We start from the raw sequence: 44,691 nt of genomic DNA on the forward strand, positions 1-44,691 counted from the left end.
AAAGTCACGACATAGCCAAACGCATCCGCGGAGCCATTCAAAAAATTGGGCATCGCTATGGCGCCAATGTAAAAGTGATTGAAGTTCCGCCGGGACCGCCGGTTTTATCGACTTTGGTGGCTGAAATTTACGGCCCTGATTACAAACAACAAATTCAAGTGGCGCAGCAAGTCAAAGATATCTTGCACCAAACACCTGATATTGTTGATATTGATTGGATGACCGAAGACGCACAAACCGAATATAAGTTTGAAGTTGACAAAGAAAAAGCCATGCTCAACGGCATTGCGCCCGCACAAGTGGTGGGTAATTTGACTTATTTGCTCAAAGAATATCCGGTGAGCGATTTGCACGATGCGCGCTCAAATGATCCGGTGGGAATTGTGCTTTCATTGCATGATGCCGATAAAACCTCATTGGATGACATCAAGAATCTTAAAATTAAAGGCGCACAAGGACAAATAGTTTCGGTGGGCGATTTGGTTCAGGTAAAAACCGATACACTCGCCAAAACCATATATCGCAAAGACCAAAAACGCGTGGTCTATGTAACGGCTGACATGGCCGGAGCCTTAGAGAGCCCGGTGTATGCCATCTTGGGCATGAACGAAAAACTGCAAAAAATCAAATTGCCCGCCGGATACAAAATCAATGAATTGTATATGGAACAACCCAACGACGAGACTGATTTTACCGTAAAATGGGATGGTGAATGGCAAATTACGCTAGAAGTTTTCCGCGATTTGGGCGCAGCCTTTTTGGTGGTCATCATCATTATTTATATGCTCATTGTGGGCTGGTTCCAGAATTTTAAAACCCCGATGGTCATGATGATGGCAATTCCGCTTTCGCTTGTTGGCATTGTGCTCGGGCACTGGTTGCTGGGCGCGTTCTTTACGGCCACTTCGTTTATTGGCATGATTGCCTTGGCTGGTGTGATGGTGCGCAACTCGGTTTTGCTCATTGACTTTATTGAAATCAGGCTCAACGAAGGCATTCCGCTCAAGCAAGCCATCATTGAGGCCGGAGCGGTGCGTACTACTCCTATTCTACTCACCACCGGTGCCGTGGTTATTGGCGCATCGATTATTTTGTTTGACCCAATTTTTCAAGGATTGGCCATCTCGCTAGTAGCCGGCGCCATTGTATCAACTCTACTTACACTGATAGTTGTACCGCTGATTTATTACATCACCGAAAGAAAAAAATGGGAAAAATCATAAAACCTAAAAATCATGAAACTACTCATCATAACGGCCTCTAAAGGCTTTGACAAAAACATCGTCCGCATGCTCAAAACAGCCGGCGTCAAACATTTCTCGTTTCAGGATGTCAACGGTTATCAAGACAACGCTGACCAAAATTTGAACGACCATTGGTTTGCTACTGAAGCCACCGTGACAGAATCAGTACTGTATTACGCTTTTGTGTCTGAAGAAAACACCAACCAACTGCTGGCCGAAGTTGATCAATTCAACGCCGTGCAAAATGTACAATCGCATATACATGCAGCGGTGGTAGCCATTGAGAAAATGAACAACCTTAACCTTTAAAAACTTGAATTATGATCAATAGAATTATTCGCGCTATAGCCGGAACTTTTATCTTGCTGAGCTTATTGCTCGCTGTTTATGTCAACATCAACTGGTTGTGGTTTACCGGATTTGTAGGTGTTAATTTACTGCAATCGGCCATCACAAAATGGTGTTTGATGGAAGACATTTTAAAAAAACTCGGCGTTCGAGATGAATTGAATTAACTTTACAAAAAATCAGATGAAATCACTTTTGTTTAAAAATTGGCATTTAATGCGCTATTTCAGATTGGCCTTAGCGCTGATGCTGTTTGCACAAGCCTATGAAACCCAGCAATGGTTTTATCTTTTGTTCGGATTATTCTTTTTAATGCAAGCGCTGTTTAATTTAGGATGCGGCGCGTCCGGCTGCGATGTGAACTACAAGAAAAAGAACCACCACTCATAAACAAAAATAACATGGCTCAGAGAAAGATGTATACTTTGACATATTGTTGGTGTACATCTTTCTTTTTTTTGCCATCTTTAAAAAAAGAGACAAAAAAATAAACATTACGCATAAAATTATCGCAAGTGTAACAAAAGTTACATTCTGTCAAAATGTACCCATATACTTTTATCAAAAAAAGAAAGTATTATGGCACATTATCAAATTCTTATTGTTGGGGGAGGAACTGCCGGAATTATGGTGGCTGCCCAATTGACCAAAAAACAAAAAGGTCTCAACATCGCAATTATTGAACCCTCAGAACAACATTATTACCAGCCTGCTTTTACTTTGGTGGGCGCGGGTTCATTTGACTACAACAAAACCATTCGCAAAACTGCGGAGTTTATCCCTAAAGGTGTTACTTGGATCAAAGATTCGGTAGCGAGTTTGCAACCTGAAAACAACCAATTGACCACGGCTAAGAATGAAGTTATCCTATATGATTACCTAGTGATTGCTGCCGGTTTGGTCAACAATCTCGACGGTATTGAAGGTCTTAGAGAAGGTTTAGAAAAAGGGGTAATTTGCAGCAATTATGTCGATCCGCGCAAAACCTGGGAATTACTCGAAAAATTTAAAGGTGGCAATGCGGTCTTTACCCAACCTACAACTCCAATTAAATGCGGTGGTGCTCCGCAAAAAACAGCTTATTTATCGGCACACTACTTTAAGAAAAAAGGCATTTCATCAAAAACCAATGTGATTTTTGCTACGCCGGGTTCGGTTATTTTTGGCGTAAAAATCGTAGCCGATACACTCATGCAAGTCATTGGCCGCTATAACATTCACTTAAAAACATTTTATGCACCGATAAAAATTGATGCCGAAAACAAAATTGTTCATTTCAAACATGTGGGCGCGAAAGAAAATATGTGTGTCATCAATGAGAACAACATTCTCAACGAACAACACGACGGTAACGAAACTATTCAAATTCCGTTTGACTTTTTGCATTTAGCGCCGCCTCAAGAAGCACCTAAATTTTTAAAAGAATCTACCTTGGCCAACAGTGCCGGGTGGATGGATGTACACTTGAACAGTTTGCAAAGCGCTCAATATCAAAACGTTTTTGGTTTAGGCGACATTGCCGGATTGCCCACCGCCAAAACCGGAGCTGCGATTCGCAAACAAGTGCCGGTGGTAGTGGATAATTTATTCAAACTCATCAGAGGTGTTAAGGCCAATAACGAAGATTACACCGGCTATTCGTCATGCCCGCTGGTCACCGGATACGGCGAAATGGTGTTGGCAGAATTCAACTATAAAAATGAGTTTACGCCTGATCCAAAACTCAAACAAATGCTCGTATTTAAAAGCTTTAAACCACATTGGCGACTTTGGATGCTCAAAAAATACATCCTACCTTATTTATACTGGAACAAAATGCTCAAGGGCGAAGAAGTTTAATCTCATAATGTTATAGCTGCCGAGTAGCTAAAAAGTTTCAATCGGCAGCTTGCTTATTTTAATTAACTTTGAAGCTCATTTTTTTTTACTAAAAAAGAAACTATTTAAGATGAAAATAGAACAAATATACACCGGCTGTATTGCGCAAGCGGCCTATTACCTTGAAAGCAATGGCGAAGCTGCTATTTTTGATCCGCTCAGAGAAGTCGGGCCTTATATTGAAAAAGCTTCGGCTGATAACGCTCAAATCAAATACATTTTTGAAACCCATTTTCACGCTGATTTTGTTTCGGGTCATTTAGATTTGGCGCAAAAAACAGGCGCAACTATCGTGTACGGACCGACGGCTCAACCGGGTTTTGAAGCTTTGATTGCCACTGACGGACAAGAATTTAAAGTGGGCCATTATACCATTCGCGCCATCCACACACCGGGTCATACACTCGAGAGCACTTGTTATTTGCTCCTAGATGAGAAGCATAAAATGCACGGCATCATTACCGGCGACACCCTGTTTATTGGCGATGTGGGCCGACCTGATTTGGCGCAAGCCTTGACCGAAGAACTCACCCAAGAAAAATTGGCCAGTTATTTATTTGATTCGCTCAGAAATAAAATCATGCCTTTGCCCGATGATTTGATTGTTTATCCGAGTCACGGTGCCGGAAGCGCCTGCGGCAAAAACATGAGCAAAGAAACCACTGATACATTGGGCAACCAAAAGAAAACCAATTACGCTTTGCGCGCTGATATGACCCGAGCAGAATTTACCCAAGAACTACTAGATGGTTTGGGTTTGCCTCCGGCTTATTTTCCGCAGAACGTAATGCTCAATATTAAGGGCTATGCATCGCTTGATCAAGTGATGAGTCAAGCCAATAAAGCGCTCGATGCCAAAACTTTTGAAGCCATGGCGCAAGACGATGTGGTGATTTTAGATGTTCGTCACGAAAATGACTTTGTTCAAAAACATATTCCGGGTTCTATTTTTATCGGTATTCAAGGCAATTTTGCTCCGTGGGTGGGCGCTTTGATCATGAATGTCAATCAGCCTTTGTTACTGGTGATTCCCGAAGGTCGCGAGCAAGAAACCATTACGCGTTTGGCCCGCGTAGGCTTTGATCATGCCTTGGGCTATCTCAAAGGCGGCATTGAAGCTTGGGAAGCGGCTGGTTTTGAAACCGACTCTATTGAATCAATTAGCCCCGAAGCTTTTGCTGCTCAATATTCAAAAGATTTGATTGTTGTGGATGCGCGTAAACCCGGAGAATATGCAGGCGAACATGTGGCTGATGCTTTGAATATTCCCTTAGACACAGTCAATACACATATGTCAGAAGTTCCGCAAGACAAAACCTTTTATGTGCATTGCCAAGGCGGATATCGCTCGGTGATTATGGCATCGATTTTAAAAGCGCGCGGTTACCACAATATGATTAATGTTGAAAAAGGATTTGTCGGCATTAAAAATACGGCTGTTCCGGTAACCGATTTTGTTTGTCCATCACAAAAAAAATAAACTCAACTATAACAAAAATTTAAGGCCGAAAAATCGGATGCATCGCATTATTTTGAATACTTTTGCGGGCAAATCAAAAAATAATTTCATGAGAAAAATCCTTGTATTAGCCTCTGCTCTAGCTGTTTTGGCTTCTTGTAAAAAAACCGGTGACACTGAGTATATCGTAAGCGGAAACGTCAAAGGAATTGCCGATGGTAAAATGGTAATGTTGCAAACCCAAGATGAAACGGGCATGCTTAAATCAGTAGATACAGTAAAAGTTCAAAAAGAAAAATTTGTTTTTGAGGGCAAAGCCGTTGAACCAGAAATGTATTTGGTTCAGGTAGAAGGCGTGATGGGCAAAATTCCGTTTATTCTTGAAGAAGGCGAAATTGAGATGACCATTGACAAAGACAGTTTGCCACTGAGCAAAATCAAAGGAAGCTATAACAACGACGAACTCAATGCATATAAAGCCAAAGGTTGGGAAGTTCAGAAAAAGATGATCAAGTTTCAGCAAGACAATATGGCAAAGATGGAATTGGCGCAAAAAACCAAAGACATGGCTACCATTGAAGCTTTGCAAAAAGAATACACCAAATTTCAAGAAGATTTCATCAAACAAAACGATGCGTATGTAAGCAGCCATCCGAAAGCGTTTATTTCAGCTTTGATTATTGAAGGCATGTTTAACCAAGGCGCACCGGATATCAAAAAAATCAAAGGCTATTACGACCAACTCGATGAATCAGTAAAAAACACCAAACACGGTAAAAAAATCAAAAAACAATTGGATGAGTTAGGCAAACCAGTGGCTGCCGTCAAAGAACTCAAAGCCGGTGATATGGCTCCTGATTTTTCAGCACCTGATGCGGCCGGAAAAACGGTTTCACTCAAACAAAGTATGGGCAAAATTACCATTGTTGATTTTTGGGCTTCTTGGTGTAATCCGTGCCGTGCTGAGAATCCGAACATGGTAGCCTTATACAAAGAATTCCACGGTAAAGGTTTGAACATCATCAGTGTTTCGTTAGACAGCGATGCAGCCAAATGGAAAGGCGCTATTGCCAAAGACGGACTTACTTGGACACAGGTTTCAAACCTCAAAGAAATGGAAGATCCGATTGCCGATGCTTATGGCGTAAAACTCATTCCAACTACTTTTGTATTGGATGCCAGCGGAAAAATCTTAGCGCGTGATTTGCGTGGAGCTGAGCTTAAAGAAAAAGTAAAATCACTTTTAAAATAAGAAAGTAAAACATTTGATAGAAAATCTCCTTCGGGGGATTTTTTTATTTGACTTAGGCTCAACCATTTAAAAATTAGTTCGTACAATAGCGCAAATTAAGTTTGCAAACACCAAAACAGTTTCTATATTTGCACGCGCTTGAACGCACGGGAAGATACTCAAGCGGCCAACGAGGACGGACTGTAAATCCGTTGGGAAACCTTCGCAGGTTCGAATCCTGCTCTTCCCACCAAAAAAATAATTACCCAAATTCAACAAGCTCGCTTGATTGAATTTGGGTTTTGTTTTTTTGTCCAAGGGTTCACCCTTGGGATCATGAAATAATCCTGCTCTTCCCACAAGTATTTAAAATAAGAAAAACCCACAAGCTCGCTTGATGGGTTTTTTGTTTTTAAATGCTTGAGTAAAGGGTACCTTTACTCAGGATCACGAAGTAATCCTGCCTATCCTATAAAAAAACTCCCTTGATGTTTTTTTTGTTTTTAAATACTCAAGCGAAAGCTATCTTTACTCAGGATCACACAGTAATCCTGCATTATCTCAAAAAAACTCGCTTAATGAGTTTTCTTATTTTAATTACCCAAGCAAAAGCTGCCTTTACCAAAATCCAGCTCTATTTTAACAACAAATAAATCTACAAGTTATCTTGTTTGCTTCTCGGTAAAAAAGTTTTCATAAATATAAATCAACAACGGAAGCAATAAAACAGAGGCTAATACCCCGAATTGATCAAGTGGATTTTTATTTTTCATCTGCTAAATGCTGCAAAAACGCCACAAAGTTGTCTTCGTGTTGCACATTGAGTTTTTTACGTACACGATAACGGGCGCTTTCAATTCCGCGAATGGAAATATTGAGTAAAGGTGAGATTTCTTTATTAGAAAGGTTCATTTTGACAAAAGCACACAACCGAAGTTCGCGTTTTGTAATTGACGGATCTAGTTGCTTGAGTTTTTCGAAAAAATCGTGGTGAATACGTTCAAAATTCACATCAAAAATTTCCATATACTCCTCGCCTATTTTATGTTGGTTGAGTTTCTGGAAAATCTCCGATATTTTACGACGCGCATCATCGCTTTTGAGTAAATCACGTAATTGTTTTAGATCGTTCTGCATTTCGCCAAAAATGTCTTTTTTCTGACTTAGCAGTAAAGTGTAGTTGGCTAATTCTTTACTTTTTCCGAGTACGTCTTCTTCTAAGTGCAATTTATCTTTTTGAATCATTTCGCGGTCGCGACTCAATTTAAGTTTTTCGAGCTCTAATTCAAGTAAGTGGTGATTTTTTTGAATTTCTAATTCAGAACGACGTCTTTCATAAGCGATTTTTTTCTTGACATAATGAACCAAATAATATACAAATAAAATCGAGAGTACCAGGTAAATAAAATAAGCTAAATTAGTTTGATACCATTTAGGCAAGATGGTAAATTCAAATGAAGTTTGTTGGCCTGAAAGCCCAGCTAAATTGCGACTTTTAACCAAAAACTTATAATTTCCGGGACGCAAATGTGTATACTCTTTAAATGAACTGCTTTGCCAAGGTGACCAATTTTCATCGACGTTTTCTAATTTATAGCTATAGTTTACTGCAGTGCTTGAAATCATCTCAGGCGCAGCAAATTCAAATCTTAAAATATCAGTTTGATTCGGAAGCGATATAGCATTTTTTTGCGAATTGGTTTCGATGTAATTTATTTTCTGGTTATGGATATAAGTTACCTGACTGATTTGAGTTGGTACAGATTTTATATTTTGTGTTCCTGCTAAATTGTACAAAAACAAACCATAGTTGGTTCCGAAAATAACTTTATTGTCAGAAAGCGGATATATACATTCCATGCCTCTGTTGAAGCTTCCTTTAAGGTTCAAAAACAAATCTTTATTGAGCTTGTGAATATTGCTTTTAGTCATAAAATATCCGGCTTCATCATCTTGAACAAACCAAGTTTTATTTTGATATTGAAGTAACTTACGGGTATTTTTGTTAGCATCTAAAATCTGGTTGAGATCATCAAACAAAACAAACTTATTACTCTCTTGATTATAAGTATAAATTCCGTTGTTGCTAGTAAAAACAATCTTGTTGTTCCATCTAAAAACATTGATGTTAAAAGCTGATTTAAAACCATTTTGATTCGTGAAGTTTTCAACCGCAATAACTCTTGAATAATCGGCATTTAAATGAATTTTATAAACGCCTTTATATCCGTGACAAACCCAATAGGTATTGGGTGAATCATCAGCTAAAATATCTCGTGTAGATTCGTCAAAACCCATGATCTTTCGTTCAATAACCCAACTAGCTCCTTTTTTGACGACCAAATACAAACCATTGTAATTTGAGGCCAGATAAGAGTTCGGTTTGGTTGTGATTTTTGTCAATTTCCAAAAACCTGAAGCGCCATCAATTTTTTGAGCATTCCCTTGTGTAATTTTGTAAATTCCGGTGTCGTGCGAAACCATAATATCCCCATCACAATCTTTTATGGACCAAGCTTGTCCTTGCAGGGATTCAATCTTATTGAAAACCAAATTGCTGTTGGTTTGATTTTGAGCAAGGTTACTGTAATAAATTCCATTGTTAGTAGCTACATAAAGCTGATTATTCTTGAGTAAAACATCGTAAACAGAGGCTTGATCAAAAATCGAAATAAACGGAGATTTATAATCTAAAAACTCAAGGCCGTTGTTTTCTAAAACCCAGATATTGTTGTTCTTGGTTCTAAAAAGTTTATGAACTGTAGTATTGGTTAAACCTGAAAATTCAGGGCTTTTTCTAATGATTTGCTTGCTTGATGACAGTTTAAGTAATTTTGAACTCAAAGTCCCAACAATATAACCGCCAGCATTATCGCTAATAACTGAAGTAACCTGATCTTTTGGATTGCCTTCAAAAAGAAATAAATCGCGTTTAATAGTTTTATTTTTAATATCGCCGGTAAAAACTGATCCGGATTTGGTGACCAACAAAACAATGCTAGGGTTTGAAGTTGGTAAAATCTCAGCTAATTCTTCATTCCCGTAACTGTCTGATTTAAAAATTAGTTGAAGTTCTTTTTGATTGGCATTGAGTTCATAAATGCCGTGATTAGCGTCTTGAACCAAATATTTTTGACCAATAATAGCCGAAAAAGTAAATGATTTATTGGCAGGAATTTGTATTGCCGTATGGTTGGTAATTAATATCAATTCATTAAATGCTCTAAAAATGATATGATTTTTAAACTGATGTGCTTGCCAAAGATTTTCAAAATTTTCTCCCTCAAGTCGCAGCGATTCTATCAAGGAAGTATACTGATATTGGCCGAATGCATTTTTTTGAACAAGACCTAATTCATTATAGCCGCCGGCATATATTTTTCCTGAACTGGTTTTGACTATACTTCGAATTGATGAATTATTAGGCAAACTAACTTTTTGCCAATGTTCACCGTCAAAAACCATAGCACCATCATTGTTTCCAAAAATAAGTTCGCCATTGTCTTGTTCACAAACGGTCCAAAATTGCGGATCGCCCTTAAAGTCATTCCTGGTGTAGTGAATTACTTTCGGAATATTCGGTTTAATAGCAAATCCATTCTGTGCTGATAGAGTATAGCAAAAAACATTTATCAATGATAAAAAAGCAGAAAAGCAGATATTAATAATTATTTTTTTTATCATTTTAAGTTTCAAACTGTAAAGTAATCATTTTTAAAAACAATTTTTTAGGTATTTCACAATGTACTCACAACAATATTACATTAATATTTTAAAATTTCATAGCAAAAAAGTATTTTTTAAAATATTGCAATTCAGAATCTTATAATAATATGCGTAGAAAAAAAGTATGTAAAGTATAAAATAGCGTAATGCAAGTGTAATAGATTTTGAATGAGTAAACCTTTGAAGATATAATTTAGTGTTGCTGAAAATTCGCAAACGTTTGAAATCAGGTTTACCCATGATTTTGACAAACCCATTAAGAGAAAATAACTCATTCAATAAACATTTAATTCAAACCTTAATTTATGAAAACAAAACTACGCTATCTAATTTTGGCTCTTGCTTTTGGCTGGAGTTATAATACACAAGCTCAGGTAACTATTACCGGAACCGGAACTGGTGGCTGGGTACAACCCGGAAACTTAGCTTTAACATCCACCGATGGAATTGTTTGGACAGCCAGCAACTTTGAAATTGTAGGCGACGGTAACATGAAATTTTCTGAAGGAGGAACATGGGAAACAACTGGTGGTTACTCTTCTTCAACACCAGCACCTGGATTTCCATCAGGAGCCGTAACCATTAATGGGGGGTCAAACATTGTCGGAACTTTAGGTTTCTGGAATGTTACCTACAATATGACTACCAAAGAATATTCGTTTACTCCAGGAATCAACCCAAATCCGGTGATTAAAATTAATGGCGGCGGAATGGCGGCTGATGTGCAAATGCAAACCAACAATGGGTTAGCATATTTTAAAAAGAGTGTTTATTTTCCGGGGGGAGACGCCAGCTTTCAACAAGAAGGAACTGCTAATCAATGGGGCGGTGCTTTTCCTGATGGGCCGGTAGTTAACGGAGGAACAATTCCTGTACCCACCGGTGTTTACAACACCTATTTTGTAATGCCTTCATTAGTAGGGCCGGCAGAATATGTGTTTGAACCTGTTGTTGTGAGCATGATTGGCAATTTTGCCGGTTCTGGCTGGAGCACAGATTTAGATCTTGAAACTACCGACAACATTCACTTTACAAAATCAAGCTGGACAGGCGAAATTTTTCCGGGTTGGGGCGATACAGAGTTGCACTTAAAATTCAGAGACAACCACGATTGGACTATGCAATACGGATGTACTGGTGGTAATGGTGCCAATAATTTAGCTCTTTCCGGAACTTCAGAAAACGGAATCAATGGCGGTGGCGGAGATATTTTTATCCCATTCGGAACATATAACGTTGATTTTAACAGAACCACAGGTCAATGGACCTTTACTGATGCCTTATCAAATGAAACATTTACTTCGGCTTCAACCGTAAGTGTATCGCCAAATCCAACCAGCAGTTCTTGGACTTTCCGTTCAAAAAACACCGGAAACATCACTTCTGTTCAAATTGTTGACGTAACCGGAAAAGTGGTTTTGAGCAGCAATGATTCAACTGAAGAAGTTTCTATTGACGCGTCACAATTGAACAGCGGTGTTTACTTTGCAAAAGTTTCAACTACCGGAGCTACTTCAACCATTAAGCTCATGAAAAACTAATTCTTATGATATAGTATAATTCCCTTACAAATAAAGCTTTTGTAAGGGAATTTTTGCTTATACCAAAAACATATCCAACAAAACAATCTTCTTTAAAATCATCCAATGCTTTCAGAAGCAGACAATTCTGAATCTAAACTAATTCAAAAGTTGATCTTATGAAGCTCAAAAACTATTTGCTTTTCATATTCTTGCTAGCACTTGGTTATGCCCAAGCGCAAACTATTGAAATTCAAGGAACCATAACTGACGCCAAAAGCAAAATGCCTTTATCTGGGGTTAACATCACCTCTAAAAAATCAAAAAAACAGATTTCGTCAGATATTGATGGGCATTATCAATTGAAATTAAATGGTGCTGACCAATTGGTTTTTAGCACTATTGGATATACCCGCAAAGAAATTTCTGTTCAAGCCAGCGGAACTATTAATGTAACTTTAGAAGAAGAAACCAATAAACTAGAAGAAATTGTAGTGAATGTGGGTTACGGAACCCAAAAGAAAAAACATTTAACTAGCGCCATTTCATCAATCAAATCAGATGCTTTTGACGACAGACCTTTGTTTAATGTTGGACAAGCCATACAAGGAAACGCTGCGGGTGTTCAGGTGGTTCAACCATCCGGAAAACCCGGCGGAAGTCTAGACATTAGAATTCGCGGATTGAATTCAATTAAATCAGGAAATAATCCCTTATTTGTAATTGATGGTGTTCAAACCTATGACACCAACGGAATCAATACTGACGATATAGTTGACATGCAAATTCTAAAAGATGCCACCTCAACCGCTATATATGGTGTAAACGGAAGTGCTGGTGTAGTGATTATTACGACCAAAAAAGGAAAAGCAAACAAAAACACCTTTAATTTCAGTTCTTACTTTGGAAGTTCAAAAATGGTCAATCAAATTGATATACTCACCCCAAATCAATATAAAGATCTAATGGGTGAAATCAGTTCAGGGTATGTGAGCTATATCAATCAACCTAAATACGCTGGTATCAATACCAATTGGGTAGATTTGGTTTTTAGAACCGGGCAAGATCAAAACTATGATTTTTCATATTCAGGCGGAACAGATAAAGTCCGAGCCTTTGCTTCATTGGGATATCAAGACATTAAAGGAACCGTAGATCCGGCTTCATTCAACCGAATTTCAGGAAGAATCAACCTCGATATCGATGGTCCGTCATGGCTCAAAGCACATGCAAACATGAATCTAATTAGAACATTATACAAAAACACCAGCGATAACAACAGCGCAAATCAAGGCGGAGTGATTTTGAGCACCTTAACTACACCAAGCTTTTTACCAGTTTATGCTGATGATTTAGTGGGTGGTGCAGTGGCCAACGGACAACTTCCCGGGCAATTTGCTGCCAATCCGGTAGCTTCGCTTGAAAATCCGGTATCTTTTCAAAGTCGCCAAGACGACACAGAATCTTTTCGCTATTTGGGAAACCTAGGCTTAGAGATAAATTTGGCCCGAAATCTTGTTTGGAAACCCAATCTAAGCATTGATTGGAACAGAAGTGTCAATCAGTATTTTGTAGATAGTTACCGATCAAATTACGGACGCGGTGAAGTTGGTAACGACCCTAAAGAACGCGGTATCGGAAAAGAAAAAACAACTTCTCAATACAATTGGAATATTGAAAACACCCTCAATTACAACCTAAAAAAAGAAGATCATGAGCTAAATTTATTGGGTGGTATGAGCATTCAAAAAATCAGATACGACGAGAAAAGAATTGAAGGAACCGGGTTTACTCCTGATCTGAGAAGCCTGGATATTTCACAAATGATGTATATCAATCGTTTGGCGTCTGATACAATTGCCCGAGAGAAAAATTATGTATCCTTTTTTACAAGAGCAACTTATAACTACAAAGGCAAATACATCATAAACGGGGTTATGCGGGCCAGTGGTTCATCACAATTAGCAACCGGTAATAAATGGGGATATTTCCCTGGCGTTTCAGTTGCTTGGATAGCATCAAATGAGTCATTTCTTAAAAATTCAAAAAGAATCACAGAGCTCAAATTGCGCGCTGGTTGGGGGCAAACCGGAAACATATCATCAGTAAACGAATACTCATGGTATGGTTTTTTGAATGACGACCAAGGTTCTCTATCCAATTACAGAAACGATGATTTAACTTGGGAAACCACCACCGACATCAACCTCGGAGCCGATTTGGGTCTATTCAACAATCGCTTAAAACTATCTGCTGATATCTATAAAAGAACTACAGATAATATATACAACGAACTTCATGTTTTTGATGTTTTATATCGCTATAATGGCGGAAAAATTGAAAACAAAGGCCTTGAAGTCGGCTTGAGTACCGTCAACTTTAAAGGTGATTTTAGTTGGTCTACTGGTTTTAATATTTCATTTATCAAAAACCAAGTTTTAGAAATGGGCCGATATGTATCCGTTTATTATGAGGGTTATCAAGGAGTTACACGCATAGAACAAGGACAGCCTCTGGGCAATTTTTATGGCTATGTTGTTAACGGTGTAAATCCTGCAAATGGTATCTTAGAATACAAAGACATCAATAACGACGGGAGAATTACCACCGCAGACAGAACCATCATAGGCAATGCCCTACCCGATTACACCTTCGGTATGACAAATACTTTTTCATACAAAGGATTTACGTTAGATGTACTTTTGACCGGAAGCCAAGGCAATGATATTTTTAACGCTTCACGTATTGATTTAGAGGGAATGATTGACAATAAAAACCAATCAACCGCAGTGCTTGATCGTTGGACAACTCCGGGTCAAATAACCGACATCCCAATAGCAGGCCCTTCAAATTACCAAGGAGTTGCGGCTACCGCCAATTCAACCCGGTGGATTGAAGACGGATCATATGTACGCTTAAAATCAGCCACTTTAGGATATAGTTTTAAAAAATTATATTTAGGATTGAAGTCACTTAAACTATATGTAACCGGGCAAAATTTAGTCACTTGGACCAAATATTCAGGTTTTGACCCTGAAGTTAGTGCCTATGCCGGAAATTCAAATGTATCTCCGGGCATAGATTACGGTACTTATCCGCAAGTGCGTACCTTTATTTTTGGATTAAAAGCAGGGTTTTAACAAACAAAAAAATCATGAAAAAAAGAACTTACTTAAAAAAAGCAGTATGGCTTTTGGTATCGGCCTCAATGTTGATTTCATGTAGTGAATTGATGGACACCGAGCCCATTACCGATGATATTTATAGAGATCCAAATGCTCCTCTTGAAACGGTACAACAAGCTGAAGACGCTATGCGCAGTTGCATCGGTTCTTTTGGCATTGAGTACTGGCAATTTGACTATTTCTTTTATGGAGATGCAGGTGCCGATGTAGCCTATGCAGGTGCCGATGGCGAGCCGTTTTTTCAAATTGAAGAATACAGACCTATTGCAACCAATTATGTGATTGCACGCGATTGGCGTTGGCTTAATGAGTTTGTAAAACGATGTAATTTAGTGATCAATTATGTTAACGATGTACCGGGTTTAACTCCTGAAAAAAAAGACGAAATGATTGGTCAAGCTTCATTGATCAGGGCTTTGAGTCGTTTTCAAGGAGTTCAGACTTGGGGCGACTTCCCATTGGTAAACGATTACATTTATTCAATCAACAACGATAATTTTGAGCAAATTTATCCATCATTGTATCCGGAGAGAAAACCTGTTGAGCAAGTCTATGCGGCCATCATCGCTGACTGTGAAGTCGCTCTTCAAAAAGCGCCCACTTCAACAGCGGCTCCTACCAGCAAATTTCTACCCAGTAAAGGAGCTGCACATGCCTTATTGGCTAAAGTATATGCTACCCAACCCAATCCAGATTGGGCTAAAGTGGTTGAACATTGTGATGCTGTTATAGGCGGAGGTTATTCATTGATGAGCAATTTTGACCATTTATTTGATAATGCGCATGAAGGCAATTCCGAATCCATCTGGGAAATCAACGGCGAAGGTCCGGGTACTACCATAGACGGATGGTGTACTAATGTATTTATCGGCAACAACTGGAAAAAATTCAACACCCCGTCGCATACCATTAATTCGGCATTAGATACCAAACGCAAAGCCTCAAGTATCAAAAAATTACCGACTACTTTTGCCGACCCCTATTGGACTACTTTTACGCAATTCCCGAACCCGTGGAAAATGCGGGCAACCAACGGAACTCAGAACTTTTACCTTTTTCGTTTAGCAGATATTCTTTTGCTCAAAGCCGAAGCATTGGCACATAACGGAGATCTGAACGGATCAATGGCTTTGGTCAATACAATTAGACACCGTGTAAACTTAACCGATGTAGCTGCGGCTACTTCAACAGATGATGCGATTAATAAAATTCTCCGAGAGCGTTTCTTAGAGCTAGCTTTTGAAGGTCAGCGTTGGTTTGATTTAAAACGCGAAGGAAAAGCATTAGAAATCCTTGCGTTGCAAACCTATCCTAAATATAACCCTGACACACAAACCTCAACAGAGGTTCCAATGCCTTATGTAAGCAATTTAGAAGCCAAAGATTTACTAATGCCGATTCCGCAAGAAGCTCTTGACGGCAATCCGAATTTAAAACAAAACCCAGGGTATTAATAGTAATTTAGTTTTTCAAGTTTAGTTAATTAAGTTTTTGCTATGAGCCTCAGTCAAAGATTCACTGAGGCTCATTTAAAAAAATGAACATGAAATTTTCTCAATCCATCCCAATTCTGTGTTTGCTGTTTATAACCACGTTTATTTCAGCACAAAAACTCACTGTTATGACCTACAACATTAGATTAGATGTTGCTTCTGATGGTGAAAATGATTGGTCACACCGCAAAGATTTTTTTTGTGCGCAAATTCAATTTTATGAACCCGATATTTTTGGCATTCAAGAAGCGAAACCCAACCAAGTAATTGACATTAGTAACAGCTTAATATCATATGCGCAAATTGGTCAAGGTCGCGATGGCAACAATCAAGGAGAATCGTCAAATATTTACTTTAAAAAAGAGCGATTTAAGCTATTAGAATCAAATACTTTTTGGCTTTCTGAAACGCCAGATATAGTTTCAAAAGGTTGGGATGCCGCTTTTAACCGAGTTTGCACTTATGGTTTGTTTGAAGACATGCAAAGCAACAAGAAATTCTGGGTTTTTAATACGCATTTAGACCACATGGGCCAAATGGCGCGAACCAACGGCATTGATTTAATTCTAAAAACCATCAACCAAAAAAACACGGCTGAACTTCCGGTGATTTTTATGGGCGACTTCAATTCTGAGCCTACTACTGAACGAATCATTACACTCAGAAAAGCCATGAATGATACCCGATTGGTGAGTCGGCAAAAACCTTTTGGTCCGTCAGGCACCTTTAACAATTTTAAGCATGACCAGGCGGTTACCAATTTGATTGATTATGTTTTTGTTTCAAAAAAACCTACAATTCAAGTCAATAAATATGCAATACTGAGTGATTCTCGCGACTTAAAATATCCGTCAGACCACCTACCTGTATTTGTAGAACTCAAAATGGATTAACATGAAAAAAACACAAATCGCTATGAATATTTCATTATATACTCTACTCACATTGCTTTTAATAAAATGTGCTCCGGGTACCGAAAGTACAGATTCAGCTCACAAACAAGGGCCAACAGTACTTGACAAAACAGATATTTCGGTATGGTATACCAAATCAGATCAATCAATAAAATTAGCCCAACAAAACAGCATTTTAAAATTTGGTACGATTCAAAATAACTTTCAAGATATTGTTGTAGATGAATCACAAACCTATCAAACCATTGACGGTTTTGGTTATACCCTAACCGGTGGAAGTGCCGAAGTAATTGACCAATTAAATCCTGATAAAAAACAGCAACTGCTTCAAGAACTTTTTGGTAATTCTGCTAACTCAATTGGTGTGAGTTATTTACGCATTAGCATAGGGGCATCTGATTTGAATACAGCTCCTTTTACCTATAACGATCTGCCTCAAGGTCAATCAGACATTACACAAAGTCAATTTAGTATTGCACCAGACATGACGCATTTAGTACCACTCTTGCAGCAAATATTAGCCATCAATCCAAATATCAAGATTATGGCTGTGCCTTGGTCAGCACCTTCGTGGATGAAAGCTAGTTACAATACCGTGGGCAGTAGTCTGATGCCAACTTATTACAATTCATACGCACAATATTTTGTCAAGTATATTCAAGCTATGCAAGGGCAAGGAATAACCATTGATGCAGTTTGTCCGCAGAACGAACCGCTTAACCCCAACAACAACCCGAGTATGACTATGTCAGCTGCGCAACAAATCAGTTTTATTAAAAAACTTGGACCTGCATTTGTTGCAGCCGGTATCAGCACCAAAATTGTTGCCTATGACCACAATTGCGATGTTACAGATTACCCCATTTCAGTACTTAACGATGCAACAGCCAATGGTTTTGTTGATGGGTCGGCATTTCATCTGTATGCTGGCGATATTAGCGCTTTGAGCACAGTTCACAATGCATTTCCGAACAAAAACTTATACTTTACCGAGCAATGGACCTCATCGGTAGGAAATTTTGGCGACGATTTAAAATGGCATATCAAAAATGTCATTATTGGCTCAATGCGTCACTGGAGTAAAAATGCCCTTGAATGGAATTTAGCCAACAATGCTTCATTCGGCCCTCATACTTCAGGTGGTTGTAGTCAGTGCCAAGGGGCAATAACGGTTGTAAATGCAACAAGCTTTACACGCAATGTATCTTATTATATCATTGCTCATGCGGCCAAATTTGTTCCGCAAGGATCGGTCAGAATCGCCAGCAATATCAGCGGAAATCTCAATACTGTAGCATTCAAAACTCCCTCTGGAAAGAAAGTTTTGTTGGTTGAGAATGATGGCGCTTCAGTAGAATTATTTAACATCAAACACAACCAAAAACGGGTTGCTACTTCACTACCTCCAGGTACAATTGCCACATATGTTTGGTAAACACTTAACCTCATGAAAAAAAAAATTACGTTGATTTTAGCTATGATCACATTATTGGGATCGGCTCAAAAAAAGAACAACTCAAAACCAGTTGGGCTCATCAAACACAATCAGGTGCAGGTTATTACAACTGCTGAGCAAACTCAGTTGAGATTAACGCCCACAGAAAACAGTTATTTCTCAGAACTTAAACAACCCCTTGAAACCCAAATCTGTGTTTTTGTTGAACCTAAAAAAACCTTTCAAACTTTTCTGGGCATAGGCGGCGCTGTTACCGATGCCAGTGCCGAAGTCTTTGGTCAATTGCCAAAAGACAAGCAGCAAGAACTTTTAGATGCCTACTACAGTCCCGAAAAAGGAATTGGTTATTCGCTTATGCGCACTACAATTCACAGTTCAGATTTTAGTTCCGGGAGTTATACTTACATTCAAGAAGGTGACAAAGAACTCAAAAGTTTTAACATCGCTCATGACAAAATCTATAGAATCCCATTGATTAAAAAAGCCATAGAAACCGCCCGTCATCAACTTAAATTATATGTAAGCCCATGGAGTCCTCCAGCATTTATGAAAGACAATAATAACATGTTGCGCGGAGGAAAATTGCTCCCTGAGTATCAACAATCATGGGCCAACTATTATGTCAAGTTTATAAAAAGTTATGAAAAAGAAGGTATCCCGATTTGGGGATTAACTCTACAGAATGAGCCAATGGCCACCCAAAAATGGGAATCTTGTATTTACACCGCTGATGAAGAACGTGACTTTCTGAAAAATTATTTAGGCCCAACTTTACAAAAAGCGGGGTTGGGTCATAAAAAAATAACCATTTGGGACCACAACCGCGATTTAATTCTTCAAAGAACAGCGGTTATGTTTGATGATCCAAAGGCTTCAGCTTATGTTTGGGGTATTGGCTACCATTGGTATGAAGACTGGAGCGGTGGTGAACAAATGTTTGAGAACATTGCCAAGGTTCACGAAATGTATCCGGATAAAAACTTATTGTTTACAGAAGGTTGTGCCGAAAGCTTTAATCCTGATAATTACCAAAAATGGGCCAACGGTGAGCGTTACGGTAAATCAATAATTAATGATTTTAATAACGGAACTGTAGGTTGGACCGACTGGAATATTTTATTAGATGAAAAAGGAGGCCCAAACCATGTTGGAAACTTTTGTTTCGCGCCAATCCACGCCAACCTTAATACAGGAGCATTAACTTATACACCATCGTATTACTACATCGGACATTTTTCAAAATACATTCTACCGAATGCCAAAAGAGTGAGTTGTAGCTCCAGTCGAAGCCAATTATTAAGCACTTCATTTTTGAATCCGGACGGAAAAATCATTACTGTTGTTATGAACCAAAGCAATAGTGAAGTTTCATACTTTTTGTGCTTAGACCAAAAAGCTGCTTTGGTTAAGATACCGGCCCACGGAATTCAAACTTTAATTTATTAATTAATTGGAATCGTTAAAATAAACCTACTGCCTTTGCCTAATTCTGAGGTTACACTAATAGATCCATTCATCTTTTGAGCTGCCTCTTGCACAATACTGAGTCCTAAACCTGAACCTTTGTTGATATTCGTCACAAAAAACATCTCAAAAATAGCTTCGTGATGCGCAGCGTCAATTCCAATTCCGTTGTCTTCAACCTCAATAACATAACTTTTATTGATTGTATAGGTTTTGACCGAAATAAATTTATACGCTTTGTTATCATCCGAGTATTTGACCGCGTTTGACAGCAAATTATTTAAGACGATTTTAATTCTCAAACCATCTCCAAAAATCTCATCAACTTCAATATCCTTCTTGATTTCAATATGGTTGGTGTCGCGCACATGATGCAATTGTGAGAGAACTTCGTCAATAATTTTACCCAAACTCAAAGGCTCAATAATAAGTCCGCTGCGCTTATTTTTTGAATAATCTATAATGTCGCTGATGAATTGATCTTGTCTATTCAAGCTCACTTGCATCATATTGAGCAATTCTTCAACTTTTTCAGGATCGTCTTCTTGACGAATAATATTGATAATACCTTTTAAAAGAGCAATCGGTGAACGCAAATCATGCGTTGCACTGTGCACAAAATGATCGAGTTCTTTATTGGCAATCATTAAATCATTGTTTACTTGTTCAATTTCAAGATTTGAATCCGTGAGCTTTTTTACAATGATCAAATAATAAATAGATACACTCAAAATAATGGCCAAAATGAAGAAAATATTGGTCCACAACAAATAGCCTTTTAATGCTCTTGAACTTTGGCCCAATTGCTCAGAAAACTCTTGCTGAAAAATAGTGAGTTGAGCGGCCAACACTCCAATCTCGGCCAGGTATTTTTCTTTAATTTCCGGAGTTAATGTGCCTTCGGTAAGTTTGTAATAAACTTCATTTCCAATAGCATTAAGTTTTTTAATAAGCGGATCGGCCTGCTCCCACTGATGAATCGCACTTTTCATATACGATACATCCTTGAATTGTCTATACAGCCAAATAATATCGTCTAAATCATCGTCGTTGTTTCGGCCTTGTATTAACTCCTTTTTGATTTGATCGTCAGGCGCATCACTAACCATGCCCATACGGGCTCTTCCGTCGGCCAAAGGGATCAAAATCTCTTGATGAAACTTTTGCCATTGGTTTTGGTCGCCGGTGTGCATATATGAAATCAAATATCGGGTAGCATCTTTCTGACTTTTAGAATAATGCGACTCTCCATTGACATAAGCCCGAGTTGCATTGAGAATTTTGATGGTGTAAAAATTAACTAGAATCAGCAATAAACCCGAAAAAATGGTTGCTGCGAGTAAAACAAGTATTTGAGGCTGTTTAAATAAACCCTTGGCTCTGAGATTATTCATTTGGATAATGATTGGTACAACAAAAGTCAAAATAAATCAAACAACTGCCAAAGATTCATCGCTATTACACACAAAAAAAGCCTCTAAACACAAAATTTAGAGGCTTTTCTGTAATAAATTCTATTTTATTCAAGTACAAAACTCACCGAAGCATTGACCACAATTTCAATTTCACCGGCAGCCAGCGTTTCTCTCGGAGCCGCTGCTCCGTCAGCCATGGCCATGGCCTTCATTTCATACATGGGGCGCGGCGGATAATACGTCTGTGAATTATCAGAGATGTTGATGGCCTTACCCACTTTTTGATTCAAGACTGATACAAAATCTTCTGCTTTGGTCTTGGCATCTCGAATAGCCAGCTTTCTGGCCTCAGATTGCAACTGACTCATTTTAGATGATCTAAACTCAACATTGTCAATGCGGTTGATGCCAACTTCTGTCAAACCATCCATCAAAGCATCATATTTATTCAAATCTTTTAAAAGAACAGTAATGGTTTGGTTGGCAACATAATAATTTTTCTTTTTGTCGTAATCATAAGTCGGATAAAGTGATACGCGTTGGGTTTGATAATCTTCCTTAGCCAAATTAAATTTTTTCAGGTATTTAATAACCGCATCAATTTTGTTGTCGTTCTCATTTTTGACTTCGATGGCTTTGTTTCCTTTGGTTTCTACCGCAATTGAAATAGAAACCTGATCTGGAGTTACTTTTACTTTTCCTTCGCCCGATACGTTAATCATTGGAACTTGTTTGAATTCTTGCGCCTGAACAAAAGTTGTGCATAAGGCCAATAAAAAGAAGATTTGCTTTTTCATGATTAAGATATTTAAATTTTGTGTGTGCCTTTTACCAAATGTTGTGCCACTAGATTTTTCCGGATCTGGCCATAAAAAATAAAATTACTATCGGAACCAGCAACAAACCTACCATAAACGGCTCTTGGCTAAGCACTTGCGGATACTTAATCAGCGTGATTAAAAAACCGCCTACGGCCCCACCAAAATGTGCTGTATGCCCAATGTTGTCATTCTTGGCTTTCATACCATAAATTGAATACAACAAATAGCCAATCCCAAACAAATAAGCCGGAATCGGAATCGGGATAAAAAACAAATACAAACTCATGCCGGGCTCAAGCAAAATAGCCGAATACAATACACCGGTTACCGCGCCCGAAGCACCCACCGCTCGATAACTGTAGTCATCTTTGTGCATCATCAAAGTGAGCAAACTACCAAAAACAAGGCTGCCAAAATAGATGGTTAAAAAAGACAACGAATCCAAATAAGCTGTAACCACCGGAGCAAACATAAACAGCGTAAACATATTAAAAAACAAATGCCCAAGATCTGCATGCAAAAAGGCTGAACTAATCATACGAATATGTTCACCCGAGCGAATACTGCCAATATGAAATTCATATTTTCTAAAAAAAAGCAAGTCATTAAAAGCTTTAAAACTCACCAAAACATTGGCTGCAATCAGCAAAAGAAGCAAAGTGTTCATGTACCATTTTTATTTGCGTAAAAATAGTAAAATGTTTGTGTAGCTTTTGTTAAAATCACGGCAACAAATCAGGTTGATACGCTATATTTGTACAAATTTTTGTTGATGCAACTCATTGCTTACTTACTGGTTTATCCGATTCTTTGGTTGATTTCAATGCTTCCGTTCAGATTGCTCTATACTTTGTCTAATGGAATTTACCTACTTCTATACTACGTCATTGGTTATCGAAAAAAAACGGTGCGCCAAAATTTAGCGTTGGCACTACCGCATTTAAGTGATGCTGAACGCTTGAAAATTGAAAAAAAATCATTTCGCCATTTGTGCGACATGTTTCTTGAGATGATCAAAACCATGAATATTTCGCAAAAAGAAATTGAAAAACGCTTTGTATTTACCAACCTTGAAGAATATAAAAAATTAGAGCAAAAAGGAAAAAGCATCGCCATGATGTGCGCGCATTACGGTAGTTATGAATGGGCTATTTCTATCAATCGCCACATAGCTTTTGAAGGATTCGCGATATACAAACGCATCCGCAACAAACATTTTGACAACTTGGTCAAGAAAATTCGTTCCCGATTCAAAGCGCATTTAATCACCACCAAAGAAACCATTCCAACCATCAAAGAATGTACGCGCAGCGGTAAGCTCGGAATCTTTGGTTTTGCCTCTGACCAAACCCCAAAATTGAGTTCGGCTTTTCACTGGAAAAAATTCATGGGTGTTGAAGTTCCGGTACACACAGGCGCTGAAATGTTGGCCAAACGCCACGATATGAATGTGATATTTTTAAAAGTGCGCAAGATAAGCCGCGGACATTACCAAGCCAGCTTTGAGAATTTCTATGAAAATGTTCAGCAATATCCTGATTACACCATCACGGATGATTTCATGGAAATGGTTGAATCACAAATTCATGAAGCGCCCGAATTTTACTTCTGGATCCACAAGCGCTGGAAACACAAAAAAAGCTAACTATAACTTAAACCATTGGTCAAGCAGTTGTTTTTGAGTTGCATTGGCCTTTTTATGCGTAAACTCATTGGTTTGTGCATTATAAGTATAATCTGCCGACCAGTTTTTGTGATTTTGAGCCAAGGCTTTAATGCACGCACAAACGTATTCAATCTCAGCATTGGTGGTGGTTGGGTGAATAGACAACCTAATCCATCCCGGTTTTTCGATCAAATTGCCCGAGTCAATCAAACAAGTAAGTTTGTGTGAAGTATCTTGATCAACATTGAGCAAATAATGGCCATAAGTTCCGGCACAACTGCAACCGCCACGGGTCTGAATACCAAAACGGTCGTTGAGCAATTTAACGCCCAGATTAAAGTGCAGGTCATCAATATAAAAAGAGATAACACCCAATCGCTCGCGGTGTTGTGCCGCCAGAATCTTTAAATTATCTATGCTGCCGAGTTCATTAAAAACATAATGAACTAATTCATGCTCGCGCTGCAAGATTTTTTCAACGCTCATTTGTTCTTTGAGCTGAATAGCCAAAGCTGTTTTGATGGCTTGTAAAAACCCCGGTGTTCCGCCGTCTTCGCGATCTTCAATATTCTCAACATATTTGTGTTCGCCCCACGGATTGGTCCAAGCAACCGTTCCACCACCCGGATGATCAGGCGCTCCGTTGCGGTATAGCTTTTTGTTGAATACCAAAACACCGCTGGTGCCCGGTCCGCCCAAAAATTTATGCGGCGAAAAGAAAATAGCATCAAGCGCGCAATCCTCATCTACCGGATGCATATCAATGTTTACATAAGGGCCTGAACACGCAAAATCAACAAAACAATAACCATTGTAGCGATGCATGAGTTTGGCTACCTCGTGATAAGGTGTTTTAATGCCCGTAACATTAGAACACGAAGTAATCGAAGCAATTTTAACCGAACGATCTTTGTATTTTGCTACATAGCTTTCAAAAGCATCCAAACACAAAATACCATCGGCCGAAGCCGGAACTACAATCACTTCAGCTATCGTTTCAAGCCAAGACGTTTGGTTAGAATGATGCTCCATATGAGACACAAACACCACCGGGCGATCGGTCAAATCCAAAGTCGTTCTGGCCTTGAGCGATTCAGGAACTTTAAGCCCCAAAATACGCTGAAACTTATTGACTACGCCCGTCATCCCTGAACCATCGGTAATCAAAACGTCATCGGCCGAGGCATGAACGTGTTTTTTGATGATTTCTTTGGCCTGATGATACGCCAAGGTCATCATCGTGCCGGTAATGGTGGTTTCAGTATGCGTGTTGGCTACAAATTGCCCGAAATCATTGGTGAGTTTTTCTTCAATGGGGCGATACAATCTTCCGCTGGCCGTCCAATCAGTATATACAATTTTCTGCTGCCCAAACGGCGATTCAAAAGTTTGATTGATGCCAATAATGTTCTGACGAAAAGGCAAAAAGTACTTTTCAAGTTCCGTAGACAAAACAGCTGAAGTGGTATCGTTCATGACGTAAAATTTGCTGCCAAAGATAAGTGATTTTGTTATTTTGAGGCTATCGAAATCGTTTGAAATTTGCAAACAATCAAAGCATATAAAATAAAAAACCCGGAAAATAATCCGGGCTTCAAATAATTTGATTTGTATGTAAATTAAATGCCAGCAATCGCTTTGATTTCATCAATGATGCGCAAAGCCAAAGCATCGGCTGCCGCTTGGTTGGGCGCTTCGGTATAAATACGAATAATCGGTTCGGTATTCGATTTGCGCAAATGCACCCATTCGGTAGCGAAGTCAATTTTTACTCCGTCAATGGTGGATATGTCTTCATGCTGATATTTCTCAGTCATCGCTTTCAAAATAGCATCCACATCAATCTCTGGGGTGAGCTCAATTTTGTTTTTGCTCATAAAATACTGCGGATAGCTCGCGCGCAATTCAGCCACGGTTTTGTCCATTCCGGCCAAATGTGTCAAGAACAAAGCCACACCTACCAAGCTGTCACGTCCGTAGTGTAATTCCGGATAAATAATACCGCCGTTGCCTTCGCCACCAATGATGGCATTGGTTTTCTTCATGAGTTCAACCACATTCACCTCGCCTACTGCACTGGCTTGATAGCTTCCGCCGCGTTGTTGGGTCACATCGCGCAAAGCTCTTGAAGATGACATATTTGATACGGTATTGCCCGGTGTTTTACTCAGTACATAATCGGCCACCGCCACCAAAGTATATTCTTCACCAAACATTTCACCATCGTTCGAAATAAAAGCCAAACGGTCTACATCCGGATCAACCACGATGCCGAAATCAGCTTTTTCTTGAACCACAAGCGCACAGATATCGCCCAAATGTTCTTTTAAAGGTTCCGGATTGTGCGGAAAATGTCCGTTGGGTTCACAGTATAACTTAACCACCTCAACACCCATTTGCTCTAATAAGTTTGGAATAATAATTCCGCCGGATGAGTTCACACCATCCACCACCACTTTGAATTTTCTGGCAGCCACCGCATCAACATCTACCAATGGTAATTGGAGCACTTCATCAATATGAATATCCATATAACTGTCGTTTGCAGTCACAGTGCCCAACCCATCAACTTCTGAAAAATCAAAAGCTTCGGCCTCAGCAATCGCTAAAATTTCGGCGCCGTCAGCTCCGCTCAGAAACTCGCCTTTTTCGTTGAGTAATTTAAGGGCGTTCCATTGTTTCGGATTGTGTGAAGCAGTAAGAATGATTCCGCCATCAGCTTTTTCAAGCGGCACGGCTACTTCAACCGTTGGCGTGGTTGACAAACCCAAATCAACTACATCAATGCCCAATCCTATTAACGTATTCACCACCAAATTGTGGATCATCGGGCCTGAAATACGCGCATCTCGACCAATTACTACATTGAGTTTTGCTTTATTGTGGTGTTTTTTGAGCCAAGTTCCGTAGGCAGAAGCAAACTTAACCGCATCAACGGGTGTGAGGTTATCACCGACCTTTCCGCCAATGGTTCCGCGGATGCCTGAAATTGATTTTATTAGTGTCATTTTGATTGTTTTGTTAAAATATTGGGTTTTTCTTACGGCAAAAATAACACGCTCAGCCCTTTATAAATGGGCGTTTGTCATTTTTTTTACAAAAAATATTAACTTTTTTAAACCTTTTTTAACATCAATTCGTAGTTTAGCTACAAGTATGATCCCCAAATCTGCTTAAAATGTATTATTAACCTAATCAAAAGATTGACAGGCCAAACATTAAAAGTGCCGAACAAAAGCAACTAAAGTTTCCCAAAGCAATAGTTGTTTCCCAATCCAAACTTAACCTAATCTACTAAATCTATGAAACAATCACTAGACCTATTGCTATGGCATAGACTTGATTGGTATGTTACTGCATCATCCAGACAAACGCAAATTGAAACTGCTGCCAAAGTTTATGCATTTCTTCAGAACTACTTCATTCCGTTTTCACTTCTTTTTTTGATGACCATTGTTACTATAATTGTACACCGACGTATGAATTTAGACAAGACTGATCAACGCAAAATGGAACTCGAAGACAAAACCAATGATTTTTTAACCGACGTTATTTTTCTCAACTACAACCACATTGAGATCTTGGCCAAAATTGACCAATTCAATCTTGAAGTGGTACAGAATTGTCCGAAAATCAGATCTTTTGTTCAGAAAAAAATCCTCAAAATCAAGCAAAGTATCAAAGATATGAACCACGATAGGATCATCTTTATCTACAACACTTTTGGTTTTGACAAAGAAACCGAAAGAATGCTCAAACACGGTGATTGGGCCGACAAGTCAGAAGCTTTTGAACATTACACTATTTTAGATGCCAAACACAAGGTTTTGACCATCAAGCCATATTTGTCAAGCAGCAATGATTTCTTGCGTTCTAATGCTTTGATTGCTTTGATTTCATTGTCAGACCAAAACTTTGACATCTTAAACGATATTGATTTTGAAATCAGCAAAGCCGATGAAATCAAAATCCTCAATGTGATTTACGAAAAAGAAGTACCGCTACCCAGCAATATTGAGCAATGGCTCATGAGCGCAAATGCCTCAACGGTGAGTATTGCCATTAAATTAGCCGTTCGTTATCAGTATGGTTTTAGCGCTGAACAATTAGAACATTTATTGCACCATTCTAATCCGATGATTCGTCGCGAAATCATCAAAGCCATTCGCGATTTGAAAATTGACGAGGTAGGGAATTTACTCATTGAACTGTATAAAGTTGAAACGTTCTTAAAAAACAAATTGACCATTTTAAAAACTTTACGCCCTGACAACAAAGGAATTGTATTGAACTTTTTAAAAAAGAACTTCTTTAAAGAAACCAATACTGATTTGAAGTTTCAGTTGGTGAGCGCCATCCATATGTTTGACAAAAAATTCTTTGATCAAATAGTTTATGAAAACCCACAAGAACAAGCCATCATTAACCAAATGTTATCACACTATGAAATAGCCGCATAATTTATTAACCAATCCTCGTCCAAAACAATCAAAACAAACCAAATTGAACTCTACATCTTATACCATCCTGTTTCTGGAAATTTTTTTCGGATGCTTCTCAATTGGCTATGTAGTTGTATACTGCATTCTCGGTGTGAAGTCATTTAGAGAAATCAAGAAATACTACAACCATGCAGAATTTCTCAACAAAGATATTCTGATTAAATCAAACAACAGCCGAGGTGTATCGGTGGTGGCGCCTGCATATAACGAAGGTATGACCATTGTGTACAACGTCAAATCGCTGCTCTCACAAGAATACCCGAAATTTGAAATCATCATTGTCAACGATGGCAGTACCGATGATACCATGGAACGCCTGATTGCCGAATTTGATTTGGTCAAGATCAATTTCTTTTATCAGCAAAAGGTTCCTTCGGCTGCTATTCGCGGACACTACAAATCAACCAACCCGATTTACAGCAAATTACTTGTTGTTGACAAAGAAAACGCCAAGAGTAAGGCCGATGGGGTCAACGCCGGAATCAACTCGGCCCAATACGACTTATACATTTGCGCTGATGTTGATTGCATCTTGCGCAAAGACACCATTGCCATGCTCGTAAAACCTTTTATTGAAAGCAAAGCACGCGTCATTGCTGCCGGCGGGGCCATCCGCCTTTCAAACTCTTGTGAATTCCGCGAAGGAATGCTCTATAAGTCCCATTTTCCGAAAAACTTCTTTGCCCGTTTTCAAGAACTTGAATACATCCGCGCTTTTCTATACGGTCGTATGGCTTGGAGCCGTATGAACGGTTTACTCCTGGTCTCTGGTGCCTTGGGTATTTTTGACCGCGAAATTGTAATCGAAGTAGGTGGTTACAAAAAAGAATGCTTGGGTGAAGACATGGAACTCGTTACGCGTATGCGCAAATACATGCACGAGAAAAAAGAAGATTTCAGAATTGTTTACTTGCCTGAATCACTATGCTGGACCGAAGGCCCGTCTGACCGAACCATATTTTTAAGACAGCGTGTGCGTTGGGCCCGCGGACTCATTCAAAGCATCAACATGCACCGCGATATGATGCTCAATCCCGCCTATGGAATTACCGGAATGGTGGTGCTTCCCTATTTTTTACTCTTTGAATTTGCCGTACCCATTTTAGAGGTCATCGGTTTGATTGTCTTTATTGTTGACGTTATGTTCTTTGGTGTGAATTATCCGTTTTTAATTACCATCAGCGTGGCGGTTTATTTCTTTTATGCCTTTGTAACGCTCGTTTCGGTTTATATGGATCAGCTCATATACAAACAATACTCAAACGTCAAAGACATGTTTACCCTCATAGCCATGGTGTTTCTTGAGCCAATTTTATATCACCCGATCAATGTTTATGCATCACTCAAAGGCTATTATCAGTTCTTTACCAAAAAAGAAAAGAAATGGGGCGAAATGACGCGTCAAGGGTTCAACAAAACTGAATAACATGAAAAAATATATCCTCATCTTGTTGTTGATTACTACTACAGCAAAAGCACAAAAGCGCGATGTTGACAGTTTGTTGCAATCGTCGTTAAAACAACTACAACTCAAAAAATACGAGCAAGCCAAGGCCGAAGCCAAATTAGGACTCGAATTATCACCCAACTATGTTGATTTTCATCTGGTTTTGGGGCAGTATTATCGTTTTACCCAAAAGGCTGACAGCGCGGTTTATCATTTTGAAAAAGTACTCGAGCGTTCTCCGGGTTATCATGAAGCAAGAGTAGCGCTGATCAGAACCGAACTAAGTCGAAAAAACGCAACAAAAGCCGACGCACTGATTCGCGATGGTTTAAACCAAAAAGGCAACCTCAAAGAATTACACCAACTAGCGCTTCAGCGCATGGATACGGTGGGCAATGAAGAGGCAACGCAACAAAAACTTCAACAACTCATCGGTTTGTATCCTGAAGAAAAAAAATACCCGCAACGACTCAAAGAGCTCAAAAAAGGTGGCCGATTTGACAAAGTAGGTTTGTACCACAACTACACCACGTTTTCACGCTCGGGCATCGGCCCATGGCACTTGAGCTCATTGTTTTACAGTCATGCCACAAAATACGGAGGCATCATCGGCCGATACAGCTACACCCAGCGCACCTATTCAAATTCAAAAATTGATGACGCTTTGTATGAAATCGAAGCTTATCCGCGCTTAGGCAAAAAAAACTACCTCTACTTGTTGGCCGGTGCCGGAAGCAAGAATTTGTTTCCGAAGTTTACCTCAGCCATGTCACTATACCACAATTGGGGTAAGGGCTGGAATACTGAAACAGGCTTTAGGTATCTCAGAAGCTCTGACCGCGCCAGAATTACTCCGGTTTTGGGTGTAGAGTATTACTTAGGTTCTCACTGGTTTAATTATAAAATTCAAACCAACCTTGAACACGCAACTGTATATACCTCGCATGTTTTCAATTACAGATACTACACCAAAAGCAACAACGATTATTGGAACCTGAGTTTCGGTTATGGCAACTCACCCGATGCCCGTGATATTTATTCCTTGGTGTTAAACGCACCCAATTTAGAATCGTATCGTTTGAGTAGCGGTTACCACATGAGCATCCAAAAATCACTGCTGGTCAATTTTAGCGCCATGATCAAACGCGAAGAATATATTTCACAAGCCTATCAAACCGAAATCAACCTAACCACCGGCCTGCAATGGGTCTTTAACTAAAAAACAAAATCATGAAAACCATCCTCATTATAGAAGACGATAAAATCATCAAAGGCATTATTGAGTTCTTGCTCAAAAAACAGGGCTTTAATATCGTATCTGCCGGCGACGGTATGGAAGGCATTGACAAAATTGACAGCAGTAGCCCCGACCTAATCATTACCGATGTGATGATGCCGTTTAAATCCGGACTTGAAATTATTGCCTACAGCAAAAACAAAAACCCCAATGTACCCATTGTAATTATTTCATCGCTGGGCAAAGAAGACAATACCGTAAAAACAGCCTTTGATTTAGGGGTTGATGATGTCTTGGCCAAACCTTTTAATCCCGGACAATTGGCAGATATTGTCACCAGACTGCTCAACTAAAACTCCTCAATTAAGCAACCTTTAAACTACAAAAACACCAAACTATGGAAAGAGACGCTTTAAGATTTAAATTCAAACATGCCTTGATTTTCGGCGTTATTTTTACAGCCTTAGGATTCCCCTTAGGCTTGTTATCGCTTACCGTGGGGCCAACCCGAATGATTTCAAATTACTGTATCAGCCACGAAATCAGTGTTGAGACTGAAAATATTCTACAAAAGGTCTTTTTGTTTTTACTTGCCTTTTTCTTGATTTTAGCCTCACTCAAAGGCATGGATTTATTCGTCAATCGATTCAGAGCATTACATCGCACCATTTTATTGGTTTGTTGTGGTGTAAGCATTTTGGCCTCGGCCGCCATTTTTACCTTCAAACCCGAGTTGCTCATTGAAACCGACCAAAGAACCACAACCGAAACTTCAGGCGAAGCCGAATTTCATTTTGGTCCATATCCGGATGAAGCCAAACTTGAAAAACTCAAAAAACAGCGTTATGCAGGAATCATTTCTTTGCTCAACCCTATGGTAGTTCCGGCCGAGCCTATTTTGATGAAACAAGAAAAAGAAAACACCCAAAAAGTAGGTATTGAACTTATCTCAGTTCCGATGTTGCCTTGGATTTCTGAGAACGATTCTTCAAAAATAAAAATCAAAGAAATTGCCAAAACCTTCAAAGGCAAATACTATGTGCATTGTTATCTCGGAAAAGACCGCGCCAATGTTTTTAAACGACTCATCAGCGAAGCCAACACCAAAATCAAAGTAAGTTCTGAACTCAAGGTGCGCTCTATTGCCAAAAAAGAACGATTTGAAAGAGGGCCGCTGGTCTTGCTCGAAAAAGACGTTTACCTCGCTCCTTACCCAACCGATGAAGAGTTTTTTGCTTATTTGCTCAACGGACAAGTCAAAACCGTAGTCAGTATGCTTGATCCTAAAAACCCCGATGAAAAAGCGCGCGTCGAAAAAGACATTTGGGTCATGGATTCACACCATCAGAGCTTTTTAAATTATCCGCTACGCGAGAGAGACCGCGACGACCAAATCAGAACTTTGTGCAAAAAAATAAAAGCCTTGCCCAAACCGGTAGTCGTTTATGCCTACAAGTCTGATTCGTATATGGCTAAGAACTTTGTCAAAATATACCAAAATCAAGGCAAGTAAAATCGGTGCTGTGAATTTTGTTATCTTTAACGAGCGAACATTAAAAAGCAGCAATGAACTTTCTGGCGCATATTTATCTATCTGGCAATGATGAGCTCATCAAAATTGGCAACTTTATGGCCGATGGCATCAGGGGGAATCACCTTGAAACATGGCCAGAAGCTGTAATCAAAGGAGTTCGCTTACATCGTGCTATTGATACGTATACCGATGCGCATCCGGTTTTTAGGCAAAGTACCAAACGTTTGCACGCACGGTACCATCATTATGCCGGGGTAATCGTCGATTTGATCTATGACCATTTCTTGGCCAAAAATTGGCTGGAGTATAGTTCTGAACCGCTTGAAGCTTATGTACAGCAATTCTACGATTCGCTTGAAGCGCACCGCGAAATACTCACCGAAAAAACCCTCGGGCTCATGCCTTATATGCTGCAATACAATTGGTTGGTGAGTTACCGAACCCTTGAAGGCATTGGCCGAATTTTACACCAAATGGACCACCGTACACAGCAGCGCTCGGGCATGCGTCATGCCGTTGAAGAACTACAAGCCCATTACGCCGAATTTGAACATGAGTTCACTACTTTTTTTATCGACCTCAGAGCCCATGTAGCCCAAAAAACCGCCGAACTATGAAGCATGCGCTCAGCCTATTGTTGTTGTTTTGGGCTTGGAGTACTCTGGCTCAAAAAGGCATCACTACCCAGCATGCCATGGTGGTATCGGCACGTATTGAAGCCTCAGAAATTGGTGCCGAAATCATGAAAAAAGGCGGTAATGCTTTTGATGCCATGATTGCCACCGAATTGGCTTTGGCAGTGGCTTATCCGTATGCAGGCAATATTGGTGGTGGCGGGTTTATGGTATACCGCCAAGCCAACGGAACCACCGGCGCGCTTGATTACCGCGAAAAAGCACCCTCAGTCGCCCACCAAAACATGTACCTCAACGCCCAAGGCGAACCCATTGAAAAACGCAGCACCCACGGAGTTTTATCGGTGGGCGTTCCCGGAACCATAGCCGGTCTTTTTGCGGTGCACCAAAAATATGGCACTTTGCCCATGAATACTTTAATGGCTCCGGCCATTGCACTGGCCAAACGCGGAGTGGTCATTACAGAGCGGCAACTGCAACAAATCAACAAAAACCAACCCGAAATCATTCAAGTCAGTGGCCCCAATACCTGGTACGCTCAAACCTTTCATATAGGCGACACCATCAAATATCCCGCACTGGCACATACCTTAGAACGCATCAGTCAAAACGGATTAAAAGAGTTTTACCAAGGTGAAACCGCACAAAAGTTAGTGGGCTTTTTACAACAAAAAGGCGGTATCATCAGCTTAGAAGATTTAAAAAATTACACGCCCGTTTGGCGAAAACCGCATGTTTTTAAATTCAAAAAATGGCGCATTATCTCAATGTCGCCACCCTCAAGCGGAGGCATCACTTTGCATCAAATCATGCAAATGATCTCGCCCTACAACCTCAAAAAATATGGTCATAATCAAACGCGTTATGTGCAACTTATTACCGAAGCCGAGCGTCGCGCTTATGCCGACAGAAACTATTTTTTAGGCGACCCTGATTTTGTCAAAATCCCTACCAGCCAACTTGTTGACAAAAGTTACCTCAAACAACGCATGAAAAGTTTTTCATTTGAAAAAGCCACACCCTCGGTACAAGTCAGTCATGGCACCATTGACTTTTCTGAAAGCGATGAAACCACCCACTACTCTATTGTTGATGCATTGGGCAATGCAGTAGCCGTGACTACTACGCTCAACGGGGCGTATGGTTCTAAACTGTATTGTGATGAACTGGGGTTTTTCTTAAACAATGAAATGGACGATTTTAGCCTCAAACCCGGAACGCCCAACAGCTACGGATTGGTTGGAGCCCAAGCCAACAGTATTGCGCCCAACAAACGCATGCTGAGCTCTATGACACCCACCATTGTTGAAAAGGGCGGAAAACTTGAAATGGTGTTGGGCTCACCGGGCGGTTCAACCATTATTACCTCGGTTTTACAAACCATCCTCAACAAAGAAATCTTTGGCATGAGCATGCAACAAGCCGTTGATGCGCCCAGGTTTCACCACCAATGGTTGCCCGACGAGATTACTTTTGAACCCGACAGTTTTAATGCTCAAACATTGAGACAACTTCAAGAGCACGGTTACAAAACGGTCCAAAAAGAAATGCCCGTGATTGGCAAAGTAGATGCCATCTACCAAAAGCCAGACGGAAGCCTCGAAGCCGGCGCCGACAAACGCGGTGATGATGCCGCAGCCGGATTTTAAAGAATTAGTCTTATCTTTGACGTTTATTTTTGATTTAAATGCTGCGCAAATTTATCCGAAGAACCGAACTGATTGTCAGCTGGGCCAAAAGCAAGCTTACCAACAAGCAGTTCATTTTTTTATCAAGTGTTTTGGTCGGAATCTCAGCAGCCTTTGCGGTAATTCTACTCAAATCATTTGCGCACAAGGTATACTCATTTGCCACTTCAATCAACGGAATTCTCAAGCTTAGTTTTATCAACTCAGTATTGCCAGTAGTGGGAATTTTGCTTACCGTATTGGTCATACGCAAAGTCTTGGGGGGCACTATTGAAAAAGGCACTTCACAGATTTTGTATGCAGTAGCCAAAAAGGCAGGTATTATTCCGCGCAAGCAAATGTATGCGCAAATTGTAACCAGCTCACTCACTGTTGGTTTGGGCGGATCAGCCGGACTTGAAAGCCCCATTGTGATTACCGGAGCGGCCTTCGGCTCTAATTATGCCCAGCGCTATGGGCTTAGCTACAAAGACAGAACGCTGCTTATTGGTTGTGGGGTAGCCGCCGGAATTGCAGCCGCATTTAACGCACCCATTGCCGGTGTTTTGTTTGCCATTGAAGTATTGCTGGTTGATGTGAGCATATCGGCCTTTACCCCCATTATGATTGCAGCAGCAACGGGCGCCTTGGTTTCGGCTATAGTGCTGGATGACACCGTACTTTTAAACTTTAGCCAAGAGCAAAACTTCAACTACAAAAACACCATCAACTATGTGCTGTTGGGTTTATTTACCGGCTTTATAGCGGTGTATTACGCCCGAAATTTTCAAAGAACCGAACACTTTTTCTCCCGACTCAAATTGGGCGTTTACAAAAAAGCCTTGTTGGGCTCACTCCTATTGGCAGTGATTATTTTTGTGTTTCCAACCTTGTTTGGCGAGGGTTATGAAAGCATCCGAATGCTCTCAGATACTGACCCCGGACAATTGCTTGACAACACTTTGTTTAGCGATTGGCGACACAACACTTGGGTTTTGATCATTTTTGTAGGTTGTACGATGTTGTTCAAAGCTTTTGCCACCGGAATCACTTTGGGCAGTGGCGGAAACGGAGGCAACTTTGCACCTTCCTTGTTCTTGGGTTCGTATGCCGGATTTTTATATGCCAAAACCCTCAACACCCTTGGATTAACCCATTTACCGGTAAGCAATTTTACGCTCGTGGGTATGGCCGGAATCTTAAGCGGATTGTTTCATGCGCCGCTTACCGCCATCTTCTTAATTGCCGAGATTACCGGAGGTTATGATTTGATGATTCCGCTGATGATTGTTTCGTCTATTAGTTATGCTATATCGCGCAGATTTGAACGCCACTCTATGGATGTCAAACAACTCGCCCGCAAAGGCCACGCGTTTACCAACAACAAAGACAAGAATATCTTATCAACGCTCGAAACCGAAAAAATCATTCAAACAGATTACCTCACCCTAGTGCCCGAAGACAATTTGATGCGCTTGGTTGATTTGATTTCACACTCCAACCAAGTTATTTTTGCGGTAGTCAATGACCACCAAGAATTGTTGGGCATCATACACTTTAACGATGTGCGCGAAATTATCTTTAGCAGTTTTAAGGTCAAATACACCCCGGTTTCTGAGGTGATGATACCGGCGATAGATGTGGTTTACCCAACCGACAGCATGGAAACCGTGATGAATAAATTTGAGAAAAGCAAAGTCAATTATCTGCCGGTGCTCAAAAACGGTAAATATGTTGGGTTTATTTCAAAAGCGCATGCGCTCGAGGCTTATAGAGAGAAGTTGAAGGCGATGATCATTGAGTAAGTTTAAGAAAGTTGAAAAAAGTTTAAGAAGTTTAGAGGTTGAATGTGGTGATGGGAGCGCAAAGTAACGCGAAGTGAGCACAAAGTTTAAGAGATGAATGCGTTGCGGTGATGGGGAGCACGAAGTAAAAGAAGTTGGCACAAAGTAACGCAATGTTGGCGCGAAGTTTAAAAAAGTTGAGGAAGTTGAATGCGGTGATGGGAGCGCGAAGTAAAAGAAGTTGACACAAAGTTGAAGAAGTTTAAAAAAGTTTAGGGTTGAATCATGAGCAACGAACGAATATATAAAATGATTTTTGCGAGCGTGTATCCGCTGTATGTGCAAAAAGCCGTCAAAAAAGGCCGTACTCAGGCCGAGGTAGATCAGGTCATTGGCTGGCTCACCGGATATAGCGAAACAGAATTGCAACAACAAATTGAACGCAAAACCACCTTTGAAACCTTTTTTAACGAAGCTCATTTACATCCGAATGCCTCCAAAATAACCGGCGTGATCTGTGGCTACCGCGTAGAAGAAATTGATGATGCCTTGGTGCAAAAGGTGCGGTATTTAGACAAGCTGATTGATGAATTGGCCAAGGGCAAAGCCATGGAGAAAATCTTGCGCAGCTAGCAGCTTATTTGGCCGTGTTCATGAATAATAATACATTAGTCTTTTGATTCACAAAATGCGAATGGTTCTCAGATATTTATTACTTCTTACTGGGTTGTTGAGTATTCCTCAAAGCTGGTCTCAAATGCGACCGGCCATTATTTTCTTTAAAACTGACAGTACTTCGGTTGAAGGATTTGGCGAAATCAAGAAAAACAAAATTCTCTTTAAAGTTGAAGAAAAAGACCAATCTTCTGAATGGACCCATGAAGTAGTCAAAGGCATTACTTTTTCAAGTTATGGCTATTCCGAAAAATACGAATATCTTCAGGTTGCACCCAAAAAAAAACCTATTTTGGTTCAAGTAGTTGATGAAGGAACGGCAACCTTATATTTGGATGTTTTTGTTGAAAATAATTTTTTCAAACCCATAATCCCGGTTTCAACAATCCATAGTACAGCAAACGGAATACAAACAACATCACTCACCACCTACAATACAGGATATAATTCTGACTTGAAAGCTGTTTTCTATGTCCGTCGCAAAAATGAGCTATATCCCACTAATTTATCATCGAGCTTTGCCAAAAAGGCTCCTAAGTATTTTGCTGATTGTGGTATATTGGTCAAAAAAATAAAAACCGGTGAATTTTCAACCAAGAACATTGAAGACTTAGTCAATTATTATAACAATTACTGTTATGATGAGGCTGCTGACACCCTACAGGAAGATTAGTTAGTAATAACCGTAATTTAAACTTTTGACCGCAAAAATCAAATATCAATTCACCGCGCAACCTTGGCAACATCAAAGCCCGGGCGGTTGGTGGTTTGTGACTTTGCCCACAGAAATGTCGGCTGAAATCAGAACACATTTAAAAGAATTTGAAGAAGGCTGGGGCCGATTAAAAGCTAAGGCACAAATCAATGCTACCCCTTGGGACACAGCCATTTGGTTTGACACCAAAGCCCAAAGTTATTTGCTACCGCTGAAAGCCGATGTAAGAAAAAAAGAAGCCATTGTGATTGGAAAAACTATTGAGGTAACGATTTGGGTATAAACAATGACCCTTAAAACAAATAAAACCAACTTCTAAAAAACAAAATATGAAACCTATTCGAATAGCCATAGCGCTCTTTTTCTTGAGTCTTCAATGGTGTGTAGCGCAAAAACAAAGCGTTGATTCGCTGGTAAAACAGTTAGACAATAAAGACGCCTATATTGTATTGACCTACACCATGTCGCCCAGAGTAAGCGGAACCTGCGCAAATGACTTGGTCAAAATCGGAAAAAAAGCCACACCCGAGCTCATCAAAGTGCTCGAAAACGCAAACCAAGGAATCATCGCTCATTTTATTCTTTCTGAGATCTGGAAAGATCAATGGCAAGAAGAAAACTGCTGCCGCATCAACAAGATCAATGGCGAAGAAATCATCACCCTCAATGAGCTTGAAATTCACATCAAAAACAACCTATTGTATGCCACCGCCCAAAGCTTACACAAAAACAAAGAGCGTTGGACTTTATTTTGGCAGGCTTGATAAAGACTTAGTGTGTCATTAAATTTGATATTACAACACAATATATCATTCAAATTAAATACCTTAGCAACACAGAATATCCACTTTAAACGCCTTATTTATGATTCAAAAACTACCTCTTCTGTTATTGTTTCCTTGCTTGGTTCACGCACAAACCACGCTGATTCCTGACTATCGTTTTGAGCGCGCCCTCATTGAACTGGGCATTGATACCGACCAAACTCTCAACGGACAAATGGCCACGCAAGATGCTTGGACGGTGACATTGCTTGAAATAAGACCGGGCTCACCCAACAATTATCCTTATCCGGCAATTGACTTTTATGACGGATTGATCCATAATTTTACCGGACTCGAAGCATTTGTCAACGTAGAACAACTCAACATTAGTTCTACAATGGCCGAACAAATCAATCTGAGCGGTTTGGTTGGTTTAAAGCATTTAATTTTGGGTGACAATATGCTTACGGGTATTGATGTTTCAAACAACCCACTTTTAGAAACTGTAGAAATAGCCAATGGCGGTGATGTTTATCCGATGAACAGCATTGGTGAACTTGACTTTAGCCACAACCCAAATATTCAGACCATTCATGCTATGGGCGTTGGCAAAATCAATTTGCGCAACAACAATAATCTTCAAAACGTGCAACTCAACATAGGTTGCTTTTATTGTTGGGGAGCGCCCGATGATTATATTGCAGGCAATGTTTGTCTGGCTGTTGACAATGCGCAAGCCGCCATCAATCAGCAAACACCATACAATACTTGGACTGTCAACCACCCCTACGTAACAGTACAATATGCCGATGAAATAGTGCAATGCTCTTTGAGTAGTGCCTATTTTGAAACCCAAAAAGCCATCTTGTTTCCCAATCCCACCCAAGATGTAATTCATCTACAAACCGACCAAAACATCACCGAAGTCAAACTCTACGACCTCACCGGAAGATTGGCCTTACAACTGTACAAACCCGGAAAAACCATAGCTTTAAACGCATTGTCTAGCGGGGTTTATCTGCTTGAAATACAAACCAATCAAGGTGTTTTTAGAGAGAAACTCATCAAAGAATAAAACAAACACCCCAACAAACAACTACTATTAAAACTCATGAAAAAAGTTCTATATCTCTCCGCTTTATTGTTTTCTATAAGCTTGTGTGCCCAAGACTTTTGGACTGAGTTTTCAACCGCGCAACCTACCGCATCAACCGGAGTTAGCAGCATATCAATGGTGAGCAATACAACCACTTGGCTGAGTATGTCTTGTGGCACAGTAGGTTGTACGCCCATTCGTCGGTATGCCAAAACCACCAATGGCGGAAACAGCTGGACCACCCAAGAAATTGATTTAGGCCCCAACACCAATCAGTTATTAATTGCCAACATCTCGGGCGTTTCTGACCAAGTGGCCTATGCAGCTGTATACCCAAACGCAGCCAATGTTTTTGGAGGCATCTGGCAAACTATCGATGGCGGAAATAGCTGGCAAAAACAAAGCTCGGCTGTGTTCACAAGCCCTAATTATTCTTTTCCGGATTTAGTGCATTTTTGGAATGCCAACGACGGGGTTGCTGTGGGTGATCCGGCCGATGGATATTTTGAAATGTACACCACCGCAGATAGTGGCAACAATTGGTCAAGAGTACCGATGTCAGTTTCATTGGTTCCTTTGGTTGACTATGAATATGGTGTGGTTGGTGGGTTTACCGTCAACGGCAACAGTCTATGGGCTTTCACCACCTTTGGTAGAATTATAAGAACCACTGATCGTGGATTAACTTGGTCTGTTTTTCAATCTCCGATACCCGATACACCTTGTTGCTTTTGTGATCCAAACCTACGGCCAACCATGGCTTTTACAGATGAAAACAATGGCTTGTTGCTTAGTACTGATTACCAATTGTTCAAAACTTCAGACGGCGGCGAAACATGGTCAATCGTTGATTGGTCTGGTGTGCTCAGAGATTTTAGCATTGCCCCTATTCCCGGTGTGCCCAATGCCTACATCTGTTTGGGAACTGACTGGGAAAGTGGCATCGATAGAGGTTCATCATACAGTATTGACGGTGGCTACACTTGGATCAACATCAACAACCACCCCGATTTGGTTCATGTAAACGGCAGCAGAATATCAATGCTCAACGAAGACTTTGGCTTTGCTGGTGGCTTTAATACCTCACCCACTGAAGGAGGCATTTTTCGTTGGGGCGGCGGGCCTATGTTGCGCAACGCGATATTGGCGCAGCAAGGTTTTGAGATCAAAGCATCTGTAGGCATCAGTCCGAATCCGGCGCGCGATCGTGTTTATTTGCAAACCGACCAACAAATCATTGAAGTCAAACTCTACGACCTCACCGGAAGATTGGCCTTACAACTACACAAGCCCGGCAAAACAATTGCTTTAAATGCCTTGTCCAGCGGCGCTTATCTGCTTGAAATACAAACCAACCATGGTGTTTTAAGAGAAAAACTCATCAAAGAATAAAACAAAACCAATACCTCAACCACTAAATGCTCATAAAATCATCTGTAATTTTTACGCGTACTTATGTCATTTTCTTTCTTTTATGCACAGCGCTCACGCACGCACAACTTGAGCCGGGCAAATATATTTCAGTAAATGTTGGCTTGGGGCTTTCAGCACCCGACGATGATTCAGAAGCCGGCGGGACCGGTTTTTATGCCCATGGCGAATATCTTGTATCGGTATATAAATGGTTCAGCATAAGGCCTTATGTCGGACTGGTCAATACCAACCCATTGAACCCCGATAGAGCATTAGATCAGCTTGGTTATGAGGTAACCACCAAAGCCCTGTTCTTTGGAAGCAAAATCAGATTGGCCGCACCAATACCTTATGTAGCTCCGTTTATCGAAACCGGCATGGGCTTATCTGTAGGCGCATTTAAAACCTACACCGAGTATACCGATATAAACAAAAAAGGCGTTTTTACCCACATCCCCTTTTCAATGGGTTTGGCCCTCGGAAAACACAACAACTTTGAGCTCGGCTTTACCTACCAATTTCATCAAACCGTAAAACAATCAAGCGGCACCATAGCTTTAGGTTATAATTTTGCACTTGATTAAAAAAGCTTTTTTAAACGCAACGGCGTAGCATTTTTTGTGACAAAGCTCTTTAAAAACTGATTTTACACAGCATTTTACAGGCACCGTAATAATGTGATTTCGCCACAACAGCTTTTGCCTATTTGAATCAAAACTGATCAAACCAATGGCTCGTTATTTCTGTATGGCTGTAGTCTTACTACTCACAAGTTGCCAAAGCGCCCGAGAACACCGCCCATGGAGCCAAATCTACATCAGTGAATTCAAACTCACCTATTTTGAAACCCTGCTGCAAAAAGCCTTTTTAAAAAAGCCACCGCTGCTGACCGCAGCCATTTTTCAGAACCCATCCTGACCGAATCATCGCGCGCACTCATTACGCCATACACCACCCAAGACGCGGCCCAAATCAAACAAGGCTCCATACAAAGCATAGGCCAGCGCGCCGAAGGTGCCCAAGGCAAACAGGTTTGGCGCTTTGCTTTGGAGCGCTATCACAGTACGTGGTTGGATCGGTTGGCGAAGGGGGAAGTTGGGAGGTTGAAGAGCATAAGTAAGTAATGCCCCAAAAGAAATTATCAGCATCCGCATGTTGATTAAATTATGGTTTGGGGTAAAAGTGAACGATTATTACCCATCGGGAGTTTTTAATTACCAACACCTTTGGCAGAGAAAATTCGGTTGGGTATATTTACTCCAAGAAATATGAATCTATCTTTTAATACTCAAATTGCCGAGGGTTACCATAGTAATTCACAAATTGCCCGTCTACTCACAGAAGATTGGGTTTTGAACAATTCCTATTGCCCTAATTGCGGAGATCACCAACTAGCTGAATTTGAAAACAACAGACCCGTTGCTGACTTCTTTTGCAAGAATTGTCAAGAAGAATTTGAGCTCAAAAGCAAAAACGGCAAATTGACTAATACGATTTCAGACGGTGCTTATACTACCATGATTGAGCGTATCAATGCCGAAAACAATCCTAACTTTTTCTTTTTGACCTATACGAAGCAGTGGGAAGTTGATAATTTTTTAATTGTTCCCAAACAATTTTTTACACCCGAAATCATCATCAAGCGCAAACCTTTAAGCGATCACGCCAAAAGAGCTGGTTGGATTGGATGTAATATAGATATTTCAAAAGTTTCAGATAGTGGAAAGGTGTTTCTCGTAAAAAACTCAACGGTCATTGAGCAAGATATTGTTCGAGAAACTTATCAAAAGACCCTATTTCTAAGAAATCAAAACAAAGAAACCAAAGGTTGGATTTTAGACATCTTGAATTGTATTGACCAAATCAAAAAACAAGCATTTAGCCTTGATGAAGTATACAAATTTGAAGAACAGCTCAAAATGAAACATCCCGAAAATCGTTTTATTAAAGATAAAATCAGACAACAATTACAAGTTTTGCGAGACAAAGGATTCATTGAGTTTACCAGCAGAGGTAATTATAAAAAAATCATCTTATGAAAAAGTTCATCTTTGTAACACCCGAAGGGAACACTCTTGCGCCCAACGGACAAGAATTCGAAAATTTACAAGTGATTGGTATTGTTGAAAACGCACTCAATGAAAACGAAGCGTTGAAAAAATTACTCCAAGAAAACCAGTGGATTTTTGACGGTGAGTATAATGTTGCTGAATTTATCTGTTATGAAATAGTTTAAGTTTAACGCAAACGCAAAAATTTACCTGCTATTCCCGATTTTTCTAAAGCCAAAGCATTCTCTATTCCGTAGGCAATAAAAACACTTGGTGCACCCGGAGTTCCTGCTTGAATACCTGTTACATGATAAAACTTAATCCTTCCTTTTACAAATAGAATAGCATCAGCGTCATCCCAAACATGCTCGAAAAAACACTTGGTTTCGGTTCTGGCAAATATCAAAGCTATTCCGTTTCTATGCATTTTGAGTTTTTCCATCCAGAGCTCCATACCGCGCCCATATGGTGGATTCATATATACCCTTCCCGACCATTCCTTTGACAAGCCGTCATCTTGAATGGTAAAATATTTTTTGGCGTGATAAAAAGGCGCATTAACCGGACTACATGGGTCTAAATCAAAATCTCCCAACTTTTTAACCAATTCAGGCGGGGTCAACCATTCAACTTTAGTCTGCTCACAACGTTCAAAAGATGTATTCATGTGAAAATCATTTGAAGCAAATATTAGATCAAAATTTTGATCACACAAGATCTAAATAGATCATTTTCAATAATTTATAAACAAATTAAAGAGCGCCTGAATATCAGTTTTTTATGTATTAAACCACAAAAACGAACTTGAAAACTTCTTACTGAGCGAACCTTATGAGGAATATAGTTTGGATATATCTTTTACAAAACAAAAATCATAATCCCCACTTCCCCCACCTCAACCCCATATCATCTTCGCCTTTTCTTTGTAAAAACCCCCTATTTTACAAAGGTGATTCAAACAAGAGTCAAACAAGAGTCAAACAACACTCAAACAAAATGCAAACGGCACTCAAACAAAATTGAAAGACCACTCAAAGAAATTTTTCTTTTTCATCCACATTTTTCGGCTGCATTGCTGTGGCAAAACCTTGCTAAAAACACTTTTGACCACAAAGCAAAAATCCTAATCCATCCCAAAAGCTGCTACAGCAAACACTCATAAAAGATTCACCTCAATAAATAAACGCCCAATTCATAGAGCGCAGCTGCTCAGCCGCTCAGCCGCTCAGGCACCAATTGGCACGGATTGCAAATCGGCGCTGTCTGGTTTTGAATCGTATATTCGACAAATATCCCTTCTGTCCTAAAGCGAAGCGGTCTTACAGCGAAGCGGTCGTTCTTCTCATTCCGA

39 protein-coding genes and 1 tRNA gene (1 of these 40 cut by a window edge) are annotated in these 44,691 nt (G+C 39.9%); 33 read left to right on the forward strand and 7 right to left on the reverse strand.

The window, feature by feature from the left end; all coding sequences use genetic code 11:
* The 8 genes from KIH23_RS11960 to KIH23_RS11995 all read left to right on the forward strand — a co-directional run.
* Positions 1 to 1,223: the end of an efflux RND transporter permease subunit gene (locus KIH23_RS11960; RefSeq protein WP_213213729.1), read on the forward strand. It extends 1,972 nt beyond the left edge of the window; the window shows 1,223 of its 3,195 coding nt (coding positions 1,973-3,195); its start codon lies beyond the left edge, outside the window; it ends in the stop codon at positions 1,221 to 1,223.
* A 12-nt stretch (positions 1,224 to 1,235) separates the two neighbouring features.
* The gene (locus KIH23_RS11965; protein WP_213213730.1) at positions 1,236 to 1,553 is read left to right on the forward strand and encodes a hypothetical protein; all 318 of its coding nucleotides are present in this window, start codon (positions 1,236 to 1,238) and stop codon (positions 1,551 to 1,553) included.
* 11 nt (positions 1,554 to 1,564) lie between these two features.
* On the forward strand, positions 1,565 to 1,759 hold the full coding sequence (locus KIH23_RS11970) for a DUF2892 domain-containing protein (RefSeq protein ID WP_213213731.1): 195 nt from the start codon (positions 1,565 to 1,567) through the stop codon (positions 1,757 to 1,759).
* 16 nt (positions 1,760 to 1,775) lie between these two features.
* Positions 1,776 to 1,982: a hypothetical protein gene (locus KIH23_RS11975; RefSeq protein WP_213213732.1), complete on the forward strand. Its 207-nt coding sequence runs from the start codon at positions 1,776 to 1,778 to the stop codon at positions 1,980 to 1,982.
* A gap of 186 nt (positions 1,983 to 2,168) precedes the next feature.
* A complete protein-coding gene (locus KIH23_RS11980; RefSeq protein WP_213213769.1) occupies positions 2,169 to 3,431 on the forward strand; it encodes an FAD/NAD(P)-binding oxidoreductase in 1,263 nt (420 codons plus the stop codon).
* A gap of 109 nt (positions 3,432 to 3,540) precedes the next feature.
* Positions 3,541 to 4,950, forward strand: a complete 1,410-nt coding sequence (locus KIH23_RS11985) for an MBL fold metallo-hydrolase (RefSeq protein ID WP_213213733.1) — start codon at positions 3,541 to 3,543, stop codon at positions 4,948 to 4,950.
* A gap of 88 nt (positions 4,951 to 5,038) precedes the next feature.
* Complete coding sequence (locus KIH23_RS11990) at positions 5,039 to 6,181, forward strand: TlpA disulfide reductase family protein (RefSeq protein ID WP_213213734.1); 1,143 nt, start codon at positions 5,039 to 5,041, stop codon at positions 6,179 to 6,181.
* A gap of 148 nt (positions 6,182 to 6,329) precedes the next feature.
* Positions 6,330 to 6,413, forward strand: a tRNA-Tyr gene (locus KIH23_RS11995).
* Positions 6,414 to 6,922: 509 nt separating this feature from the next.
* On the opposite strand, the gene KIH23_RS12000 is transcribed toward KIH23_RS11995, so the two are convergent.
* Positions 6,923 to 9,844, reverse strand: coding sequence for a triple tyrosine motif-containing protein (locus KIH23_RS12000; RefSeq protein WP_213213735.1), 2,922 nt, complete (start codon positions 9,842 to 9,844; stop codon positions 6,923 to 6,925).
* A 347-nt stretch (positions 9,845 to 10,191) separates the two neighbouring features.
* Between KIH23_RS12000 and KIH23_RS12005 the strand changes: the two genes are divergently transcribed.
* The 6 genes from KIH23_RS12005 (at position 10,192) to KIH23_RS12030 (ending at position 19,900) form a co-directional block, all read left to right on the forward strand.
* Positions 10,192 to 11,427 carry a T9SS type A sorting domain-containing protein gene (locus KIH23_RS12005; protein ID WP_213213736.1) on the forward strand — a complete coding sequence of 412 codons (1,236 nt, stop codon included), beginning with the start codon at positions 10,192 to 10,194 and terminating at the stop codon, positions 11,425 to 11,427.
* Positions 11,428 to 11,585: 158 nt separating this feature from the next.
* Positions 11,586 to 14,546 (forward strand): SusC/RagA family TonB-linked outer membrane protein, encoded by a 2,961-nt coding sequence (locus tag KIH23_RS12010; RefSeq protein WP_213213737.1) that lies wholly within the window; start codon positions 11,586 to 11,588, stop codon positions 14,544 to 14,546.
* 14 nt (positions 14,547 to 14,560) lie between these two features.
* Entirely contained in the window at positions 14,561 to 16,045 is a 1,485-nt protein-coding gene (locus KIH23_RS12015) for a RagB/SusD family nutrient uptake outer membrane protein (RefSeq protein WP_213213738.1), read from the forward strand.
* 89 nt (positions 16,046 to 16,134) lie between these two features.
* Positions 16,135 to 16,977 carry an endonuclease/exonuclease/phosphatase family protein gene (locus KIH23_RS12020; RefSeq protein WP_213213739.1) on the forward strand — a complete coding sequence of 281 codons (843 nt, stop codon included), beginning with the start codon at positions 16,135 to 16,137 and terminating at the stop codon, positions 16,975 to 16,977.
* Position 16,978: 1 nt separating this feature from the next.
* Positions 16,979 to 18,433 (forward strand): glycoside hydrolase family 30 protein, encoded by a 1,455-nt coding sequence (locus KIH23_RS12025; RefSeq protein ID WP_249684911.1) that lies wholly within the window; start codon positions 16,979 to 16,981, stop codon positions 18,431 to 18,433.
* Positions 18,434 to 18,445: 12 nt separating this feature from the next.
* Entirely contained in the window at positions 18,446 to 19,900 is a 1,455-nt protein-coding gene (locus KIH23_RS12030; protein WP_213213740.1) for a glycoside hydrolase family 30 protein, read from the forward strand.
* Here the strand turns inward: KIH23_RS12030 and KIH23_RS12035 are convergent.
* The 3 genes from KIH23_RS12035 to KIH23_RS12045 form a co-directional block, all read right to left on the reverse strand.
* Entirely contained in the window at positions 19,897 to 21,312 is a 1,416-nt protein-coding gene (locus tag KIH23_RS12035) for a sensor histidine kinase (protein WP_213213741.1), read from the reverse strand. The two genes, KIH23_RS12030 and KIH23_RS12035, sit on opposite strands and share 4 nt — an antisense overlap.
* Before the next feature lie 125 nt (positions 21,313 to 21,437).
* Positions 21,438 to 22,130 carry an SIMPL domain-containing protein gene (locus tag KIH23_RS12040; RefSeq protein WP_213213742.1) on the reverse strand — a complete coding sequence of 231 codons (693 nt, stop codon included), beginning with the start codon at positions 22,128 to 22,130 and terminating at the stop codon, positions 21,438 to 21,440.
* A gap of 49 nt (positions 22,131 to 22,179) precedes the next feature.
* Complete coding sequence (locus KIH23_RS12045) at positions 22,180 to 22,821, reverse strand: rhomboid family intramembrane serine protease (protein WP_213213743.1); 642 nt, start codon at positions 22,819 to 22,821, stop codon at positions 22,180 to 22,182.
* A gap of 105 nt (positions 22,822 to 22,926) precedes the next feature.
* Between KIH23_RS12045 and KIH23_RS12050 the strand changes: the two genes are divergently transcribed.
* Positions 22,927 to 23,799 (forward strand): lysophospholipid acyltransferase family protein, encoded by an 873-nt coding sequence (locus KIH23_RS12050; protein ID WP_213213744.1) that lies wholly within the window; start codon positions 22,927 to 22,929, stop codon positions 23,797 to 23,799.
* On the opposite strand, the gene KIH23_RS12055 is transcribed toward KIH23_RS12050, so the two are convergent.
* Together KIH23_RS12055 and glmM are read right to left on the reverse strand one after the other, a co-directional pair.
* Positions 23,800 to 25,296 carry an aminotransferase class V-fold PLP-dependent enzyme gene (locus KIH23_RS12055; protein WP_213213745.1) on the reverse strand — a complete coding sequence of 499 codons (1,497 nt, stop codon included), beginning with the start codon at positions 25,294 to 25,296 and terminating at the stop codon, positions 23,800 to 23,802.
* A gap of 143 nt (positions 25,297 to 25,439) precedes the next feature.
* On the reverse strand, positions 25,440 to 26,828 hold the full coding sequence (glmM, locus tag KIH23_RS12060) for a phosphoglucosamine mutase (protein WP_213213746.1): 1,389 nt from the start codon (positions 26,826 to 26,828) through the stop codon (positions 25,440 to 25,442).
* Positions 26,829 to 27,122: 294 nt separating this feature from the next.
* On the opposite strand from glmM, the gene KIH23_RS12065 reads away from it, so the two are divergent.
* The 18 genes from KIH23_RS12065 (at position 27,123) to KIH23_RS12150 (ending at position 43,525) form a co-directional block, all read left to right on the forward strand.
* Entirely contained in the window at positions 27,123 to 28,280 is a 1,158-nt protein-coding gene (locus tag KIH23_RS12065; RefSeq protein WP_213213747.1) for a hypothetical protein, read from the forward strand.
* A 43-nt stretch (positions 28,281 to 28,323) separates the two neighbouring features.
* Positions 28,324 to 29,748, forward strand: a complete 1,425-nt coding sequence (locus KIH23_RS12070) for a glycosyltransferase family 2 protein (protein WP_213213748.1) — start codon at positions 28,324 to 28,326, stop codon at positions 29,746 to 29,748.
* 1 nt (position 29,749) lies between these two features.
* Positions 29,750 to 30,988 carry a YaiO family outer membrane beta-barrel protein gene (locus KIH23_RS12075; RefSeq protein ID WP_213213749.1) on the forward strand — a complete coding sequence of 413 codons (1,239 nt, stop codon included), beginning with the start codon at positions 29,750 to 29,752 and terminating at the stop codon, positions 30,986 to 30,988.
* Positions 30,989 to 30,999: 11 nt separating this feature from the next.
* On the forward strand, positions 31,000 to 31,359 hold the full coding sequence (locus KIH23_RS12080; RefSeq protein WP_213213750.1) for a response regulator transcription factor: 360 nt from the start codon (positions 31,000 to 31,002) through the stop codon (positions 31,357 to 31,359).
* Positions 31,360 to 31,403: 44 nt separating this feature from the next.
* On the forward strand, positions 31,404 to 32,519 hold the full coding sequence (locus KIH23_RS12085; RefSeq protein ID WP_213213751.1) for a hypothetical protein: 1,116 nt from the start codon (positions 31,404 to 31,406) through the stop codon (positions 32,517 to 32,519).
* Between the two features lie 53 nt (positions 32,520 to 32,572).
* Positions 32,573 to 33,157, forward strand: a complete 585-nt coding sequence (locus KIH23_RS12090; protein WP_213213752.1) for an ACP phosphodiesterase — start codon at positions 32,573 to 32,575, stop codon at positions 33,155 to 33,157.
* The gene (ggt, locus tag KIH23_RS12095) at positions 33,154 to 34,824 is read left to right on the forward strand and encodes a gamma-glutamyltransferase (RefSeq protein ID WP_213213753.1); all 1,671 of its coding nucleotides are present in this window, start codon (positions 33,154 to 33,156) and stop codon (positions 34,822 to 34,824) included. The genes KIH23_RS12090 and ggt overlap by 4 nt, the downstream gene beginning before the upstream one ends.
* 38 nt (positions 34,825 to 34,862) lie before the next feature.
* Positions 34,863 to 36,647, forward strand: coding sequence for a chloride channel protein (locus KIH23_RS12100; protein ID WP_213213754.1), 1,785 nt, complete (start codon positions 34,863 to 34,865; stop codon positions 36,645 to 36,647).
* Between the two features lie 264 nt (positions 36,648 to 36,911).
* Positions 36,912 to 37,259, forward strand: coding sequence for a DUF2200 domain-containing protein (locus KIH23_RS12105; protein ID WP_213213755.1), 348 nt, complete (start codon positions 36,912 to 36,914; stop codon positions 37,257 to 37,259).
* A 61-nt stretch (positions 37,260 to 37,320) separates the two neighbouring features.
* The gene (locus KIH23_RS12110) at positions 37,321 to 37,974 is read left to right on the forward strand and encodes a hypothetical protein (protein ID WP_213213756.1); all 654 of its coding nucleotides are present in this window, start codon (positions 37,321 to 37,323) and stop codon (positions 37,972 to 37,974) included.
* Positions 37,975 to 37,999: 25 nt separating this feature from the next.
* Positions 38,000 to 38,299: a DUF1905 domain-containing protein gene (locus tag KIH23_RS12115; RefSeq protein WP_213213757.1), complete on the forward strand. Its 300-nt coding sequence runs from the start codon at positions 38,000 to 38,002 to the stop codon at positions 38,297 to 38,299.
* Positions 38,300 to 38,345: 46 nt separating this feature from the next.
* Entirely contained in the window at positions 38,346 to 38,780 is a 435-nt protein-coding gene (locus KIH23_RS12120; RefSeq protein ID WP_213213758.1) for a hypothetical protein, read from the forward strand.
* A gap of 100 nt (positions 38,781 to 38,880) precedes the next feature.
* On the forward strand, positions 38,881 to 39,855 hold the full coding sequence (locus KIH23_RS12125; RefSeq protein WP_213213759.1) for a T9SS type A sorting domain-containing protein: 975 nt from the start codon (positions 38,881 to 38,883) through the stop codon (positions 39,853 to 39,855).
* A gap of 36 nt (positions 39,856 to 39,891) precedes the next feature.
* Positions 39,892 to 41,268 carry a YCF48-related protein gene (locus KIH23_RS12130; RefSeq protein ID WP_213213760.1) on the forward strand — a complete coding sequence of 459 codons (1,377 nt, stop codon included), beginning with the start codon at positions 39,892 to 39,894 and terminating at the stop codon, positions 41,266 to 41,268.
* A 26-nt stretch (positions 41,269 to 41,294) separates the two neighbouring features.
* Entirely contained in the window at positions 41,295 to 41,873 is a 579-nt protein-coding gene (locus KIH23_RS12135) for a hypothetical protein (RefSeq protein WP_213213761.1), read from the forward strand.
* A 145-nt stretch (positions 41,874 to 42,018) separates the two neighbouring features.
* Positions 42,019 to 42,207, forward strand: coding sequence for a hypothetical protein (locus tag KIH23_RS12140; RefSeq protein WP_213213762.1), 189 nt, complete (start codon positions 42,019 to 42,021; stop codon positions 42,205 to 42,207).
* A gap of 350 nt (positions 42,208 to 42,557) precedes the next feature.
* On the forward strand, positions 42,558 to 43,328 hold the full coding sequence (locus tag KIH23_RS12145) for a DpnI domain-containing protein (protein WP_213213763.1): 771 nt from the start codon (positions 42,558 to 42,560) through the stop codon (positions 43,326 to 43,328).
* Positions 43,325 to 43,525, forward strand: a complete 201-nt coding sequence (locus KIH23_RS12150) for a hypothetical protein (RefSeq protein ID WP_213213764.1) — start codon at positions 43,325 to 43,327, stop codon at positions 43,523 to 43,525. The genes KIH23_RS12145 and KIH23_RS12150 overlap by 4 nt, the downstream gene beginning before the upstream one ends.
* A 2-nt stretch (positions 43,526 to 43,527) precedes the next feature.
* On the opposite strand, the gene KIH23_RS12155 is transcribed toward KIH23_RS12150, so the two are convergent.
* Positions 43,528 to 44,007, reverse strand: a complete 480-nt coding sequence (locus KIH23_RS12155) for a DNA N-6-adenine-methyltransferase (RefSeq protein ID WP_213213765.1) — start codon at positions 44,005 to 44,007, stop codon at positions 43,528 to 43,530.
* Positions 44,008 to 44,691 lie beyond the last annotated feature (684 nt).

This window comes from Flavobacterium sp. CYK-55, assembly GCF_018413465.1.
Taxonomy (GTDB): Bacteria; Bacteroidota; Bacteroidia; order Flavobacteriales; family Flavobacteriaceae; genus Flavobacterium.

Coding starts and splice junctions, on each gene's coding strand:
- KIH23_RS11965 (WP_213213730.1), top strand. CDS start 1,236: ATGAAACTACTCATCATAACGGCCTCTAAAGGCTTTGACAAAAACATC.
- KIH23_RS11970 (WP_213213731.1), top strand. CDS start 1,565: ATGATCAATAGAATTATTCGCGCTATAGCCGGAACTTTTATCTTGCTG.
- KIH23_RS11975 (WP_213213732.1), top strand. CDS start 1,776: ATGAAATCACTTTTGTTTAAAAATTGGCATTTAATGCGCTATTTCAGA.
- KIH23_RS11985 (WP_213213733.1), top strand. CDS start 3,541: ATGAAAATAGAACAAATATACACCGGCTGTATTGCGCAAGCGGCCTAT.
- KIH23_RS11990 (WP_213213734.1), top strand. CDS start 5,039: ATGAGAAAAATCCTTGTATTAGCCTCTGCTCTAGCTGTTTTGGCTTCT.
- KIH23_RS12000 (WP_213213735.1), bottom strand. CDS start 9,844: ATGATAAAAAAAATAATTATTAATATCTGCTTTTCTGCTTTTTTATCA.
- KIH23_RS12005 (WP_213213736.1), top strand. CDS start 10,192: ATGAAAACAAAACTACGCTATCTAATTTTGGCTCTTGCTTTTGGCTGG.
- KIH23_RS12010 (WP_213213737.1), top strand. CDS start 11,586: ATGAAGCTCAAAAACTATTTGCTTTTCATATTCTTGCTAGCACTTGGT.
- KIH23_RS12015 (WP_213213738.1), top strand. CDS start 14,561: ATGAAAAAAAGAACTTACTTAAAAAAAGCAGTATGGCTTTTGGTATCG.
- KIH23_RS12020 (WP_213213739.1), top strand. CDS start 16,135: ATGAAATTTTCTCAATCCATCCCAATTCTGTGTTTGCTGTTTATAACC.
- KIH23_RS12025 (WP_249684911.1), top strand. CDS start 16,979: ATGAAAAAAACACAAATCGCTATGAATATTTCATTATATACTCTACTC.
- KIH23_RS12030 (WP_213213740.1), top strand. CDS start 18,446: ATGAAAAAAAAAATTACGTTGATTTTAGCTATGATCACATTATTGGGA.
- KIH23_RS12035 (WP_213213741.1), bottom strand. CDS start 21,312: ATGAATAATCTCAGAGCCAAGGGTTTATTTAAACAGCCTCAAATACTT.
- KIH23_RS12040 (WP_213213742.1), bottom strand. CDS start 22,130: ATGAAAAAGCAAATCTTCTTTTTATTGGCCTTATGCACAACTTTTGTT.
- KIH23_RS12045 (WP_213213743.1), bottom strand. CDS start 22,821: ATGAACACTTTGCTTCTTTTGCTGATTGCAGCCAATGTTTTGGTGAGT.
- KIH23_RS12050 (WP_213213744.1), top strand. CDS start 22,927: ATGCAACTCATTGCTTACTTACTGGTTTATCCGATTCTTTGGTTGATT.
- KIH23_RS12055 (WP_213213745.1), bottom strand. CDS start 25,296: ATGAACGATACCACTTCAGCTGTTTTGTCTACGGAACTTGAAAAGTAC.
- glmM (WP_213213746.1), bottom strand. CDS start 26,828: ATGACACTAATAAAATCAATTTCAGGCATCCGCGGAACCATTGGCGGA.
- KIH23_RS12065 (WP_213213747.1), top strand. CDS start 27,123: ATGAAACAATCACTAGACCTATTGCTATGGCATAGACTTGATTGGTAT.
- KIH23_RS12075 (WP_213213749.1), top strand. CDS start 29,750: ATGAAAAAATATATCCTCATCTTGTTGTTGATTACTACTACAGCAAAA.
- KIH23_RS12080 (WP_213213750.1), top strand. CDS start 31,000: ATGAAAACCATCCTCATTATAGAAGACGATAAAATCATCAAAGGCATT.
- KIH23_RS12085 (WP_213213751.1), top strand. CDS start 31,404: ATGGAAAGAGACGCTTTAAGATTTAAATTCAAACATGCCTTGATTTTC.
- KIH23_RS12090 (WP_213213752.1), top strand. CDS start 32,573: ATGAACTTTCTGGCGCATATTTATCTATCTGGCAATGATGAGCTCATC.
- ggt (WP_213213753.1), top strand. CDS start 33,154: ATGAAGCATGCGCTCAGCCTATTGTTGTTGTTTTGGGCTTGGAGTACT.
- KIH23_RS12100 (WP_213213754.1), top strand. CDS start 34,863: ATGCTGCGCAAATTTATCCGAAGAACCGAACTGATTGTCAGCTGGGCC.
- KIH23_RS12105 (WP_213213755.1), top strand. CDS start 36,912: ATGAGCAACGAACGAATATATAAAATGATTTTTGCGAGCGTGTATCCG.
- KIH23_RS12110 (WP_213213756.1), top strand. CDS start 37,321: ATGGTTCTCAGATATTTATTACTTCTTACTGGGTTGTTGAGTATTCCT.
- KIH23_RS12120 (WP_213213758.1), top strand. CDS start 38,346: ATGAAACCTATTCGAATAGCCATAGCGCTCTTTTTCTTGAGTCTTCAA.
- KIH23_RS12125 (WP_213213759.1), top strand. CDS start 38,881: ATGATTCAAAAACTACCTCTTCTGTTATTGTTTCCTTGCTTGGTTCAC.
- KIH23_RS12130 (WP_213213760.1), top strand. CDS start 39,892: ATGAAAAAAGTTCTATATCTCTCCGCTTTATTGTTTTCTATAAGCTTG.
- KIH23_RS12135 (WP_213213761.1), top strand. CDS start 41,295: ATGCTCATAAAATCATCTGTAATTTTTACGCGTACTTATGTCATTTTC.
- KIH23_RS12140 (WP_213213762.1), top strand. CDS start 42,019: ATGGCTCGTTATTTCTGTATGGCTGTAGTCTTACTACTCACAAGTTGC.
- KIH23_RS12145 (WP_213213763.1), top strand. CDS start 42,558: ATGAATCTATCTTTTAATACTCAAATTGCCGAGGGTTACCATAGTAAT.
- KIH23_RS12150 (WP_213213764.1), top strand. CDS start 43,325: ATGAAAAAGTTCATCTTTGTAACACCCGAAGGGAACACTCTTGCGCCC.
- KIH23_RS12155 (WP_213213765.1), bottom strand. CDS start 44,007: ATGAATACATCTTTTGAACGTTGTGAGCAGACTAAAGTTGAATGGTTG.